This window comes from Pseudomonas sp. 9AZ, assembly GCF_902506525.1.
GTDB classification, from domain to species: domain Bacteria; phylum Pseudomonadota; class Gammaproteobacteria; order Pseudomonadales; family Pseudomonadaceae; genus Aquipseudomonas; species Aquipseudomonas peli.
In genome coordinates this window covers 2,997,061-3,052,748 of the sequence record NZ_LR733840.1, presented here as the reverse complement: position 1 = coordinate 3,052,748, position 55,688 = coordinate 2,997,061, and the positions used below count along the sequence as shown (strand labels likewise).

The 55,688-nt window shown below is 59.7% G+C and carries 57 protein-coding genes (2 of these 57 only partly in view); 35 read left to right on the top strand and 22 right to left on the bottom strand.

All coding sequences use genetic code 11. The features are described 5' to 3' along the window. From ALTER154_RS14310 to ALTER154_RS14285, 6 genes are all read right to left on the bottom strand, one after another. On the bottom strand, positions 1 to 56 hold the 5' portion of the coding sequence (locus ALTER154_RS14310; RefSeq protein WP_090251940.1) for a tryptophan synthase subunit beta. The gene continues 283 nt to the left of window position 1, outside the view; the window shows 56 of its 339 coding nt (coding positions 1-56); it begins with the start codon at positions 54 to 56; the stop codon falls past the left edge of the window. Positions 57 to 173: 117 nt separating this feature from the next. Next, on the bottom strand, positions 174 to 1,127 hold the full coding sequence (gene mmsB, locus ALTER154_RS14305; RefSeq protein WP_160088016.1) for a 3-hydroxyisobutyrate dehydrogenase: 954 nt from the start codon (positions 1,125 to 1,127) through the stop codon (positions 174 to 176). Continuing rightward, complete coding sequence (locus ALTER154_RS14300) at positions 1,099 to 2,202, bottom strand: enoyl-CoA hydratase/isomerase family protein (RefSeq protein ID WP_160088014.1); 1,104 nt, start codon at positions 2,200 to 2,202, stop codon at positions 1,099 to 1,101. Before ALTER154_RS14300 ends, mmsB begins: the two co-directional genes overlap by 29 nt. A gap of 20 nt (positions 2,203 to 2,222) precedes the next feature. Further along, positions 2,223 to 3,041, bottom strand: coding sequence for an enoyl-CoA hydratase (locus ALTER154_RS14295; RefSeq protein ID WP_160088012.1), 819 nt, complete (start codon positions 3,039 to 3,041; stop codon positions 2,223 to 2,225). 116 nt (positions 3,042 to 3,157) lie between these two features. After that, on the bottom strand, positions 3,158 to 4,324 hold the full coding sequence (locus ALTER154_RS14290) for an isobutyryl-CoA dehydrogenase (protein ID WP_160088010.1): 1,167 nt from the start codon (positions 4,322 to 4,324) through the stop codon (positions 3,158 to 3,160). A gap of 73 nt (positions 4,325 to 4,397) precedes the next feature. Beyond that, positions 4,398 to 5,891 (bottom strand): CoA-acylating methylmalonate-semialdehyde dehydrogenase, encoded by a 1,494-nt coding sequence (locus ALTER154_RS14285; protein ID WP_160088008.1) that lies wholly within the window; start codon positions 5,889 to 5,891, stop codon positions 4,398 to 4,400. A 137-nt stretch (positions 5,892 to 6,028) separates the two neighbouring features. Here ALTER154_RS14285 and ALTER154_RS14280 point away from each other — a divergent pair, with 137 nt between their 5' ends. Next, positions 6,029 to 6,910 (top strand): AraC family transcriptional regulator, encoded by an 882-nt coding sequence (locus ALTER154_RS14280; protein ID WP_160088006.1) that lies wholly within the window; start codon positions 6,029 to 6,031, stop codon positions 6,908 to 6,910. A 103-nt stretch (positions 6,911 to 7,013) separates the two neighbouring features. On the opposite strand, the gene ALTER154_RS14275 is transcribed toward ALTER154_RS14280, so the two are convergent. After that, positions 7,014 to 8,252 (bottom strand): nitrate/nitrite transporter, encoded by a 1,239-nt coding sequence (locus ALTER154_RS14275; protein ID WP_160088004.1) that lies wholly within the window; start codon positions 8,250 to 8,252, stop codon positions 7,014 to 7,016. A 515-nt stretch (positions 8,253 to 8,767) separates the two neighbouring features. On the opposite strand from ALTER154_RS14275, the gene ung reads away from it, so the two are divergent. Next, complete coding sequence (gene ung, locus ALTER154_RS14270) at positions 8,768 to 9,460, top strand: uracil-DNA glycosylase (RefSeq protein WP_160088002.1); 693 nt, start codon at positions 8,768 to 8,770, stop codon at positions 9,458 to 9,460. A 7-nt stretch (positions 9,461 to 9,467) separates the two neighbouring features. Here the strand turns inward: ung and ALTER154_RS14265 are convergent, their stop codons facing one another. The 6 genes from ALTER154_RS14265 to ALTER154_RS14240 all read right to left on the bottom strand — a co-directional run bounded on the left by ALTER154_RS14265 (position 9,468) and on the right by ALTER154_RS14240 (position 15,880). Beyond that, entirely contained in the window at positions 9,468 to 10,337 is an 870-nt protein-coding gene (locus tag ALTER154_RS14265; RefSeq protein WP_160088000.1) for a DUF6279 family lipoprotein, read from the bottom strand. A 147-nt stretch (positions 10,338 to 10,484) separates the two neighbouring features. Beyond that, positions 10,485 to 11,516 carry an AbrB family transcriptional regulator gene (locus tag ALTER154_RS14260; RefSeq protein ID WP_256665637.1) on the bottom strand — a complete coding sequence of 344 codons (1,032 nt, stop codon included), beginning with the start codon at positions 11,514 to 11,516 and terminating at the stop codon, positions 10,485 to 10,487. Further along, positions 11,509 to 13,017: a tripartite tricarboxylate transporter permease gene (locus ALTER154_RS14255; RefSeq protein WP_160087998.1), complete on the bottom strand. Its 1,509-nt coding sequence runs from the start codon at positions 13,015 to 13,017 to the stop codon at positions 11,509 to 11,511. The genes ALTER154_RS14260 and ALTER154_RS14255 overlap by 8 nt, the downstream gene beginning before the upstream one ends. A gap of 2 nt (positions 13,018 to 13,019) precedes the next feature. Next, a complete protein-coding gene (locus ALTER154_RS14250) occupies positions 13,020 to 13,463 on the bottom strand; it encodes a tripartite tricarboxylate transporter TctB family protein (RefSeq protein WP_160087996.1) in 444 nt (147 codons plus the stop codon). 138 nt (positions 13,464 to 13,601) lie between these two features. Further along, positions 13,602 to 14,579 carry a tripartite tricarboxylate transporter substrate binding protein gene (locus ALTER154_RS14245; RefSeq protein ID WP_160087994.1) on the bottom strand — a complete coding sequence of 326 codons (978 nt, stop codon included), beginning with the start codon at positions 14,577 to 14,579 and terminating at the stop codon, positions 13,602 to 13,604. A gap of 29 nt (positions 14,580 to 14,608) precedes the next feature. After that, positions 14,609 to 15,880: an OprD family porin gene (locus ALTER154_RS14240; protein WP_160087992.1), complete on the bottom strand. Its 1,272-nt coding sequence runs from the start codon at positions 15,878 to 15,880 to the stop codon at positions 14,609 to 14,611. Between the two features lie 206 nt (positions 15,881 to 16,086). Between ALTER154_RS14240 and ALTER154_RS14235 the strand changes: the two genes are divergently transcribed. Both ALTER154_RS14235 and ALTER154_RS14230 read left to right on the top strand, forming a co-directional pair. Then, positions 16,087 to 16,758, top strand: coding sequence for a response regulator (locus tag ALTER154_RS14235; protein ID WP_160087990.1), 672 nt, complete (start codon positions 16,087 to 16,089; stop codon positions 16,756 to 16,758). Beyond that, the gene (locus ALTER154_RS14230; RefSeq protein ID WP_160087988.1) at positions 16,751 to 18,166 is read left to right on the top strand and encodes a sensor histidine kinase; all 1,416 of its coding nucleotides are present in this window, start codon (positions 16,751 to 16,753) and stop codon (positions 18,164 to 18,166) included. Before ALTER154_RS14235 ends, ALTER154_RS14230 begins: the two co-directional genes overlap by 8 nt. A gap of 1 nt (position 18,167) precedes the next feature. Here ALTER154_RS14230 and ALTER154_RS14225 read toward each other — a convergent pair whose 3' ends face one another. The 3 genes from ALTER154_RS14225 to ALTER154_RS14215 form a co-directional block, all read right to left on the bottom strand. After that, complete coding sequence (locus tag ALTER154_RS14225; RefSeq protein ID WP_090251986.1) at positions 18,168 to 18,929, bottom strand: ABC transporter substrate-binding protein; 762 nt, start codon at positions 18,927 to 18,929, stop codon at positions 18,168 to 18,170. A 69-nt stretch (positions 18,930 to 18,998) separates the two neighbouring features. Beyond that, positions 18,999 to 19,835, bottom strand: coding sequence for an HDOD domain-containing protein (locus ALTER154_RS14220; protein WP_090251989.1), 837 nt, complete (start codon positions 19,833 to 19,835; stop codon positions 18,999 to 19,001). A 49-nt stretch (positions 19,836 to 19,884) separates the two neighbouring features. After that, positions 19,885 to 20,826, bottom strand: coding sequence for a folate-binding protein YgfZ (locus ALTER154_RS14215; protein WP_160087986.1), 942 nt, complete (start codon positions 20,824 to 20,826; stop codon positions 19,885 to 19,887). A 248-nt stretch (positions 20,827 to 21,074) separates the two neighbouring features. On the opposite strand from ALTER154_RS14215, the gene ALTER154_RS14210 reads away from it, so the two are divergent. Together ALTER154_RS14210 and ALTER154_RS14205 are read left to right on the top strand one after the other, a co-directional pair. Beyond that, positions 21,075 to 21,329, top strand: coding sequence for a succinate dehydrogenase assembly factor 2 (locus ALTER154_RS14210; protein ID WP_090251995.1), 255 nt, complete (start codon positions 21,075 to 21,077; stop codon positions 21,327 to 21,329). Beyond that, positions 21,313 to 21,765, top strand: a complete 453-nt coding sequence (locus tag ALTER154_RS14205; RefSeq protein WP_160087984.1) for a protein YgfX — start codon at positions 21,313 to 21,315, stop codon at positions 21,763 to 21,765. The genes ALTER154_RS14210 and ALTER154_RS14205 overlap by 17 nt, the downstream gene beginning before the upstream one ends. Here the strand turns inward: ALTER154_RS14205 and nadB are convergent. Further along, a complete protein-coding gene (gene nadB / locus ALTER154_RS14200) occupies positions 21,734 to 23,350 on the bottom strand; it encodes an L-aspartate oxidase (protein ID WP_090252000.1) in 1,617 nt (538 codons plus the stop codon). The two genes, ALTER154_RS14205 and nadB, sit on opposite strands and share 32 nt — an antisense overlap. A 369-nt stretch (positions 23,351 to 23,719) precedes the next feature. Between nadB and rpoE the strand changes: the two genes are divergently transcribed. The 12 genes from rpoE to pdxJ all read left to right on the top strand — a co-directional run bounded on the left by rpoE (position 23,720) and on the right by pdxJ (position 34,184). Next, a complete protein-coding gene (rpoE, locus tag ALTER154_RS14195; protein WP_090252003.1) occupies positions 23,720 to 24,301 on the top strand; it encodes an RNA polymerase sigma factor RpoE in 582 nt (193 codons plus the stop codon). A 31-nt stretch (positions 24,302 to 24,332) separates the two neighbouring features. Further along, complete coding sequence (locus ALTER154_RS14190; RefSeq protein WP_160087982.1) at positions 24,333 to 24,926, top strand: sigma-E factor negative regulatory protein; 594 nt, start codon at positions 24,333 to 24,335, stop codon at positions 24,924 to 24,926. 22 nt (positions 24,927 to 24,948) lie between these two features. Continuing rightward, entirely contained in the window at positions 24,949 to 25,896 is a 948-nt protein-coding gene (locus ALTER154_RS14185) for a MucB/RseB C-terminal domain-containing protein (protein ID WP_160087980.1), read from the top strand. Beyond that, positions 25,893 to 26,348: a SoxR reducing system RseC family protein gene (locus ALTER154_RS14180; protein WP_160087978.1), complete on the top strand. Its 456-nt coding sequence runs from the start codon at positions 25,893 to 25,895 to the stop codon at positions 26,346 to 26,348. The genes ALTER154_RS14185 and ALTER154_RS14180 overlap by 4 nt, the downstream gene beginning before the upstream one ends. 82 nt (positions 26,349 to 26,430) lie before the next feature. Continuing rightward, positions 26,431 to 27,813 (top strand): DegQ family serine endoprotease, encoded by a 1,383-nt coding sequence (locus ALTER154_RS14175; RefSeq protein WP_372239956.1) that lies wholly within the window; start codon positions 26,431 to 26,433, stop codon positions 27,811 to 27,813. 148 nt (positions 27,814 to 27,961) lie between these two features. Next, complete coding sequence (lepA, locus tag ALTER154_RS14170; RefSeq protein WP_090252015.1) at positions 27,962 to 29,761, top strand: translation elongation factor 4; 1,800 nt, start codon at positions 27,962 to 27,964, stop codon at positions 29,759 to 29,761. A 6-nt stretch (positions 29,762 to 29,767) separates the two neighbouring features. Next, positions 29,768 to 30,622, top strand: a complete 855-nt coding sequence (gene lepB, locus ALTER154_RS14165; protein ID WP_160087974.1) for a signal peptidase I — start codon at positions 29,768 to 29,770, stop codon at positions 30,620 to 30,622. A 103-nt stretch (positions 30,623 to 30,725) separates the two neighbouring features. Then, positions 30,726 to 31,103, top strand: a complete 378-nt coding sequence (locus tag ALTER154_RS14160; RefSeq protein WP_160087972.1) for a DUF4845 domain-containing protein — start codon at positions 30,726 to 30,728, stop codon at positions 31,101 to 31,103. Continuing rightward, the gene (rnc, locus tag ALTER154_RS14155; RefSeq protein ID WP_160087970.1) at positions 31,100 to 31,789 is read left to right on the top strand and encodes a ribonuclease III; all 690 of its coding nucleotides are present in this window, start codon (positions 31,100 to 31,102) and stop codon (positions 31,787 to 31,789) included. Before ALTER154_RS14160 ends, rnc begins: the two co-directional genes overlap by 4 nt. Further along, positions 31,782 to 32,684 carry a GTPase Era gene (gene era / locus ALTER154_RS14150; RefSeq protein WP_160087968.1) on the top strand — a complete coding sequence of 301 codons (903 nt, stop codon included), beginning with the start codon at positions 31,782 to 31,784 and terminating at the stop codon, positions 32,682 to 32,684. The genes rnc and era overlap by 8 nt, the downstream gene beginning before the upstream one ends. Positions 32,685 to 32,746: 62 nt before the next feature. Beyond that, entirely contained in the window at positions 32,747 to 33,445 is a 699-nt protein-coding gene (gene recO / locus ALTER154_RS14145; protein ID WP_160087966.1) for a DNA repair protein RecO, read from the top strand. Beyond that, the gene (pdxJ, locus tag ALTER154_RS14140; RefSeq protein ID WP_160087964.1) at positions 33,438 to 34,184 is read left to right on the top strand and encodes a pyridoxine 5'-phosphate synthase; all 747 of its coding nucleotides are present in this window, start codon (positions 33,438 to 33,440) and stop codon (positions 34,182 to 34,184) included. Before recO ends, pdxJ begins: the two co-directional genes overlap by 8 nt. Before the next feature lie 89 nt (positions 34,185 to 34,273). On the opposite strand, the gene cmoB is transcribed toward pdxJ, so the two are convergent. From cmoB to ALTER154_RS14120, 4 genes are all read right to left on the bottom strand, one after another. Further along, positions 34,274 to 35,242, bottom strand: coding sequence for a tRNA 5-methoxyuridine(34)/uridine 5-oxyacetic acid(34) synthase CmoB (gene cmoB, locus ALTER154_RS14135; RefSeq protein ID WP_160087962.1), 969 nt, complete (start codon positions 35,240 to 35,242; stop codon positions 34,274 to 34,276). After that, the gene (cmoA, locus tag ALTER154_RS14130; RefSeq protein WP_160090140.1) at positions 35,239 to 36,015 is read right to left on the bottom strand and encodes a carboxy-S-adenosyl-L-methionine synthase CmoA; all 777 of its coding nucleotides are present in this window, start codon (positions 36,013 to 36,015) and stop codon (positions 35,239 to 35,241) included. Before cmoA ends, cmoB begins: the two co-directional genes overlap by 4 nt. 69 nt (positions 36,016 to 36,084) lie before the next feature. After that, positions 36,085 to 36,720, bottom strand: a complete 636-nt coding sequence (locus ALTER154_RS14125) for a lysoplasmalogenase (protein ID WP_160087960.1) — start codon at positions 36,718 to 36,720, stop codon at positions 36,085 to 36,087. Between the two features lie 286 nt (positions 36,721 to 37,006). Beyond that, positions 37,007 to 37,402: a protease inhibitor I42 family protein gene (locus ALTER154_RS14120; protein WP_160087958.1), complete on the bottom strand. Its 396-nt coding sequence runs from the start codon at positions 37,400 to 37,402 to the stop codon at positions 37,007 to 37,009. A 331-nt stretch (positions 37,403 to 37,733) separates the two neighbouring features. Between ALTER154_RS14120 and ALTER154_RS14115 the strand changes: the two genes are divergently transcribed. The 5 genes from ALTER154_RS14115 (at position 37,734) to ALTER154_RS14095 (ending at position 42,952) form a co-directional block, all read left to right on the top strand. After that, positions 37,734 to 38,486 (top strand): AraC family transcriptional regulator, encoded by a 753-nt coding sequence (locus tag ALTER154_RS14115; RefSeq protein WP_160087956.1) that lies wholly within the window; start codon positions 37,734 to 37,736, stop codon positions 38,484 to 38,486. Positions 38,487 to 38,663: 177 nt separating this feature from the next. Then, positions 38,664 to 39,347 (top strand): methylamine utilization protein, encoded by a 684-nt coding sequence (locus ALTER154_RS14110; protein WP_256665636.1) that lies wholly within the window; start codon positions 38,664 to 38,666, stop codon positions 39,345 to 39,347. Continuing rightward, positions 39,334 to 41,670 (top strand): EAL domain-containing protein, encoded by a 2,337-nt coding sequence (locus ALTER154_RS14105; protein ID WP_160087954.1) that lies wholly within the window; start codon positions 39,334 to 39,336, stop codon positions 41,668 to 41,670. Before ALTER154_RS14110 ends, ALTER154_RS14105 begins: the two co-directional genes overlap by 14 nt. Before the next feature lie 2 nt (positions 41,671 to 41,672). Further along, a complete protein-coding gene (locus tag ALTER154_RS14100; protein WP_090252051.1) occupies positions 41,673 to 42,530 on the top strand; it encodes a DUF3034 family protein in 858 nt (285 codons plus the stop codon). A 2-nt stretch (positions 42,531 to 42,532) separates the two neighbouring features. Further along, positions 42,533 to 42,952: a group 1 truncated hemoglobin gene (locus tag ALTER154_RS14095; RefSeq protein WP_160087952.1), complete on the top strand. Its 420-nt coding sequence runs from the start codon at positions 42,533 to 42,535 to the stop codon at positions 42,950 to 42,952. A 163-nt stretch (positions 42,953 to 43,115) separates the two neighbouring features. On the opposite strand, the gene ALTER154_RS14090 is transcribed toward ALTER154_RS14095, so the two are convergent. After that, complete coding sequence (locus ALTER154_RS14090) at positions 43,116 to 43,976, bottom strand: HDOD domain-containing protein (RefSeq protein WP_372239930.1); 861 nt, start codon at positions 43,974 to 43,976, stop codon at positions 43,116 to 43,118. Between the two features lie 721 nt (positions 43,977 to 44,697). Here ALTER154_RS14090 and putP point away from each other — a divergent pair. The 12 genes from putP to ALTER154_RS14030 form a co-directional block, all read left to right on the top strand. After that, a complete protein-coding gene (gene putP, locus ALTER154_RS14085; RefSeq protein WP_160087948.1) occupies positions 44,698 to 46,185 on the top strand; it encodes a sodium/proline symporter PutP in 1,488 nt (495 codons plus the stop codon). Between the two features lie 293 nt (positions 46,186 to 46,478). Further along, positions 46,479 to 46,700 (top strand): VF530 family DNA-binding protein, encoded by a 222-nt coding sequence (locus ALTER154_RS14080; protein ID WP_108490472.1) that lies wholly within the window; start codon positions 46,479 to 46,481, stop codon positions 46,698 to 46,700. Positions 46,701 to 46,793: 93 nt separating this feature from the next. Continuing rightward, positions 46,794 to 47,123, top strand: a complete 330-nt coding sequence (gene fliE, locus ALTER154_RS14075; RefSeq protein ID WP_090252062.1) for a flagellar hook-basal body complex protein FliE — start codon at positions 46,794 to 46,796, stop codon at positions 47,121 to 47,123. Positions 47,124 to 47,138: 15 nt separating this feature from the next. Beyond that, positions 47,139 to 48,926 carry a flagellar basal-body MS-ring/collar protein FliF gene (gene fliF, locus ALTER154_RS14070; protein ID WP_160087946.1) on the top strand — a complete coding sequence of 596 codons (1,788 nt, stop codon included), beginning with the start codon at positions 47,139 to 47,141 and terminating at the stop codon, positions 48,924 to 48,926. Then, positions 48,919 to 49,935 (top strand): flagellar motor switch protein FliG, encoded by a 1,017-nt coding sequence (gene fliG, locus ALTER154_RS14065; RefSeq protein WP_090252067.1) that lies wholly within the window; start codon positions 48,919 to 48,921, stop codon positions 49,933 to 49,935. Before fliF ends, fliG begins: the two co-directional genes overlap by 8 nt. A 25-nt stretch (positions 49,936 to 49,960) precedes the next feature. Further along, positions 49,961 to 50,794, top strand: a complete 834-nt coding sequence (gene fliH, locus ALTER154_RS14060; protein ID WP_160087944.1) for a flagellar assembly protein FliH — start codon at positions 49,961 to 49,963, stop codon at positions 50,792 to 50,794. Then, entirely contained in the window at positions 50,784 to 52,145 is a 1,362-nt protein-coding gene (gene fliI, locus ALTER154_RS14055; RefSeq protein WP_090252071.1) for a flagellar protein export ATPase FliI, read from the top strand. The genes fliH and fliI overlap by 11 nt, the downstream gene beginning before the upstream one ends. A 3-nt stretch (positions 52,146 to 52,148) precedes the next feature. Beyond that, complete coding sequence (gene fliJ / locus ALTER154_RS14050; protein WP_090252074.1) at positions 52,149 to 52,601, top strand: flagellar export protein FliJ; 453 nt, start codon at positions 52,149 to 52,151, stop codon at positions 52,599 to 52,601. Positions 52,602 to 52,745: 144 nt separating this feature from the next. Beyond that, positions 52,746 to 53,051 carry an STAS domain-containing protein gene (locus ALTER154_RS14045; RefSeq protein ID WP_090252075.1) on the top strand — a complete coding sequence of 102 codons (306 nt, stop codon included), beginning with the start codon at positions 52,746 to 52,748 and terminating at the stop codon, positions 53,049 to 53,051. 14 nt (positions 53,052 to 53,065) lie between these two features. Then, a complete protein-coding gene (locus tag ALTER154_RS14040; protein ID WP_160087942.1) occupies positions 53,066 to 54,760 on the top strand; it encodes a fused response regulator/phosphatase in 1,695 nt (564 codons plus the stop codon). A gap of 30 nt (positions 54,761 to 54,790) precedes the next feature. Continuing rightward, complete coding sequence (locus ALTER154_RS14035) at positions 54,791 to 55,144, top strand: Hpt domain-containing protein (RefSeq protein ID WP_160087940.1); 354 nt, start codon at positions 54,791 to 54,793, stop codon at positions 55,142 to 55,144. Between the two features lie 118 nt (positions 55,145 to 55,262). Then, positions 55,263 to 55,688, top strand: the 5' portion of a protein-coding gene (locus ALTER154_RS14030) for a flagellar hook-length control protein FliK (protein ID WP_160087938.1). It continues 825 nt past the right edge of the window; only the first 426 of its 1,251 coding nucleotides appear in the window; it begins with the start codon at positions 55,263 to 55,265; its stop codon lies beyond the right edge, outside the window.

Genomic DNA, 55,688 nt, shown 5'->3' with positions numbered 1-55,688 from the left:
GGCATCACCTCCACTCGCCGCAGGTGGCCGCTGGCATCCCGCTGGACATAGAACATCGGCATTATCCTTCCCTATGACCCGCCCTCGGCAAGTCCCGCTATTGAGCTTAGCTGGAACGTCGGCCCCGACCAGTTACAAAGCCCTGCTTCCTGCTGTATGCGGTCAATGCCGATTTAGTCGATGAACAACTGCTGCACCACCGAGAAGTCCTGCTTGCCTTTACCTTGCTTGAGCAGCAGGCGATACAGCTGCAACGCCAGTGCGCCCATGGGCGTGCTGCTGCCGCTGGCTTGTGCAGCTTCCTGTGCCAGGCCGAGGTCTTTGGTCATCAGTTCGGCCATAAAACCGCCGCTGTAGCCTTTGGAGGCCGGGGCGTTTTCCATCACGCCGGGCCAGGGGTTGTACTTCTCCAGCGTCCAGTTGCCGCCCGAGCTTTGCCGCATGATCTCGGCCAGAACTCCGGGCTCCAGGCCGTTGGCCACGCCCATGGCCATAGCTTCGGCGGTGGCGATCATCTGCACCGCCAGCACCTGGTTGTTGCATACCTTGGCCACTTGGCCTGCACCGTCGGGGCCGGCGTGGAAGATGTTCTTGCCCATGGCCTCGAAGATCGCCCGAGCTTTTTCCAGCGTGGTTGCCGCGCCGCCGATCATAAAGGTCAGGGTGCCTGCTGCTGCACCGGCGGTGCCGCCGGATACGGGCGCGTCGAGCAGTTCGATACCGCGCGCGGCCGCCGCCTGATGCACCTTGCGTGCGGACTCCGGGGCGATGGTCGAGCATTCCAACACCAGGCTGCCGGGCTTGAGCGCGGCCAGCAGGCCGTTATCACCCAGGTACAGGCCTTCGACATGCCGGCTGGCCGGCAGCATGCTAACCACCACATCGGCATTCAGCACCGCATCCAGTGCGCTGCTGGCCGCTTGCGCGCCGTCCTTGGTCAGGTCCTCGACGGCTGCTTGCAATAGGTCGAAGACTCTCAGGTTGAAGCCGGCCTTGAGCAGGTTGCGCGCCATGGGCAGGCCCATGTGGCCGAGGCCGATAAAAGCGATTGTTGTCATTGTTATGCTCCTGTCGCGCTGAAAAGTGGCCGTTGCCGGGTTACAGGTCTGCCAGTGGGTGGGCGCCATCCCAGGCTGGGGCGAAGTGCGCGTCGATTACCTGCTGCGGAATGCTCGCCACATCCGGCCAGTGCCAGCGTGGCGCGTGGTCCTTGTCGATCAGCCGCGAGCGCACGCCTTCGGGGAATTCCGGGTGGCGGCAGCAGTTCAGGCTCATGGCGTATTCCATGCGGAAGACATCGGCTAGGGAAAGCTTCTGGGCGCGCTTGATCTGTTCCCATACCAGGTGCCCGGTCAGCGGGCAGCCGCCGGTCAGGGTCTTGGCGGCGCGGGCCAGCAGCAGGTCGCTGTCGCTGTGCAAGGCGCTGATGGCATTCCAGGCGTGGGGCAGGTCGGCGGTATCGAGCAGCTCGTCGATACGCGCGCGGCGCGGCAGCCATTGGGCCTCTGGCAGTTCGGTTAGCGCCTGGTTTTCCAAAGCCTTGAGCAGGCTGTGTAGTTGCTGCGGGCTCTGTTCCTGCCAATTGAGCTGGGCCAAACCATCGAGTAAGTCGTCCTGCTGGCTGTCGAGCAGCACGCGGTCGGCAAGGTCAAGATCCAGCGCATCCCTGGCGTTGATGCTGCTGGCGGTCAGGCCGAGAAACAGGCCGAGCTTGCCCGGCAGGCGCGCGAGGAACCAGCTGCCGCCGACATCCGGGTATAAGCCGATATTCACTTCCGGCATGCCCAGGCGGCTGCCTGGGGTGACGATGCGGATACCAGCGCCCTGCATCAGGCCCATGCCGCCGCCCAGCACATGGCCGTGGGCCCAGCAGATAAAGGGTTTCGGGTAGGTGTGGATGCGATGGTCGAGGCGGTATTCGTCAGCAAAGAAGCGTCGCGCCAGGGGCGGGATTTCGCCAGGGTGTTCGCGGCACTGGTGCACCAGCTGTACCACGTCGCCGCCCGCGCAGAAGGCTTTTGGACCATTGCCGCGCAGCATTACGCAGGCGATGCTCGGGTCGTCCGCCCAGGCCTTGAGCTTGGCATCCAGGGCTTCGATCATCGGCAGCGACAGGGCGTTTAGGCTCTTTTCCGCATCGAGGCTGGCAATGCCGATGCGGTAACCGTGTTGGGCCGGGCGTTCTTCGAATTGCACATTCATTGTGGTTGTCACCCTGCGGATTATTTATTGCGCCACTGCGGGTCGCGTTTTTCCAGGAAGGCGTTGACCCCTTCGCGGGTGTCGTCGGCGTCGAACAGGTCGACAAAACGCTCGCGCTCCTCACTCAGCCAGGTATTCGGGCTGCGCTCGCGGGCGCCCTGGATCAGCGGCTTGATGGTGCGCACGGCCACCGGGCTTTGCCGCGCGACTTTGGCCGCCAGCAGCAGGGCATGACCACGGGCTTCGCCAGTATCGACCACTTGCTCGACCAGGCCGATGCGCTGGGCGGTGTCTGCATCCACCCGCTCGCCGCAGAGGATCATGCGTTTGGCCCAGCCTTCACCGATCAACCAGCTCAGGTGCTGGGTGCCGCCGGCGCAGGGCAGCAGGCCGACCGTGGCTTCCGGTAGGGCCATCTGCGCCTGGCGTTCGGCGATGCGGATATCGCAGGCCAGCGCGCATTCCAGGCCGCCGCCCATGGCGTAGCCGTTGATCGCGGCAATCGATACGCCGCGGAAATCACGCAGCGCCTCGAAGGCTTCGCCGAAACGCCGGGCCATCTCGCGGGCACGGGCCTTATCGCCATCGGCAAACAGCTTGAGGTCGGCGCCGGCGCTGAAGAACTTGCCACCCTGGCCGGTAATCACTAGGGCGTAGATGTCATCGTCGCGGTTGAGGTGTTCAACCAGCAGCTTGAGGCCGATCAGCGAGTCGCGGTCCCAGGTGTTGGCCGGTGGCTGGTTGATGGTGATCAGCGCGGTATGGCCGTGCTTTTCCACGGTGAGCTTGTGGGTCAGGTCAAACACGCCGGGGTTGTAGGCTTCGATGGCGTTGCTCATAACGGTCCTCGTCAGGTTGCTCCCCTCGCCCTTTGGGAGAGGGGCCGGGGGAGAGGGCCTCGGGCGACGCCGACCCTCTCCCTAACCCTCTCCCCGAGGGGAGAGGGAATTAAAAGCTACAGCAAGCGATCAAGCATGCCGCCCTGATCCAGCAGGCGGCGGGCGATGATTACTCGCATGATTTCGTTGGTGCCCTCGAGTATCTGGTGCACGCGGCTGTCGCGCACCCAGCGCTCCAGCGGGTAGTCGTTGAGGTAACCGTAGCCGCCGTGCAATTGCAGGGCTTCGTTGCACAGGGTGAAGCAGTGATCAGTGGCAAAACGCTTGGCCATGGCGCAATACAGGCTGGCTTCGCTGTGGCCGTGGTCCAGCTTGTGCGCGGCGAGGCGCACCATCTGCCGGCTGGCGGTCAGATCGGTGAGCATGTCGGCCAGCTTGAATTGCAGAGACTGGAAGTCGCTTAGCGGCTTGCCGAACTGTTTACGTTCTTCCACATAACGCAGCGATTGCTCCAGCGCCGCTTGTGCAGCGCCCAGCGAGCAGCTGGCGATATTGATGCGCCCGCCATCCAGGCCCTTCATCGCGTAGACGAAGCCCTGGCCTTCTGGGCCGATGCGATTACCGGCGGGGATACGCACGCCTTCGAAGGTAATCGTGCGAGTAGGCTGGGCGCGCCAGCCCATCTTCAATTCATTGCGTCCGTACTTCACGCCGGGTGCATCGGCCGGCACCAGGAAGCAGGACACACCCTTGGCGCCGCTTTCGTCGCCGGTGCGCGCCATCACGATCAGCACATCGGTGGAGCCGGCGCCGGAGATAAAGCACTTGCTGCCGTCTAGTACGTAGTCGTCGCCATCACGCTTGGCGCGGGTGCGCAGGTGCGCGGCGTCGGAGCCGGCGTCCGGCTCAGTGAGGCAGTAGGAGGCCAGCAATTCGCCGCTGACCAGGCGCGGCAGCCAGGCATCCTTCAGCGTTTGGTCGGCGAAAGAGGCGAGCATCCACGAGGCCATATTGTGGATGGTCAGAAACGCCGTGGTGGCAATGCAGCCGGCCGACAGCTGTTCAAAAATCAGCGAAGCGGACAGGCGGGATAGGCCGAGCCCGCCATCCTCTTCATTTATATAAAGGGCCAGGTAACCCTGTTCGGCGGCACGCTTGATCACATCCACCGGGAAGTGGTGGTCGCGGTCCCAGTCGGCGGCATGCGGGGCCAGTTCACGGCTGGCAAACTGGCGGGCGCTTTCTACCAGCAGGCGTTGTTCATCGCTGAGTTCGAAATCCATTGGTGATCCTTAGCGGGATGGGTAATCCCCGGCAGTTAAGGCCAGGCCAACTCGTGATTAGCCTGGCGTTCGGTTACTTGAGTTGAATAGTCATATTTGCGCCTGCTACGGAGTCCTCATCGAACCAGCGGCTGGTGACCGTTTTGGTTTCGGTGAAGAAGCGCACGCCCTGTTTGCCGTAGGCGTGCAGGTCGCCGTAGAACGAACCCTTCCAGCCGGTAAAAGAGAAGAACGGCAGCGGCACCGGTACCGGTACGTTGATGCCGACCTGGCCGACTTCCACTGCGTGCTGATAATGCCGCGCCGCGCCGCCGGAGCGGGTGAAGATCGAGGTGCCGTTGCCGTAGGGGCTGGCGTTGACCAGTTCGATGGCTTCCTCAAGCGTATCGACTTCCATGCACACCAGCACCGGGCCGAAAATCTCTTCGCGGTACAGGCTCATCTTGGTTGTCACGCCGCGAAACAGCGTGGCGCCGATCCAGTTGCCGTTGGGGTAGCCCTCGACCGCGCAGTGCGAGCCGTCCAGCAGGCATTCGGCACCTTCCGCTTTACCTTCGGCGATCAGGCGCAGCACGCGTTGCTTGGCCTGCTGGCTGATCAGCGGGCCGAAGGCGGCGTGGCCATCGGTCCAGTAGCCGGGTTGCAGGTCGGCCATCTGCGCCTGCAACTCGTCGATCCACTGCTTCGATTCGCCGACAAACACCGCCACGCTGATCGCCATGCAACGCTGCCCGGCCGCGCCGCAACTGGCGCCGACCAGGTTGCTCAGCACCTGCTGCTTGTTGGCGTCGGGCATGATCACCATATGGTTCTTCGCCCCGGCAAAGGCCTGCACGCGCTTCAGGTGAGCGGTGCCGGTGCGGTAGATATGCTGGCCGACTGGCACCGAGCCGACGAAGGAAATCGCACGGATATCCGGGTGAGTGAGCAGGCTGTCGACCACCTCGCGCGCGCCGTGCAGCACTTGCAATACGCCCTTGGGCGCGCCGGCTTCGATAAACAGCTCGGCCAGGCGGTTAGGGGTCAATGGGTCTTGCTCGGACGGCTTGAGAATAAAGGTATTGCCGGCGGCGATGGCCAGGGGAAACATCCACAGCGGAATCATCGCCGGGAAGTTGAACGGGGTAACGCCCACGCACACACCGAGTGGCTGAATCCAGCTGGCGGTATCGATGTCGCGGGCTACGTTCTCCATGGTCTCGCCCATCATCAGGCTGGCGATATTGCAGGCCTGCTCGACCACCTCGATGCCGCGCCAGACATCGCCCTTGGCGTCGGCCAGAGTCTTGCCGGTTTCGCCAGCGAGAATTTCCGCCAGCTCGTCATGGTGTTCCTTGAGCAGATGCTGGTAACGCAGCATCACCCGTGCACGGTCGGAGACTGGCACTTCGCGCCAGGTGAGAAAGGCTGCCTTGGCACTGGCAATCGCCGCTTCGATTTCCTCGGCGGTGGCCTTGGGTGCCAGCGCCAGAACTTCCTGGGTCGCCGGGTCGGTGACTTCGATAAATTCGCGGGCGCGGCTTTCGCGCCATTCACCGTCGATCAACTGTGGGATTGCCTTGGCCATGCGTTCCTCCGGCGAACCTCAGGATGGGCTCGATTGTTGTTTTGTCCATGTTATAGCCGCCTTGCTCGGCTTTGTGGATTGACGATCTTGGTCTACAGATGGACTATCTTGGGTTTGAATCAATGGCCAGGATGTCCATGAGCGTGCAGGTCGATACCTCCAACTGGCCACTGCCGGCCAACGGCGTGCGCTTTATCACACCGCCCAGGTTGCGCCGCCTGTTGGCGCGCAGCCCGCTTGCGCAGGGCTGTTATCCACTGGCTCTCGGCTTTTACCCGCAGGCGCAGGGGCACCGTATGCATCGCCCGCATCCGGAGGATCACCTGCTGATCTACTGCCGTGCCGGGCAGGGCTGGTTGGAGACAGCGGATGGACGATTAGCTGTCAGTGGTGGCGATTTGTTGCTGTTGCCGAAAGGCGTGATGCATGGCTATGGCGCGGACGTGGACAAGCCCTGGACGCTGTACTGGGTGCATTTCGACGGCGATCTGGTGACAGAGTTTCTCAAGCCCTTGGGCAAGGGGCCGCTGTGGCGTATCGGCGTGCAGCCGCGCTTGTTGGCTGAGTTCGATGCCTTGCTCAACCTGCGCAAGCAGGGCTTGAATCTGGCGCATTTCGTTCATGCCGCGCACCAGTTGCAGGTGCTGCTGACTTCTCTGGCGGTGTTGCCGGCACGCACCACCCTGAAATCCGGGCGGGTGCTCGATGTGGATGCGGTACAGGCGGTGATGCGCGCCCACCTGCATGACGCGCTCAACCTCGATGAGCTGGCCGCGCAGTTCAAACTGTCGCGTTTTCACTTCGCCAAAACCTATCGCGCCCTGACTGGGCATGCGCCGATTCAGGACTTTATCCAGCTGAAAATGGCCCACGCCTGCCGCCTGCTCGATGAAGGCGAGCAGGGCATCCGCCAGGTGGCCGAGCAGCTGGGTTATGACGATGTGTATTACTTCTCGCGGCTGTTTCGCAAAGTGGTGGGCATGGCACCCAGTCATTACCGGGCGCTGCATCAGGGATAAGTCAGACGTTTTAGGGGGCAGGCGGCTGCTTTCCGGCCAAGGGCTGGGTCTGAAATATCAACGCTTAGTGCGAACCGATAGATTGCCGTTTATTGGCAAGTCGCTAACGTGCAGTCGGTTGGTTTACGCCTGACCCGGCTGATACAGCCGCGGGGGCTTCTGTGGGCAGCTTTAGGGTCAGGATGATGAGCACTGCACCCACACAGCCAATGGTTGCATATACCCCAGCAAAGCTGCCGCTGTAATTGGCCAGTAGCCCTGCGCCGTAATTGCCGAGCATGCCGCCAGAGCCTTGCATCACGTTGGCAACGCCAAATATGGATACCGCCATGGCGCTGGACGATGCCAGTTTGGAAACGTAAGCGGGGATAAGGCCGAAAATGGGATAGAAGGCCGTAGAGAACAGCGCCGCTGCGACTAAGGGCCAATACCCTGAGGGACTTACAACGAATATCAGTGCCGCCGTTACCACACAGCCGTAGACCAGCAACATGGCGGCGCGCAGCCCCGTACGGTCGGAGAGCCAACCGACTGCCAGCCCTGCAAACATGCCAACGAAGCCGATCACGGCCCAGACCTGTGCGCTGTATTGCACGTCAAAACCCAGTTCCGTGCGCAGGTAGGACGAGAGGTAGGTTTGGAACGGAAAGGTGGCAAACCCGATCAAGAAATTCATCGACCAGATCAGCAGCACCCAGGGTTGTATCAGCGCTGAGCGCTTGCTGGGCATTGTCAACTCAATGGCTATGGGCGCTACAACCGGCTGCGAGGTTGTGCTGAGCAAACCGCCTTTCTTGAAAACCACCAGAACGAGCAGTGCCATGGCCACGGTGAGTAACCCCATCCACCACCACACGCTGCGCCATTCACCTGGTGCGGCATACAGCGGCACCAGCAGGCTGTTGATCGCCACCCCATAACTGGTTCCGCTGGATACCAGGCCCATGGCCAACCCCCGGTAGCGGTAGGCCGTGACCCTAGAGATGACATCGACCATCGGTACAAACACCGTCGCTGCTGTACCCGCCAACAGGGTCAGTAATGCACCGATCACCAGGATGTTGTTTGACAGTGGAATCAGCAGTAACGCCAGTGCACACAACGCCCCGGAGGCCACGATCAACCAGCCGCCACCGATCTTCGGTGTCAGCCAGACAGCCAGCAAGGCACAGAGTAGAAAGCCCAGCTGCGCCGAAGCGGTGATACTGCCTACATAGGAGAAATCGAAGCCCAGGGAGGCCTGCATGTCCGGTACGAGCTGAGCAAACAGGTAAATCCCGAAACCATAGGTCGCGGCGACCAGGCTGGTTAGCAACACGACAATCGCAGCATTCAAACGCATGGTCTGCACCCTGTGGGTGGTTGGGATTGTTAGCACTCAGGCGCGGGTTGCAGCACGACGTGATTGAGGCACACCTATCCACGGATGTACTGCACCTGGCTGTGCGTCCATCTTTAAGTCAGCGTTAGGGGGCTATTGATCAAGCAGCGCCAGCGGTACTGATTTTTCAGTACGCTGCTGCAGGTGACTCTACTGAGCGGGCAGTTCGGACGACTGATAAAAGCGTCCTAAATATGTTCTATAACGCCATGTCTTTGGCTTTTTGCCGATCAGAAAACGTCCTAAGCGCTGTTCAATTGTCGTAAGCACTTCATGCCGTGCGGCCGTTTTAAGCCGTAGGGGTAAGCCACGGTTTGGGACGCGTCGATCGTGGCCAGTCTCCTGCGTTCCGGTAGGTCGGTTTTTAGCGACGGTATGAAGATGGTGTGCTTACGGGTTGCTCCACGCGCTCGCCTTGACTTGCCTAGCCGCCTTCCTTAGCGTGCCGTCTTCGTTGGATTAAGCAGGAATCAGGCATGAGCGCCGCCGATAACGTCAAACTCGAAGCCGGCTGGAAGGCCGCGCTGCATGCAGAGTTCGAGAAGCCCTATATGCGTGAGCTGGGGGATTTTCTGCGCAGTGAGAAGGCCGCAGGCAAGCAGATTTATCCGCCTGGCTCGCTGATCTTCAATGCGCTGAATTCCACGCCGTTGGCGCAGACCAAAGTGGTGATTATCGGCCAGGATCCTTACCACGGCCCTGGGCAGGCCCATGGTCTGTGCTTCTCGGTGCAGCCAGGGGTGAAGACGCCGCCGTCGCTGGTGAATATCTATAAAGAGCTCAAGCGCGACCTGAATATCGATATTCCCGGCCACGGCAACCTGCAGCATTGGGCGGAGCAGGGCGTGCTGCTGCTTAACACTTCATTGACGGTGGAGCATGGCATCGCCGGTTCCCACGCCAAGATCGGCTGGCAGACCTTTACCGACAAGGTGATCGAGGTGGTCAGCCAGCAGCAGGAACGCCTGGTGTTTCTGCTCTGGGGCGCCCATGCGCAGAGCAAGGAAAAGCTGATCGATGTCAGCAAGCACCTGGTGCTGAAATCCGTGCACCCTTCGCCGCTGTCGGCGCACCGTGGCTTTATCGGCAACGGCCATTTCAGCCGCACCAACAAGTTCCTCCAGCAGCATCAACTGAGCCCGATTGATTGGCGCTTACCTGCCGCTTAATAGCCGGTTAAGCCGCGTCGCATTGCTGTTCTGCCAGATCGCGGCGCAGGTCGCGCAAGCGGTGACTCAAGCGCTCGCGCTGTGCTTCATCGCTGTTGCTCAACAGCTGGCTGAACAGCGTGGCCAGCGCCTGGCGTGAGCGGCCATAACTGGCGCGGTACTCGTCGCTGTAGAAGCTCTCGCGTTGCTGCAGCAGGCGGGTTACTCGTTCGGCGAAGTCTGCGCTATCGCGTTCGGCGACCACCTTGCGCAGTTCGACCTGCCACAGTTGCCGATTTTCCAGCCACAGGCGGTTCTGCTCACCGAGGCTGTTGGCCCAGGTGGCGATATGCTCAGTTTGTGCAGTGTTCAGGCGGCCGAGCCAAGGCCGCAGGCGTTCCTGCATACGCGTTTGGCGTTCGCTGATCTGGGTGGCCAGCGGCGGATCGAGAAAGTCCTGGCGATCTTCCAGGTTGTCTTCATCCATCGCGGCGTAAAGCTCGCGGACCTGCTGTTCGCTCAGGCCCTGCAGCAACTCGATGGCGGTGGGGGTGATCTCGACGCCGATGCGGTTGAGCGCGGCATCGAACTGGGCAAATTGCTCAAGCAGCTGAGCGCTGTCGGGTTGCGGCTGGGCGAGGATGCTTTCGGTGGTTTGCAGCCAGTCGATATAGCGCGGCAATTCGGCGCTGCAATGCCATTGCAGGTGCGTTTGCAAGCGGGGTTTGAGCCAGGCCTGCTGCTGACTGTCGAGGTTCAGGTAATCGTTCAGCCGCCAGGGCACCAGCCAATCCAGGTTGCGGTACGCCAGGCCGGCACGGCTGCAGGCGCTAATCAGCAGGCTCAGGCAGATCAACAGCAGCAGGGTTTTCACGGCGGGCCAACGCAGTACGCTCATAAAGGATGCCTCGATGGTGAGGGCCTGAGAGTACCGCCGTCGCCTGCGGCTGGGTGGCTACAGACATATCTGTTAAACAAAAACTGCTGTTTTGCAGGCAAAAAAGAGCCCGCGCTAGGCGGGCTAAACGTGGTCGTTGTAATCGCATCAGCTGCGTTGCCAGAGCCTGAATAACGGCTCGGCGAGAAACATCACCAGAAACAGCCGCAGCACCTGCAGGGCCGTGACCAATGCCACCGAGAGGTGCAGGGCTTCTGCGGTCAGGCACAGCTCGGTAATGCCGCCGGGCATCATGCCGAGCATCAGTGCATTCTGGTTTTCCCCGGCCAGCCAGCCCAGACCTTGGCCCAACGCGGCGGCCGCGAGCATAGCGAGCAGGCAGAACAGCAGAATGCGCGCGAGAAACCCCGGTGCGCTGCGAAAGAAGTGTCGGTCGAAGTGACAACCCAGGGCGCAGCCGATCAGCCATTGACCGGTCTGGCCGAGGCCATCGGGCAAGCCCAGGTGCAGATCGAAGCTGACACTGGCTACGGCGCAGACAGTCAGCGGGCCGAGCATCCACGGGTTGGGTTGACCCAAACGTCCCCATAACCAGGCCAGCAGCGCGCCACCGGGCAGCAGTACCGCCAGCCAGGTCCAACTTACCGCTGCAGGTGCGGGTGGTGCGATGGGCGGCAGGCTCCAGGTGAAGATTGCCGGAATCAGCAATACCACCAGCAGTAATCGCAGGCTGTGGGCGGCGGCCACCTTGGCGGTTTCGGCGTTGTGCCGTTGCGCCAGGTTGACCATCTCGCTGGCACCACCCGGCATGCTGGCGAAGAACGCAGTGGCGCGATCCAGGCCGGCGCGGCGTAGCACGACAATACCGATCAGGCTGAGCAGCAGGGTGAGCAGGGCGCCGAGCAGAATCACGCCGAAGTGGCTGAGCAGTTGGCCGAATACTTCACTGGTGAAATGCAGGCCGATGGCGCTGGACACCAGCCACTGGCCGGTCTTGCGTCCGCCCGGCAGCTCGGTGATCAGCCAGCCGCTACAACGTGCGGCGATCACTGCCAGCAGCGAGCCGATGATCCACGGCAAAGGCCAGCCGATCAGGCTGGCCAGATAGCCGCCTGACAAGCCGACCAGGGGCGTGGCCCACCAGCTTTGCCAGCCGGTGAGCATGTGCAACTTAGGCATTGGCCAGTTGCGCCGCACGGCGCGAACGCCACCAGCGCAGACCTGGCAGGGCCAGCATCAGTGCGGTGAGTGCCCACAGGCACAGGCTGATCGGACTGCCCCAGAGGATGTTCAGGTCGCCGGCGGAGATCGACAGGGCGCGGCGCAGGTTGTCTTCCATCAGCTCGCCTAGAACGAAGCCGAGGATCAGTGCCGACAGCGGGAAGTCCAGCTTGCGCAGTATGTAGCCGAATACGCCGAGGCCGATCATCAACACCAGGTCGAAGGTGGTGCTGTGCACCGCGTAAACGCCGACCATGCTGATCACGGTGATCGCCGGCACAAGCACCCAGTTGGGCACGCTGAGCATGCGGGCGAACAGGCCAACCAGTGGAATGTTCATCACCAGCAGGATCACGTTGCCGATAAACAGCGAGGCGATCAGGCCCCAGACCACGTCTGGCTGCTGTTCGAACAGCAGCGGGCCGGGGGTGATGTTGTACAGCGTCAGTGCGCCGATCATTACTGCCGTGGTGCCGGAACCCGGTACGCCGAGGGTCAGCATGGGGATCAGCGAGCCGCAGGCCGAGGCGTTGTTGGCCGCTTCCGGCGCCGCCAGACCGCGCAGGTCGCCGTCGCCGAACTTGCCGTTCGGGCCGGCCATGCGTTTTTCCGTCATATAGGTCATGGCGCTGGCGATGGTCGCGCCGGCACCTGGCAGAACGCCGATGACAAAGCCGGCCACGGCGCTACGCACCATGGTCCAGAAGGTGAAGCAGAACTCTTTAAAGTTGAACAGCAGGCGGCCGCTGGCCTTCACGGCTTTCTGGCCGTTGTGGGTTTTTTCCAGCATCAGCAGCACTTCACTGACGCTGAAGAAGCCGATTACCACGATGACGAACTGGATGCCGTCCGACAGGCTGACGCTGCCGAAGGTGAAGCGATACACGCCGGTGGTCGAGTCCACGCCAACGGTGGCCAGGGCCAGACCGATCAACGCAGCCATCAGGGTTTTAACCGGTTTGTCGCCGACCATGCCGCCGAGGCAGGCGATGGCGAAAATCATCAGCACAAAGTACTCGGCCGGGCCGAAGGCCACCGCCCAGTTGGCCAGGATTGGCGCGAACAGCACCACGCCGCAGGTGGCGATCATGCTGCCGATAAACGAGCTGACGGCCGACAGCGACAGGGCGATCCCGGCCTTGCCCTGGCGGGCGAGTGGGTAGCCGTCGAGGGTGGTCATCACCGCCGCAGCGTCGCCCGGTACGTTGAGCAGAATCGCCGAGATACGCCCGCCGTACTCACAGCCCAGGTACACGGCAGCGAGCAGAATCAGTGCGGTTTCCGGTGACAGGCCGAGGGCAAAGGCCAGTGGCAGCAGCAGCGCTACGCCATTGATTGGGCCCAGGCCCGGCAACAGGCCGACGATGGTGCCGACAAAGGCACCGAATAAGGCTACCAGCAGGTTTTCCGGTCGCGTGGCGACTTCGAAGCCTTGCATCAAGAAATTCAGGGTTTCCATTTTCAGCTCTCCACAAAGGCTTCGAACAGGCCGAGGGGCAGCGGCACATCCAACAGGTAATCAAACAGGCCATACAGCAGCACACCCATCAGCACGGCGCTGATGGCGCAGGGTAGCGGGCGACCGGTGAACAGCAGGCCAAGGGCGAAGGTCGCCAGCGTTGTGCTGATGACAAAGCCGAGCACTTCGAACAGCAGCGCGTAAGCCAGCAGCGCCAGTACACACAGCACCGCACGTACGGCTGCGCGGGTATTCAGCGTCTGCTCCAGCAAGCCGGGCTTGATCACCAGCCACAGGCTGCCAGCTGACATGAGGCTGAGCAGCAGCAACGGGTAGGCGCGCGGCCCGACCGGGTCATAGGCGAAGGGTGCCTGGAAGCCCCAGGCGATGACGGCGAGAACGGCGCAAAACAGCAGCCAGCTCGCGGCGAACAGGCGAACGTACATGGAGGATTACCTCAGAACTTGGGCATCTAAAGCCTGCTCCCAGTGGGAGGAGGTTAGGGGAGGGGTTTGGGTGGTGCGGTTTATCACTGCCACCCCTCACCCCGACCCTCTCCCGCCTGGGGGAGGGTGGTGCTGGTGTTATTGCATCAGGCCGAACTCGCCAGCCAGCGCCTTGTATTCCTCAACTTGCTTGAAGACCAAGGCTTTCAGCTCGTCACCAGTGACTGACAGCGGCAGCAGGTCGCGCTGTTCACGCAGGGTGGCAAAGTCTTCACGGGCAAGCAGGCTGTCGAACTGCTGTTTCCACCAGTTGTACTGCTCGTCCGTCACCTCTGGGCCCATGTAGAAGCCGCGGATTACCGGCCAGACGATGTCGTAGCCCTGTTCCTTGGCTGTGGGGATATCGGCCAGTTTGCCTGGCAGACGCTCTTCGGAGAGCACGGCAAGGATGCGCACTTTCTTCGCCGCCAACTGCGGGGTGACTTCTCCCAGGCCGCTGCTGGTGACCTGAACATGGCCACCGAGCATGGCAGTTAGGGTTTCGCCGCCGCCTTCAAAGGCCACGTAACGCAGGTTTTTCGGGTCGATCCCGGCCAGGCGGGCGATCAGCGCGGTCTGCATCCAGTCCTGGCCGCCGATGGTGGCGCCAGCGCCGAAGACGATGCTGGTCGGGTCTTTCTTCAGAGCTTGGACCAGATCGTCCAGGCTCTGGTAAGGCGAGTCGGCACGTACGGTGATGGCGCCGTAGTCGGTGCCCACTGCGGCCAGCCAGCGCACGCCGGTTTCGTCGTAACGGCCGAACTTGCCTTGCGCCAGGTTGAGCAAGGATCCGCTGGAGAACGCGGTGATGGTGCCCGGATCATCGGCACGCTGGGCGATCACCGCGTTGTAGGCCACCGCGCCGACGCCGCCGGGCATATAGGTGACGCGCATTGGTGCTTTCAGCAGGCCGCTGTCTTTCAGGCCGCTCTGCGCCAGTTTGCAGGTCAGGTCGAAACCGCCGCCGGGCTTGGCCGGGGCGATGCATTCCGGGCGTTTCGGTTCGGCGGCCAGCAACTGGCCGGCAAAGGCCATACAGGCGGTGGCCAGGGCGATGCGGGTAAAGGCAGTTTTCATGGGGTATTCCTCTGATCTCTTATTGTGGATTACCAGATCGGCAGCGTGTAGCCGACGATGACGCGGTTCTCGTCCGCATCGCGGGCGAAGTCGGATTTGAAGCTGGCGTTACGTAGGCGTACGTAGACATCTTTCAGCGGCCCGCTCTGCACCACGTACTTGACCTCGATGTCGCGCTCCCACTCGCCGCCGGTGTCATCAGTGCCAGCGATTTGCGCGTCGCTGCCTTTGATGTAACGGGTCATAAAGCTCAGGCCGGGAACGCCGAGCTTGCCGAAGTCGTAGTCATAACGGGCCTGCCAGGAGCGCTGGTCGGCGTTGGCGAAGTCGTTGATCTGCACGAAGTTGACCAGGAACGGGTCGCTGCCATCGATGTAGGCATAACCGGTGTCGCCGCTCATGTCCTGAAAGCCCAGGCCCAGTTTGTGACCGTTGATGCCGTAGGTGAGCATGGCGTTGAAGGCGCGGTTGTCGATCTTGCCGGCATTGGAGGCGCCGCTGTCCTTGCTCAGCATCATCCGTACATCAGCGCTCAGGGTGCCGCTGCCCAGCGGTTGGCTGGCGAGCAGGCCGAAGAAATGCTGGCGGTAGATGTCGTCGAGGTCGGCGAAGTAATAACGCCCGGTCAGGCCCTTGGCGAACTCATAGTCGAGGCCCATCAGGTCCAGATGATCCGCCGTGATACCTGCGGCGAAGCGGCGGTTCTTGCTGTTGAGGATCAGCTCTTCGGAGTTGGTCGAGGCGCGGTCGATGACTTTATCCAGGCGCCCGCCGGTAAAGGTCAGACCGTCAAGTTCGCTGGAGGTCAGCAGGCCGCCTTCGAACACCTGCGGCAGCAGGCGGCTGTCGCTGGCCTTGACCACCGGCAGCTCTGGCACGTGCGAGCCGTAGCGCAGCTCGGTATTGGAGACCTTGACCTTGGCTGTCAGGCCCAGGCGACCGAATTGGTCCGGGGTGCCGCCATCGTCTTGTACGGGGAGCAGGTCGGTGCCGGTGCGGCCGCCGCCGGAATCCAGTTTGACCCCAACCAGACCCAGGGCATCAAGGCCAAAGCCCACGGTGCCTTCGGTGTAGCCGGACTGGACGTCGAGCCAGAAACCCTGGCCCCACTCTTCACGCTTGTTCTGCTGGCTGCTGGTGCCTTCGCGGAAATCACGATTGAGGTAGATATTGGTGGTGGTCAGGCTGGCTTTGCTGTCAGCCACAAAATCGGCGTGTGCAGCGGGGGCAAGTAGGGCGGTGGCGATTGCCAGGCTAAGCAGGTGAGCAGGCGCAAGCGCCTGATGAGATGCAGTCGGCATCCTGTGGTCTCCATTGTTGTTTTTGTCACGGCTGCGCACCACTGCGTCAGTCGTTCAGGTCGGTGGATCGAGCCACCTGAAACCGATGCTAGGGGGTCAAGCTTTCACCAGGCTTTCAGTTTGAAAGAAAGTCGCTGGGGCATTCGCAGCGGCCTCTGCGCCGTTACACTGGGCACATAACAACAAGTTCGTGGAGTGCTACTAACGTGCGAGTCCTACTGGTCGAGGACCATCTGCCCCTGGCTGAAAGCGTGGCTCAGGCCCTGCGTGGCATCGGGCTTAATGTGGACATGCTGCATGACGGCGTGGCGGCTGATCTGGCCTTGAGCAGTGAGGATTACGCCCTGGCGATTCTCGATATCGGCCTGCCGCGCCTGGACGGTTTTCAGGTGCTGGCGCGTTTGCGTGAGCGCGGCAATACCCTGCCGGTGCTGATGCTCACCGCCCGTGGTGAGGTTAAGGATCGCGTGCATGGTCTTAATCTCGGTGCCGATGATTACCTGGCCAAACCCTTTGAAGTGACTGAACTGGAAGCACGGGTCAAGGCACTGCTGCGCCGCACTGTGCTCGGTGGCGAGCGCCAGCAACGCTGCGGCAACCTGCTGTATGACCTGGATACCCGGCGCTTTACCCTTGCCGATGCTCTGCTGACCCTGACCTCCCGCGAACAGGCGGTGCTGGAGGCGATGATTGCTCGGCCTGGGCGGGTGATGAGCAAGGAGCAGTTGGCCGCTCAGGTGTTTGGTCTGGATGAAGAGGCCAGCAGTGACGCCATTGAAATTTACGTCCATCGCCTGCGCAAAAAGCTCGAGGGGAGCGGGGTGCGCATCGTCACCTTCCGTGGGCTGGGCTATTTGTTGGAGGCTGTTGGTGACTGAGCATCACCCGCTTGAAAACCACGAACCGGGCAGCCTGCGCGGACGGCTGATCCGCCGCTTGGCGGTGTTGCTGGCGTTGATTCTGCTGGTCAGCAGTCTAAGCGCTTACTGGAGCGCTCGGCATGCCGCCGATACTGCCTACGACCGCACCTTGCTGGCTTCGGCGCGGGCGGTTGCCGACGGCTTGTACACCACCGCCGAGCGCTTGAATGCCAACGTGCCGTATGTGGCACTAGACACCTTTGCCTATGACAGTGCAGGGCGCATCTACTACCAGGTGTTGGATGTGCAGGGCGCGCTGGTGTCGGGTTATGAAGACCTGCCGCCGCCGCCGGCCCATATCAAGCGCACAGAGGATTATCCGGCGTTGGCGCGTTTCTACGATGCCGAGTTTCGTGAGCAGGGTGTGCGGGTGGTCAGCCTGCTGCAGCCGGTCAGTGAGCCGGGCCTTAACGGCGTGGCGGAAATCCGTGTGGCGGAAACCCAGGGTGCGCGTGAGCGCATGGCCCGCGAGCTGTTGCTCGGCACCTTGCTGCGCATGGGCGTGCTGTCGCTGAGTGCGTTGCTGTTGGTGTGGCTGGCGGTAAGCGCTGCGCTGCGCCCTCTGGAAGCCTTGCGCCGCAGTGTGGCGGCGCGCACCAGTGATGATCTGCAGCCGCTGTCGAATCTCGGCATGCCACGTGAACTGCGGCCATTGATCGATGCGCTGAACCAGTTCAATGACCGGCTGCGCAATCTGTTCGAGCGTCAGTCACAATTTATTGCCGATGCCTCTCACGAGCTGCGTACGCCCTTGGCCGCGCTCAAGGCGCGGGTTGAGTTAGGGCTGCGCGCGCAGGAACCCTCGATCTGGCGCAGCACGCTGGAAGAGGCCGCGCTGAATACCGACAAACTGACCCATCTGGCCAATCAGCTGCTTTCACTGGCACGTATCGAAAGTGGTGCCCGGGCCATTGCTGAAGGCGGCGCGCAGCGTCTGGATCTCAGCCAACTGGCGCGTGAACTGGGCATGGCGCTGGCACCACTGGCCCATGCACGGGGGATTGCGCTGGCACTGGAGGCAGAGCAGGCGGTATGGGTCAGTGGCGAGCCGACGCTGCTCAACGAGCTGCTGTGCAACCTGTTGGATAACGCCTTGGCGCACACCGCTGCCGGCGGCAATGTGATCCTGCGGGTATTGCCGACTGGGGTGCTGGAGGTCGAAGACGACGGCCCGGGAATCCCGCTAGAAGAGCATGAGCGGGTGTTTGCGCGCTTCTATCGGCGCAGTAACAAGGGCTCTGGGGCCGGCTTGGGTTTGGCGATTGTCGGTGAAATCTGCCGGGCGCATCAGGCTGAGATCAGCCTGCACCAGGCGCAGCCTCACGGTCTGTTGGTGCGCGTCGAGTTTGCCGGCGTAGACGTCTGACTCAGGGCGCGAGGCTGAGTGGCTGCTGGATTTCCAGCAGGTACTGGGTAACCTTGCCGCTTTCGCGCAGTTGCGCCAGGCCTTGGTTGAAGCGGGCGATCAGCTCGGCATTGCCGGGTACTTCCCGCGAGAGCAGCAGGTGCAGGCTGTCGCTGCGTAGGGGCTTGGGGTGAAAGCTCAGTTGCGCGCGCTCGGCTGCGCTGAAGTGCTGATGCAGCATGTCGAAGCCGACCACCTTGTCCATCGGAAACAGATCGACGCGGCCGGCAATCAGTTGGCGAAAGGCGGTTTCATCACTGGTCACCCGATTGACCCGCAATTGTCCGCTGGCTTCGGCTTGCTGAAAGGCCGCGCCATAGTCATAGCCGCGGGTGCCGACCAGGCGTCGACCTTGCAGGTCGCCAATCTGTTGCCAGTCAAAGCTGTAGCCCTTGCGGTGGAACAGGTAGTAACCGCTTTCCACCACCGGGTCACTGATAAAGAACTTTTCTTCACGCTCACTGCTGTGCAGCCAGACCGCGCTGCCATCGCGTTTGCCGCGCTCGGCCAGTTGCAGCGAGCGTGCCCAGGGGTGGAATTCCCAGGTCACCTCAACTCCCTGCAGGGCAAAGGCTTCGGCGACGATGCGTGATGCGACGCCCTTATGCGGCAGCTGTTCTCCCAGATAAGGCGGCCATTCACCGTTGGTCAGGCGCACAGATTCTGCAGCAGTCAGGCTGCCGCAGAACAAGCTGAATAGAAGGGGTAGCAGCAGTAGGCGCATGAACCGAATGCCAAATACGGGGACTGCGTTCAGTCTAGTTGCATTCGGTTGCATGCGTTTGCAGGAAGGTTACTGAAGCATGCTCATGGCCGCTTCCATGGCGGCGGAAAGGTCTTCGTCTTCGTTCAGGTTCTGGTTTGGATCAAGGCCCAGTTTGGCGAACGCCGGGATCTGGCTCCAGTCCAGTTTGGTGTAGGGGTGTTCGCTGCCAATGTAACTCTGCAAGGTAGCGACCTGGACGATATCGACATAGTCGACTTTGGCACTGTCACGGGTGAAGTCCAGGTATTGGCTGGGCACCATGGCAATCAGTTCAGGAAAGTCCCAGGTGCGCAGGATCTTGTCGCCGATGATTGGGTGGATCTGCTCAATCACGTGGTTGAGGCTGATCGAGTCAGCCAGTAGCTCGCTGTGATCTTCGGCGTACGTGAGGATCGGCAGCACGCCGATCTGATGCACCAGGCCGGCGAGGGTGGCCTGGTCGGGCAGTAGGCGCGTGTAGTGCTTGCACAGCACGTGGCAGATGCCGGCGATTTCCGTGCTTTTATTCCACACTTCACGCATTTTGCGGTCAACCACGTCGCTGGTGGCCTGGAACATCTGCTCCATGGCCAGGCCCGTGGCCAGGTTGCAGGTGTAATTGATGCCGAGGCGACCGACGGCCATCTGCAGGTCGGTGATTTCCTTGTTGGTGCGCAGCAACGGGCTGTTCACCACCTTGATGATGCGCGCGGTCAGGGCGGCATCGTTGCCAATCACTTTGCTCAGTTGCGGGATGCTGATATCCGGATCCTCAGCCGCCTCGCGGACTTTCAGCGCGACCTCCGGCAGAGTCGGCAGGACCAGCTCATCATTGTCGATGGCCTGGGTCAGTTCCTTTTGGACTTTCTCGGCAAGCTTGCTCATGGGCAATTCTCTTTGGCGTTCAAGCAATAGTGATAAGTGTAGTCAGGGCTTAGCGCTGTATTTCGCGGTCTGAATCCAGTGTATACGGCAAATCGAGCACGCTCAGCGTGCGGCCCTCAGCAGAACCCAGGTGAATAACGCCATTCAGTGCGGCTTCGTCCTGTAACACTGCAAGCAACTCGACGCCGTCTGGGGTGCGTGCGGCCAGTACCACTTCACCCACGCTGGAAGTGTGCGTCGGCGAGAACAGCAGCGTAGCGGGCTCGGGCACCTGGCTGTCATGCAGCGCCAGGCGATACAGGCGGCGCTTGAGTTTGCCCAGGTACTGCATGCGCGCGACGATTTCCTGGCCGGTGTAGCAGCCTTTTTTGAAGCTGACGCCGCCCACTGCCTGCAGGTTGATCATCTGCGGGATAAACAGCTCGCGGGTGCTGCCCACGACCTGGCCGATGCCCGCACGGACTTGCGCAAGCAGCCAATCATTTAGCGGCGCTTCCGGCAGTTGGCTGGCCACTTGTGCCTGTACGGCTGTGGCCTGGCCAGCGGGTATCCACAGTTCAGCGCGGCCGTCGCTCAAGCGCAGAGCCAGTAAATCATCGCGACGAGCGACGCTGTCGACGGTCGTTGCGAGCTCTAAACCGAGGCTGCGCAGGATGTCATCGGCACCGTTCAGGCCGATGCGCAGCCAGTCCTGGCTTTCGTCGGTGAGCTTGGATTTGCTGAAAACGGCGTATTTCTTCAGGTCAGTCAGTTGCGCATCCAGCAAATCACTGGCCATTGCCAGCAAATAACCGTCACTCACGCTGAGGATGCGAAAGCTCGATTGCATGCGGCCCTTGGGGGTGCAGCGCGCGCCCAGGCTGGAATAGCTGTCGCTCAGGTAGTTGAGGTTGCAGGTGACTTGACCCTGGAGGAACTTGTTGGCGTCGGGGCCGCGCACGGCGAGGACGCCTTCGTGGCTGAGGATGCAATAAAACGCGGTATCGGCCATGGTGGATTAGGTATCGCTGGATAAAAGTTAGGGGGCTCATCATAGAGCGCCCCTCGCGCCTTGTCAGCGCTTGCGCTTGACTCGTTTCAGGGAATAACAGCCGGCTGGCCGCGTACGGTCAATAGATGTGCATTTCCTCGTATACTGCGTGCCGTAATTTGTTGCATGTCATGTATGGCGGCCACCCTTCGGGGTCGTCGCTGTGCGACGCTAAAAATGGTGTTTAGCCATTTTCAAGGAGCTGATCCGTGGTTGAAGAAGTAGAGCTCAATCGTCTTTTCTGGCACAGCCGTCGCGGCATGCTGGAGCTGGATGTGTTGCTGGTGCCGTTTGTTCGCGAGGTCTATCCGCACCTTGATGAGGCTGATCGCGAGCGTTATCGCAAGCTGCTGGAGTGTGAGGACCAGGATATGTTTGGCTGGTTTATGCAGCGCAGCGAGCCTGAAGATGCGGATCTCAAGCTCATGGTTCGGATGATTTTGGACCGTGTTCAGCCCAAGTGATGCCTTCGAGTGCCAGTGGCAGCCTTCTCGGCAGCTACTGGCCTGCTATGCCCTGATTCAAGGGTTGGCGCTGCTCAGTCTGGCACTGGTGGATATGCCAAGTTGGGGGCGCTTGCTCGGCGTGGGCTTCTGTTTCGCCCACGCTGCCTGGGTAGTGCCACGGCATTTGCTGTTGAGTGTGCCGCAGGCCTTTCGAGGGCTGCGTTACACGGCTGAGGGTTGGCAGGTGCACTGCATGGCGCAGGGTTGGCAGGCTATTGAGCTGCATCCGGATAGCCTGGCGTTACCGTTGATTATGTTGTTGCGCTTTCGTCTGGTCGGGCAGCGCCAGGTGCGTTCGGTCTGCATCGCCCGCGACAGTCTGGCGCGGGATCAGCACCGCCGCTTAAGGGTGCGGCTTAAATTCAGTCGCCATAGGTGGGCGGTAGCAGAATAGTGTCCTTGGCTTCAGTCAGTTGATGCGGGTAGTCCAGGGTGTAGTGCAGACCACGGCTTTCATGGCGCAGCATGGCTGAGCGGATCATCAGTTCGGCAACCTGCGCCAAGTTACGCAGCTCGATGAGGTCACGACTGACTTTGTAGTTGCTGTAGAACTCGTGAATTTCATCAAGCAGCAGCCGTACGCGGTGTTCGGCCCGTTGCAGGCGCTTGTTGGTGCGCACGATGCCGACGTAATCCCACATAAAACGCCGCAGCTCATCCCAGTTGTGCGCAATGATCACGTCTTCGTCCGAGTCAGTTACCTGGCTAGCATCCCAACCGGGAAGGGCGCTTGGCATGCTGACGTGCTCCAGTTGGGCGAGAATGTTCTCGGCCGCTGAGCGGGCGTAGACGAAGCATTCCAGCAGCGAATTGCTGGCCATACGGTTGGCCCCATGCAGGCCGGTAAAGCTGGTTTCGCCAATCGCATACAAGCCGGGGATATCGGTGCAGCCGCTCTGGTCTACGAGCACGCCGCCGCAGGTGTAGTGCGCCGCCGGTACAACGGGGATCGGCTCTTTGGTGATGTCGATGCCGAAGTCCAGGCAGCGCTCATACACGGTAGGGAAGTGCGATTTCACAAAGTCAGCCGGTTTGTGGCTGATGTCGAGGAATACGCAGTCGATACCCAGGCGCTTCATTTCGTGGTCGATTGCGCGGGCGACGATATCCCGCGGCGCCAGTTCGGCCCGTTCATCGAAGCGCGGCATAAAACGTTCGCCGTTAGGTAGTTTGAGCAGTGCGCCCTCGCCACGTAGCGCTTCGGTGACCAGAAAGCTCTTGGCTTTTGGGTGGTACAGGCAGGTCGGATGGAACTGATTGAATTCCAGGTTGCCGACTCGACAGCCGGCACGCCAGGCCATGGCGATGCCATCGCCACAGGCGCCATCCGGGTTGCTGGTGTAGAGATAAACCTTGGCCGCACCGCCCGTGGCGAGAATCACAAAGCGTGCGCTGAAGGTGTCGACCTCGCCGCTGGCGCGGTTGAGCACGTAAGCGCCCAGGCAGCGCTGGCCTTCCAGACCGAGTTTGCGCTCGGTGATCAGATCAACAGCGACACGCTGCTCCAGCAGTTCGATGTTGCTGCGCTGGCGTGTCTGCTCCAGCAATGTGTTGAAGATCGCTGCGCCGGTTGCGTCGGCTGCATGGATGATACGTCGGTGGCTGTGGCCGCCTTCACGGGTCAAGTGAAATTCGAAACCGCCGTCTTCGCGGGCGTGTTCATCGTCGCGGGTAAAGGGTACGCCTTGGTCGATCAGCCACTGGATGGCTTCACGGCTGTGCTCCACGGTAAAACGCACTGCGTCTTCGCGGCACAGGCCGCCTCCGGCATTGAGGGTGTCTTCGACATGCGACTCGACGGTATCGGTATCATCCAGTACCGCGGCTACGCCGCCTTGCGCCCAGTAGGTCGAGCCGTTGGACAGGTTGCCCTTGCTCAGTACGGCAATGCGCAGGTGCTCAGGCAGCGTGAGTGCCAGCGTCAGGCCGGCGGCACCGCTGCCGATGACCAGAACGTCGTGTTGGTAATGTTGGCTCATGTCCGAATTCCGCGAAAAGCGAGCTCTAGTATATAGAGGGGGTGAGCGTCACAATAGCCAGCTTATGACCAAGTGCGTTACTCGGGAACTTTTTAAGTATTTCGGGTTCCATAGGCGGTTATTTACATGGGAAATCGCCTGTGTCGGACGGCTTTGTAACGGGCCTGAGATTTTGGCCTTGCCGCCGGGTGATCCAGACTACGAGCGCAGCAGTGGAACCCCTTTGCTGCGCTGTTCCGTGCAGGGCTTTTAAGTGTTCTGCAGGAAGCTTGTTTGAAGGAGAGAACTTTTGCGCAATACCCAAGTCTACTTTGGCAGACCGAGTAAAGGGTTGGCGTTTCACTCCTTCAGACCCTATGAGGAGTTTTCATGCTAACCCAGGAAGATGATCAGCAGCTGGTCGAGCGCGTGCAGCGTGGCGACAAGCGTGCGTTTGATCTATTAGTGCTCAAGTATCAGCACAAGATTCTCGGGTTGATCGTGCGTTTTGTGCATGACACCCATGAGGCGCAGGACGTGGCGCAGGAGGCCTTCGTAAAGGCATATCGGGCCCTTGGTAATTTTCGGGGCGACAGTGCGTTCTATACGTGGTTGTACCGTATTGCCATCAACACGGCTAAGAACCATCTGGTGTCGCGTGGTCGACGCCCGCCAGACAGTGATGTAAGTGCTGAGGATGCCGAGTTCTATGATGGTGACCATGCACTCAAGGACATCGAATCGCCGGAGCGCGCACTGTTGCGCGATGAGATCGAAGCCACCGTACACCGCAGTATTGAGCAGTTGCCGGAAGATTTACGTACAGCGCTAACCTTGCGTGAATTTGATGGTCTGAGTTATGAGGACATTGCCAGCGTCATGCAATGTCCAGTCGGCACCGTGCGCTCGCGAATTTTTCGAGCACGTGAAGCCATTGATCGATCCCTGCAGCCGTTGCTGCAGGAAACCTGAGACAGCGGCGTCAGCCAAGAGAGGAACCGCCATGAGTCGTGAAACCCTGCAGGAATCGCTGTCCGCGGTGATGGATAACCAAGCGGATGAACTTGAACTAAGGCGCGTGCTGGCAGCCAGTGATGACCCTGAGCTGCGCGCAACCTGGTCGCGTTATCAGCTTGCTCGCGCGGTCATGCACAAAGAGCTGCTTGAGCCGCGTCTGGATATTGCCGCAGCTGTATCCGCGGCCCTGGCTGATGATGTTGCTCCGGTTGCGCAACAAGTACAGCGCGGCTCTTGGCGCACTGTAGGTCGCCTGGCTGTTGCAGCTTCGGTTACCGTGGCAGTGCTTGCGGGTGTGCGTTTTTACAACCAGGACGACATCACCGGTGCCCAGTTGGCGCAGCAATCCAGTCAGCCGGTGTTGAACATTCCTCAGGTCAGTGGGCCGGCAATGCTGGCTGGGTTTAATACCTCTGATGAACAAGCTGCCCCTGCAGCGAGCGCCGTCGGTCAAGGTCAGCCGGGTTGGCATGAGCAGCGTTTGCCGTCCTACTTACGTCAGCATGCGCAGCAGGCTGCCATGAGTACCAGTGAAGGTGCGCTGCCTTATGCTCGCGCAGCCAGTTTGGAAGGCCGTTGACGGTCTGTTGTTAAGGAATCGCATGCGCTTTATTCCTTTTGGCGTTTTGTTGCTGGGCAGCTTGCTGGCTCTGCCGGCTGCTGCCGATGAAGGCTCTGTAATGCTGCAGCGCTTGGCCGACGCTGAGCGTACTCTGAGTTTTCAGGGCACCTTTGTCTATGAACGCAATGGCAGCTTTTCGACGCACAGCATCTGGCATCAGGCTGGTGAGGGCGTTGCTCTGCGTGAGCGACTGCTGCAGCTGGATGGTTCCGCGCAAGAGGTAGTGCGTGTCGAGGGCCAGGTTCAGTGCGCCAGTGGTGCGTTGGCTGACCAGCTGATCGACAGTCAGCTATGGCCTGCTCGAGCCTTAAATGCCGAGCAGCTGAGTGCGTGGTATGAGTTGCGAGTGCTCGGTAAGTCCCGTGTGGCTGGGCGAGCGACTGATGTGTTGGCACTGGTGCCGCGCGACCAACATCGCTATGGCATTGAGCTGCACCTGGATCAGCAGACGGGTTTGCCGCTCAAATCCTTGCTGGTGAATGACAAGGGGCAGTTGCTTGAGCGCCTCCAGTTTACTCAGCTAGAAACGGACGCCCCCGTACCCTCGAACCTTGAGCCCAGTGCTGGGTGTCGCCCTGTGCGTTTGGCTCCTTCTCAGGCTCAGTCGGCTGAAGCGTGGCGCTCTGACTGGCTGCCGCCGGGCTTCAGCTTGAGTTCGGTCACTCAGCGCCGCAGTCCTGCATCCGATGAGCTCGTTGCCTGTCAGGTGTATGGCGATGGTTTGGCGCGTTTTTCCGTGTTTATGGAGCCCTTGCGCGGCGAAGCTGTTGAGGATGTACGTACTCAGCTGGGCCCTACAGTGGCTGTTTCGCGTCGATTGAAGACCAATGATGGTGACGTAATGGTTACCGTGGTTGGCGAAATTCCGCTGGGCACCGCTGAGCGAGTGGCCTTGTCCATGCGTTCGCTTGGCGAGGTGGCGCAGTGATTGAGGAGCAGGGGCGGGTCGTGGCTGTTGAGCCTGGCGCTGTCTGGGTCGAAACCCTGCGTAAAAGCACCTGCTCCAGTTGTTCCGTTAAAGCCGGTTGTGGTCAGGGCTTGCTTGAGCAGCTTGGGGCAAGCGGTCGTCGTGGTTATGTGCGTGCGTTGTCTGATCTGCAGCTGAATATTGGCGATGCGGTGGTTATCGGCGTGCGCGAAGACCTGTTAGTGCGTGGTTCACTGCTGGTTTATCTGTTGCCTTTGCTCGGGTTGTTTACCACGGCTGTGCTAGCTGAACAGGCGGGCTGGAGCGAGCCTTGGGTAATACTCAGTGCGCTGTTCGGTTTTCTCTTTGCTTGTTGTGCGGTGCGTTGGCGCAGCCGTGTTACGGCTGGTGATCCTGCGTTGCAACCTGTGGTGTTGCGTGCATTGCTTGGTGGTGCCGCCGCTGCGTTCTAAGACTTTTGCTGGCCTGATGGGGAGTTATATGTCGAAGCCTGGTCTGAAATCTTCATTTACCGCGTTATTGGCCGTGCTGCTGATGGGGCATGCGCTTTTTGCTCAGGCGAGCCTGCCGGATTTTACCGAGCTGGTTGAGCAGGCATCACCGGCGGTGGTCAATATCAGTACCCGGCAGAAGATGCCGGATCGCGCGGTGGCTGGCAGTGGCCAGCTCAATGTGCCCGATCTGGAGGGCTTGCCGCCGATGTTTCGCGAGTTCTTCGAGCGTAATATTCCGCAGATGCCACGTGCGCCTGGCGGTGGCCGTCAGCGTGAAGCCCAGTCGCTGGGCTCGGGCTTTATCATTTCCGCTGATGGCTACGTGCTGACCAATAACCATGTGATCGCCGATGCCGATGAAATCATCGTGCGCCTGTCTGATCGCAGTGAACTGGAAGCAAAACTGGTTGGTACCGACCCGCGCAGCGATGTTGCGCTGCTCAAGGTTGAGGGCGAAGGTCTGCCCACCGTCAAACTGGGTAAATCGGAGGAGTTAAAGGTCGGTGAGTGGGTGTTGGCAATTGGTTCACCCTTTGGTTTTGATCACTCGGTGACGGCTGGGATCGTCAGTGCCAAGGGTCGCAGTCTGCCGAACGAGAGCTATGTGCCGTTTATCCAGACGGATGTGGCGATCAATCCAGGTAACTCTGGCGGCCCACTGTTCAACTTGGCCGGTGAAGTGGTGGGTATCAACTCGCAGATTTTCACCCGTTCCGGTGGCTTTATGGGGCTGTCATTTGCCATTCCTATGAGTGTGGCGATGGATGTGGCAGAACAGCTCAAGGCTGAGGGTAAGGTCAGTCGCGGCTGGCTGGGTGTGGTGATTCAGGAAGTGAACAAGGACCTGGCTGAGTCGTTTGGCCTGGATAAACCGGCTGGTGCGCTGGTGGCGCAGGTGCTGGAGGAAGGGCCCGCTGCCAAAGGCGGCTTGCAGGTCGGCGATGTGATTCTCAGTCTCGACGGTAAGCCGATCATTATGTCCGCCGATCTGCCGCACTTGGTCGGTGCGCTGAAGCCTGGTGCAAGTGCTGAGCTGGATGTGGTACGCGATGGTGCGCGCAAAAAGCTGAAAGTGAGCATCGGTGCGTTACCTGAAGACGGTGAGGCCTTGGCGGGTACAGCTGAGCCCGGTGTTGAGCGCAGCAGTAATCGTTTGGGTGTCAAAGTGGTTGAGCTGACTGCTGAGCAGCAGAAGAGCCTCGACCTCAAAGGTGGCGTGGCGATTTCTGAAGTTCAGGATGGGCCCGCGGCGCTGATTGGCTTGCGTCCGGGGGATGTAATTACTCACTTGAACAATCAGGCTATTAATTCGGCCAAGACGTTTACTGAGGTGGCGCAGGCGCTGCCGAAGAACCGTTCGGTGTCGATGCGTGTGCTGCGTCAGGGGCGCGCCAGCTTTATCACCTTCAAACTGGCCGATTAACCAGGTATGCAGGTTACAAAGGGCGACTTCGGTCGCCCTTTTACATCGTACAGTCGTGTGGCCTTGATGACGTGCAAGGTGGCATTCGGGTAGACTTGGCGGCTATTTTCGGCGGGCAGTCGCCTGCGACCTTTTTGAGTGTTGATCCGTGAGTGATTTGAGTCATATCCGCAATTTCTCCATCATCGCCCACATTGACCACGGCAAGTCGACCTTGGCCGACCGGTTTATCCAGATGTGTGGCGGCCTTGCCGACCGTGAAATGGAAGCCCAGGTGCTGGACTCCATGGATCTGGAGCGCGAGCGCGGGATCACCATCAAGGCACACAGCGTTACCCTGTATTACAAGGCTAAAGACGGCATCACCTACCAGCTGAACTTCATCGATACCCCTGGGCATGTCGACTTCACCTATGAAGTCAGCCGCTCTCTTGCTGCTTGCGAAGGCGCGCTGCTGGTGGTCGATGCCGGTCAGGGCGTGGAGGCGCAGTCGGTCGCCAACTGTTACACCGCGATCGAGCAGGGCCTTGAGGTCATGCCGGTACTGAATAAAATCGACTTGCCTCAGGCCGACCCGGACCGGGTCAAGGAAGAAATCGAGAAAATCATTGGCATTGATGCCACTGACGCCGTGACCTGCAGTGCCAAAACAGGTTTGGGTGTTGATGAAGTACTTGAGCGTCTGGTGCACACGATCCCGGCACCGACCGGTGACATAGAGGCGCCATTGCAAGCGCTGATCATCGACTCCTGGTTCGATAATTACCTCGGTGTGGTTTCCCTGGTGCGCGTTCGCCACGGTCGAATCAAGAAAGGTGACAAAGTGCTGGTGAAGTCCACCGGCAAGATCCACCTGGTCGATAGCGTTGGCGTGTTTAACCCTAAGCACACCGCCACTGCTGACCTGAAAGCTGGTGAAGTGGGCTTTATTATCGCCAGTATCAAGGATATTCACGGCGCACCGGTGGGGGATACCCTGACCCTGGCCGCGACGCCGAATGTCGAAGTACTGCCTGGTTTCAAACGTATTCAGCCGCAGGTCTATGCAGGCCTGTTTCCGGTCAGTTCCGACGATTTCGAAGATTTCCGGGATGCGTTGCAGAAGCTGACCCTGAACGATTCGTCACTGCAATATTCGCCGGAAAGCTCAGATGCACTGGGCTTTGGCTTCCGTTGTGGCTTCCTTGGCATGCTGCACATGGAAATCATCCAGGAGCGTCTTGAGCGCGAATACGACCTGGATCTGATCACCACTGCACCGAGTGTGATTTTCGAAGTGGTGCTCAAAACGGGCGAGACGATCTACGTCGATAACCCGTCTAAATTGCCGGATATCTCCTCGGTCGAGGACTTCCGTGAGCCGATCGTACAAGCCACCATTCTTGTGCCTCAGGAGCACCTGGGTAATGTGATTACCCTGTGTATCGAAAAACGCGGTGTGCAGCGCGATATGCAGTTCCTTGGTTCTCAGGTTCAGGTTCGCTATGACCTGCCGATGAACGAAGTGGTGCTCGACTTCTTTGACCGTCTGAAATCCACTAGTCGCGGTTATGCCTCGCTCGACTACCATTTTGATCGCTACCAGTCGGCCAACCTGGTCAAGCTGGATGTGTTGATCAACGGTGACAAGGTGGATGCCCTGGCCCTGATCGTGCACAAGGACAACGCCCACTATAAAGGTCGCGCGTTGACCGAGAAGATGAAAGAGCTGATCCCCCGGCAAATGTTCGATGTGGCCATTCAGGCTGCAATCGGTGGGCAAATCGTTGCGCGGACCACGGTCAAGGCGCTGCGCAAAAACGTATTGGCCAAGTGCTACGGTGGTGATGTCAGCCGTAAACGCAAGCTGCTCGAAAAGCAGAAGGCCGGTAAGAAACGCATGAAGCAAGTGGGTAACGTGGAAATTCCACAGGAAGCCTTCCTTGCAGTGCTCAGGTTGGATAGTTAAGGGCCTATGTCGATCAATTTCCCGCTGTTACTGGTTATCGCCGTTGCCGTTTGTGGCGCGTTGGCGTTGTTTGACCTGATCTTTCTGGCCCCGCGCCGGCGAGCCGCTATCAGCACCTACCACGGTCAGGTCAGTGAACCTGATGAGGCGGTAGTGGAACGCTTGAACAAAGAGCCGTTACTGGTGGAATACGGTAAGTCGTTCTTCCCGGTGCTGGCCATCGTGCTGGTGCTGCGTTCGTTTCTGGTTGAACCGTTCCAGATTCCTTCTGGCTCGATGAAGCCGACTCTGGAAGTGGGCGATTTCATCCTGGTCAACAAGTTCGCTTATGGCATTCGCCTGCCGGTGCTGGACACCAAGGTGATTGAAGTAGGTGATCCGCAGCGTGGCGATGTGATGGTATTTCGTTACCCGAGTGATCCGAATATCAATTACATCAAGCGAGTAGTGGGTTTGGCCGGTGACCGTATTGTCTACAGCAGCGACAAACGTCTGACCATCAACGGTGAACTTGTTGCGCAGCAGCTGATTGGTGACGAGCCGGGTAGCCTGGGCAGCGCTAAGTTGTACAACGAAAAACTGGGCGAGGCCGAGCACCAGATTCGTAAAGAAATGCAGCGTTATCGCGTTGAGCCGGGTCGCGAGTGGGTGGTGCCGCAAGGGCATTACTTCATGATGGGGGACAACCGCGATAACTCCAATGACAGCCGTTACTGGAATGACCCTGCCATATCCAAGCCGCTACTGGGCATGGTGCCGGATCAAAATATCGTCGGTAAAGCGTTTGCCATCTGGATGAGCTGGCCAGACCCGAAGTCGCGCAACCTGCCCAACTTCTCTCGCGTCGGCCTGATTCACTGACCTGCTGGCTAATTTGCGACGCTGTTAAATGCAGCGTTGCAGGCTATATATAGTCTTGCCTCCAGCCGTTAAGGCTTTCATAAAATCGAATTTGGGGACAAACATGAAATCTGCGCATTCGCAAAAGGGAATGTCGATTCTTAGTTGGTTGATGGTTTTAGCGGTCGTTGCCTTTTTGGCAAGCGCTCTATTCAAAGTATTGCCGCATTACTTCGACTATATGTCGTTGGAGAAAATGATCACCTCGGTCGAGACTGATAATGCAGCGGATGTTCGCAGTGTCAACGACTTCTACAGCCACATCAGTAAAGGTATGCAGGTCAACAGCATCCGTGATCTGAACATGCAGGAAGCAATCAAGATTAAAGTAGAAAATAACGAATTCCGCGTGCACCTGAAATACGAGAAGCGTGAGCCCTTGATCGAGAATATCGATCTTGTGGTGCGATTCGATAAAGAATTCCGCGTGCGTATGCCGTGAGTGCGTCGTTAGCCCGTCTTGAGCGGCAGCTCGGCTATACCTTCAAGGACCAGGAGCTGATGATCCTGGCTCTTACTCATCGCAGTTTCGCCGGGCGCAATAACGAGCGTCTGGAGTTTCTCGGTGATGCGATCCTCAACTTTGTCGCGGGTGAAGCGCTGTTTCAGCGTTTCCCGTTAGCGCGCGAAGGGCAGCTTTCGCGCTTGCGCGCGCGCCTGGTTAAAGGCGAAACCCTCGCCATTCTGGCGCGTGGTTTCGACTTGGGTGAGTACCTGCGCTTAGGCTCCGGCGAATTGAAGAGCGGCGGTTTTCGTCGCGAGTCGATTCTCGCCGATGCCCTGGAAGCACTGATTGGTGCTATCTACTTGGATACAGGTATGGAGGCGGCTCGTGAGCGTGTGCTGGCCTGGCTGACCACCGAGTTGGATAGCCTGACTTTGGTCGACACCAATAAGGATCCGAAAACCCGCTTGCAGGAATTTTTGCAATCGCGCGGCTGTGAGTTGCCACGCTATGAAGTGGTGGATATCCAGGGTGAGCCGCACTGTCGGACATTCGTGGTCGAATGTCAGATTACCTTACTGAATGATAAAACCCTGGGGCAGGGTGCCAGCCGGCGTATCGCCGAGCAGGTTGCGGCCGCTGCCGCGTTGATAGCCCTGGGTGTGGAGAATGGCAATGACTGATTCACCTGTTACACGCTGTGGCTATGTCGCCATCGTCGGCCGGCCCAACGTGGGCAAGTCGACGTTGCTCAACCACATCCTTGGGCAGAAGCTGGCAATCACCTCGCGCAAGCCTCAGACCACGCGGCACAACATGCTCGGCATCAAAACCGAGGGCGATGTGCAGGCGATCTATGTCGACACTCCCGGCCTGCACAAGAACAACGAGAAAGCGCTCAACCGCTACATGAATAAGAATGCTTCGTCGGCGCTGAAGGATGTCGACGTGGTGATCTTCGTGGTCGATCGCACCCGCTGGACCGATGAGGACCAGATGGTCTTGGAGCGTATTCAGTACGTCGAAGGCCCGGTGATTCTGGCGATCAACAAGACCGATCGTATCGAGGACAAGGCGGAGCTGATGCCGCATCTGGAGTGGCTGGCCACCCAGTTGCCGAAGGCCGAGATCGTGCCGGTTTCGGCGCAGCATGGGCATAACCTCGACACCCTTGAAAAACTGGTAGGCGAGCATTTGCCGGAGGGCGTGCACTTCTTCCCGGAAGACCAGGTCACCGACCGTTCTAGCCGTTTCTTCGCTGCTGAGTTGGTGCGCGAGAAGATCATGCGTCAGCTGGGCGCTGAGCTGCCGTATCAGATCACTGTGGAAATCGAGGAGTTCAAGCGTGACGGGCGCATCCTGCATATCCATGCGTTGATTCTGGTCGAGCGTGATGGTCAGAAAAAAATCATCATTGGCGACAAAGGCGAGCGGATCAAGCGCATTGGCCAGGAAGCACGCAAGGATATGGAGGTGATGTTCGACTCCAAGATCATGCTTAACCTGTGGGTCAAGGTTAAAAGTGGCTGGTCGGACGACGAGCGCGCACTGCGCTCTTTGGGTTACGACAACATCTAGTGTTGCGCGGGCGAACCTATTCGCCCGTTTCTGCGTTCCGTCACGTTGAGTCACCACCGGCCATGCTTGCAGACAGTCAGCCTGCCTATGTACTGCACAGCCGCGCTTACCGCGAAAGCAGCGCGCTGGTCGACTTTCTCACCCCCAAAGGTCGCTTGCGTGCAGTACTGCGTGGCGCTCGGGGCAAAGCCGGTAGTTTGGCTCGGCCGTTTATTCCGCTGGACGCTGAGTTTCGCGGGCGAGGTGAGCTGAAGAATGTCGGGCGTCTTGAGCCTGCGGGCATTCCCAATTTGTTGACGGGTGAGGCGCTGTTCAGTGGCCTCTACCTCAACGAATTGCTGATTCGCCTGTTACCCGCCGAAGACCCTCATCCCGCTGTGTTCGATCATTACGCCATGACGGTGTTGGCATTGGCAGAAGGTCGCCCGCTGGAACCGCTGTTGCGTTCGTTTGAATGGCGCCTGCTGGACGAGCTGGGCTATGGTTTCGCCTTGAATCTGGACAGCGAGGGTCAGCCCATTGTCGCCAGCGGTCTGTATCGTCTGCATACCGAAGCCGGTTTGGTGCCGATTGGCCAATTGCAGCCCGGTGCTTTTCACGGCGTTGAACTGCTCGCCATGGCCGAGGCTGATTGGACTGCGCCAGGCGCTCTTGCTGCGGCCAAACGCTTGATGCGTCAGGCCTTAGCCCCCCATTTAGGTGGCCGACCGCTGGTCAGCCGTGAACTGTTTATGACGCTCAAGGAGCCAAGCCGTGACTGATGCCAATCGTATTCTGTTGGGTGTGAACATCGACCATGTGGCCACCTTGCGCCAGGCCCGTGGCACCCGTTACCCGGACCCGGTTAAGGCTGCGCTGGACGCCGAAGAGGCGGGGGCCGACGGTATCACCGTGCACCTGCGCGAAGACCGCCGGCATATTCAAGAACGTGATGTGCGTTTGCTTAAGGAAGTCATGCAGACGCGCATGAACTTCGAGATGGGCGTGACCGAAGAAATGCTCGCCTTTGCCGAAAGCATCCGTCCCGAACATGTCTGCCTGGTACCGGAAACCCGTCAGGAGCTGACCACCGAAGGCGGCCTGGATGTTGCCGGGCAGGAAGCGCGGATTCGCGCAGCAGTCGAACGCCTAAGCAAGATTGGCTGCGAGGTCTCGCTGTTTATCGACCCGGATCCACTGCAGATTGAAGCGTCCAAGCGCGTTGGCGCGCCGGCCATCGAGCTGCACACCGGTCGTTATGCCGATGCCCATACCCCTGAAGAAGCCGCTCGCGAACTGGTGCGGATTCGGGACGGTGTGGCCTGTGGCCTGCAGCACGGCTTGATCGTTAATGCGGGCCACGGCTTGCACTATCACAACGTAGAGCCGGTGGCGGCCATTGCTGGGATCAATGAGCTGAACATCGGTCACGCCTTGGTAGCCCACGCGCTGTTTGTTGGCTTTAAGCAGGCGGTAGTGGAGATGAAACAGTTGATCGTCGCGGCGGCTAATCGCGGTTGAGTGGAGGCGGACATGCCGCAGGCTTGTCCGCCATCTGCACTGGACAAGCTGGCGCCTGTCGACCCTGCGTGAGCTTTGATAAGTCCGGTTTACGGCTTGCGGGCGATCAGTACCGCGCGGCTTGGCGCCGGCAGGCCTTCCACGGTGCGGCTATGGTCGGCCGGGTCAAGGAATTCGGGCAGTGACTGAAAGCGCATCCACTCGGTCGAGCGTTGTTCGTCGACTGAAGTGGTGCTGACATCCACGCAGCGCACATCGACGAAGCCGGCGCGGCGCAGCCACAGCTCCAGGGCGGGCACCGAAGGCAGGAACCAGACGTTGCGCATCTGCGCGTAACGGTCTTCGGGCACGAGCACCTGCTGTGCATCGCCTTCTACCACCAAGGTTTCCAAGACCAGTTCGCCGTCTTTAACTAGGCAGTCCTTGAGGTCGATCAAGTGGTCTATGGGCGAGCGGCGGTGATACAGCACACCCATGGAAAATACTGTGTCGAAGCCTTGTAGTTTGCTCGGTAGCTCTTCGAACGCCAGCGGCAGGTGCCAGGCGGGCAGGTCGGGCAGGTAGTTCTTCATCGCCAGGAATTGGCACAGGAACAGCCAGTTGGGGTCGATGCCTATTACGCTGTCCGCACCGGCGCCAAGCATGCGCCACATGTAGTAGCCGTTGCCGCAGCCGACATCCAGCACCCGCTTGCCCTTGAGGTCGAGGTAGGGCGCGACGCGCTGCCATTTCCAGTCCGAGCGCCATTCCGTGTCGACATGCACGTCAAACAGTTGAAACGGCCCCTTGCGCCAGGGAATCAGGCCCTGAAGAGCCGTAGTTAATGCTGCGCGTGTCGAGTCGTCACAGGTTCCGTTGAAACGGAAGCTGTGTAGCAGCTCCAGTTGTTCGACATTCAGTGCAGGCAAGTTCTGCACCGCGCCGTACCAGCGCGGCAGGTCGCCATGGCCGACGGCCAGTTTGGCGTCGATCTGCCCGGGCAGATCGGCTGACCATTCTTGCAGTGGAGTACCGGCAAGGGTTGCTTGCAGGGCGTCGAGGTCGAGGCGGCTGATCATGGCAGGGCAATCATTGAGGCGAAGTTAAGACACTGGAACCACGGTACTACCTGGCTAAATCCAGCGGCGAGCAGGCGTTCGCGGTGCTGCTCCAGGCTGTCGGGGAGCATGACTTTCTCGATGGCGCTGCGTTTCTGGGCGATTTCCAGCTCGCTGTAGCCGTTGGCCCGCTTGAAGGCGATATGCAGATCGCCCAGCAGAGCATGCTGCTCGGCATCTTCGAATTGCAGTTTTTCCGAGAGGATCAGCGCACCGCCGGGAACTAGGGCTTGGCGAATCCGCGTTAGTAAGTCGAGGCGTTGTTCAGGCTGGATAAATTGCAGGGTGAAGTTCAGTGCCACCAGCGAAGTGGGCTGAAAGTCGAGGCGGAGAATGTCGGCCTCAATCACCTCGACGTGCAGCAGCTCCTGAAACATCGAGTCCTGGGCGTGCAGGTATTCGCGACAGCGCTCGACCATGGCGCTGGAGTTGTCCACGGCGATCACCCGGCAATCGTCGATCTGCACATGCCGGCGCAGCGCTTGGGTCACGGCGCCCAGCGAGCTGCCGAGGTCATAAAGTACGCTGTGCGGTTGGGCGAACTGGCCAGCGAGCACGCCAATGTTCTCGACAATGGTCGGATAACCCGGCACCGAGCGTTTGATCATGTCGGGGAAAACCCGCACCACATCCTCGTTGAACACGAAGTCCGGCACCTGGGCCAGGGGTTGGGCGAAAAGACGGTCGGGCTGTTTGCTCACGATGGCTGCGCACTGGTCAATAAAGCCGGGCATTTTAGCCAAGTGCGCCGCATAGCCAAACCTTGATTGCCGTTATTGGTCGCAAATCTGCTTGGAGACGGCTCAGCGGGTCTGTTTGAAGGCCGACGCAGCGATAGCCCATTGCCCCAGCCAATAGCTGAGCATGATCGCTACGGGCGCCGCTTCGAAGGGGGCGACAAAGCGGTTGATGCCGATCAGGGTGTCGGACAATACGAACAGCGCGGCACCTACGGCGGCCAGGCGCCTGGAATGGATATTCAGGTCGGGTTGGCCAAGGCGTGCGAGAGCGCGCCAGAGCATGGCGCTGATCGCCAGGGCGTAACAGGCTACGGGGATCAGCAGCGGGCCTAGGTTAGCGTTGGCGAGGATGGTGAACATCGTTCCGCCAGTGGCCAGCGCAAGAATCAAAGCGAGCCAGGCGGGTTGTTTGCAGTCGCTCAGGTAGGCGCGCAGGTAGGCCAGGTGCGCCAGAAGGAAGGCGCCTAGGCCGAAAACGAACAGGTCGCCCGGCCAGTCGAGCAGAATATCGCCCACCAGTGAGCAGAGCAGGCCGAGGCTGATCCAACGTCGATACAGGCCGCTGGGTGCCGTTCTCAACCACAGCAGCAGGGCAATCACTGGAATGCCTTTACTGAGCAGGCCCAGTTCATTCATGCCGCTGAGCCGTGTATAGAGGAATATCGCAGCACCCAGCAAACCCAGCAGCAGATAACGCATGACCCTTGTCCTTGATACTCGAAAGGTCAGCACTATGGCCAATTGCTAATTGGCTGGCCACGCCGTGGATGCCACTTAGGTCAGCATTTCGCGCCAGTAGCAGCAGGCGGTTGAAAAACCACCTACGTTGCCATCGCCGCGTTAAAAACAGGCTCGTGCGCGAGTCCGATCAAAATGCTCATTTACAGCTCGTAAACTCCGCTTTTTCGCCGTTTTGACCAGCCGAAGGCTGTTACTAACGTAGAGCCTTGCGCTGGCTGCCTCGCCTACGTTTTTCAAGGGCCTGCTAGCGAGCCTTGATCGTGCAGTTGAAGCGCTGGGCGGGCACTACACCGATTTCCCAGGGGCGTTCATAGGTTAGGGCCAATTGGCCTTCGCCTGCTTTGATGACCTCGAAACGCCAGGTGGAAACCCCGGCGCTGCCCACCAGGCCAGCATCTTCCGGGTTGCTGTAGACCTCCGGGCCGAGGCTTTTCAGCACCTGGGGTGCCGAGTCACGCAGCAGCCAACGGAAACCGGTGGTGGGATTGCTCGGCAGGCGTAGGTTGAATTGCTGGCCAACGTGCAACGACAGCGGGCATTTGCTCTGCTGGTTTTGCTCCAGGGTCACGCTGCTGGGCGTTTGTGCGCAGGCGGCGAGCAGTGCAAGGCTGAGTGCCACTGTCAGGCGGGGGGCAAGCATGGTGAGCTCCTGGCGAATGTCGAGGCTGCCAGCATAGCCGCTAGGTCCGCCCTGCGGGAGTCTGTGCTTCGAACGTCGTCTGCAGTGGTGCGCGCAACTGCTGGATGAATTCGTCGATTAGCGGTGTGAGCAGGGCAAAGCACTCGTGCCGTGCCTGGCGTACTTTTCGCCTGTTGATCAGCTCATGTTCCAGGCGTTGCAGCACCTGCTGTTTCAGGCTTGGCGGACATTGACTGTTTAGGGGCGATCAGCGCCCATTTGTCGTACAGGCTGCAGTTTTACCGGGCAAAGGGTTAAAGTTGCACCTCTGTTTTTCAGGGTTGCACTTTTCATGTTCAACGCGCGTTTGATGCGTCTTGATGACCAGGCCCACGAACACACTCACGACCATCATCAACTGGTGCTGTCGCTGGCTGGGCGTGCCGAATTTGAAGTCAACGGCCGGGGCGGCGAGGTTTGCCGCATGCGCGCCTGTCTGGTGCCGGGGGATGCCGATCACCAGTTCGCTGGCATGGGTGACAACCGCATGCTGATCATCGATCTGGACGAGCAGGGCACCTCCAGCGAAGACCTGCAGCTGCTGACCCGTCTGTTTGAAACACCACGCTACCCGCAACTGGATGCCGATTTCCAGAACCTGCTGAGCTATGCCGGCGCCGAGCTGGAACGCTATGGCTCCGATCCATTGCTTCCCCGTGCCCTGGGGGGCGTCTTGCTGCGTGCCTTGCATCTGCGCCTGTTTGGCGAGCCCCAGACGCGGCCCATGGGGGCGCTGAATGTGGAGCGGCTCGACAGTTACATCACCCAGCATTTGGCGCGGCGTATCAGTGTGGCTGAGTTGGCACAGGTGGCCTGTCTCAGCCCCAGTCATTTCCATGCGCAGTTCAAGGACAGCGTCGGTTTGACGCCGCATCAGTACCTGCTGAAAACACGCCTGGATCGGGCTGTACGGCTGTTGCGCGAGAGCGGCCTGCCGCTGATCCGTATCGCGGAAGAGTGCGGTTTCTCCAGCCAGAGCGCGCTGACCACCGCTATGCGCCGCTATTTGGGCCTGACGCCGAAACGCCTGCGTAGCGCCGAATAACTGAGCCCTCGACGGTTATTGGGTAGCACGCTGCATACATTTGCGTGATGGTTACAGTCGACGAAGCGTGAACTTCCGCACATGGACGGCTAAGCTGTGGCCCACGCAGGTTTTTCCTGTGCCCGGGCAAGGATGCTGCTGGTAGTCAAGTGTGCCCATAAAGTGCGAGTAGTCTTGATGAACAAGTCCCTATACCTGTCCACACTTTCACTGCTCGGCATGCTGCTGTTCAGTACAACGCTGTCCGCTGCCAGTCTGCAAGCCGAGCTGGTGGACAGTGAAGGGCAGCCGCTGGCCAATGCTGTGCTTACCTTGCGCAGCGAGGTTGCACCCGTGGTTGCACCTGCCGCAGCGGTGATGGATCAAATCTCGCAGCAATTCGCGCCCAATGTACTGGCTGTGCGCAGCGGTACTGCCGTGTCGTTCCCTAACAGCGACAACATTCGCCATCACGTCTATTCGTTCTCGTTGGCTAAGCGCTTTGAGCTACGCCTCTACCAGGGCACGCCGAGCGAGCCGGTGGTTTTTGATAAGCCCGGTGTGGTGGTGCTTGGTTGCAATATCCATGACTGGATGGTGGGTTATGTCTATGTCACCGACGACCCGTGGTTCGCGGTGAGTGATGCGCAGGGCAAGCTGAACCTGGAGCAGTTGCCAGCAGGGACCTACACCGCCAGCCTGTGGCACCCACAAGCGCCGGATATGTTGCCGCAGGATGCCGGCCAGGTGCAGCTGACAGAGGCGGGTAGCCAGCAGCGCTTTACCCTGTCCATGCAGGTTCCTGGCGTTCAAACCGCTCCGAGTGCGCCGGTCAGCGCTTTTGGTGATGCATTCAAGAAGGCACGCGATGCTGCGCAATAGCTTTCAGGCGCGAATTGCCGGGGTACTGGTACTGCTGCTGTTGGTGGTTGTGGGAGCGCTGTATGTGGCGGTGCAAACTGCCACCAATGCAGCCGTACGCAGCCAGGCACGTGAGCAGTTAGACGTCGGCAGCCTGGTCTTTCAGCAATTACTCGAGGTCCGTGGCCGTCAGTTGCACGACGCGGTGCAGGTGTTGGCGGCGGATTTTGGTTTCAAGGATGCTGTGGCCAGTGGCGACACCGAGACAATTCGTTCGGCGTTGATCAACCATGGCGCACGAATCAACGCCAGTGCCGTCATGATGTTGGGCCTGGATGGCAACCTTGAGGTCAGCAGTGATCGGCAGATCAGTGGTGAGACTGCCAAGCGCCTCAGCGCGCAGGTGATGCAGCGTCAGCGCGAAGGTGTGCAGATCTTTCTGATGCCGATTGCTGACAAGATCTACTTGCTGGTGCAGGCCACAGTCACCGCGCCGCTGCCAATTGCCCGGGTCATGATGGGCTTTCAGGTCGATGATGCATTTGCCGCCGAATTGCGTGAATTGACCCACCTGGATTTGACCTTGCGGGCCACCCAGGACGGTGTCGCGGATATCTGGATCAGCACTTTGCAACCTGCGCAAAGCAAGCAGCTGCAAGGCAGCATGGCTGAGTTAGCCAATGATGCAATCAGCCTGATCGGTGAAGAGTCGTACTTGAATCAGACCCTGGTGCTGGCCAGTGGGGATGGCTTTGAAGTGCGTGCGTTGTTGCACAAATCCTTGAGTCAGGCGCAAGAGGCGTTTGCTCCGCTTGATCAGAAAATTCTACTGATTGCTCTGGCTGCGCTATCCGCCTCCCTGGTGGGGGCCTTATTGCTGGCGCGCTCAGTGTCACAGCCGGTTCGGCAGTTGGCGGCAGTGGCTGAGCGGGTACGCCAGGGTGATTACCAGGCCAGCCTGGACCTGCAGCGCGGCGACGAGCTAGGGCGTTTGGCCACTGCGTTCAAAGCCATGCAGCAAGGCATTGCCGAGCGTGAGCGGCAGCTGGCGCACAATGCGCTGCATGACGCGTTGACGGGCCTGCCCAACCGCACGCTGGCGCTGGAACGCCTGGGCAGTGCCATCACGGCAGGACGACCGACGTCGTTGCTCTACTTGGGCGTGGCGAATTTTCGGGCCGTCAATGAAAGCCTTGGCGCTGAGGGAGGCGACCTGGCGTTGCAGCAACTGAGCCGACGCCTGCAGGCCGTGTTGCGTCCTGGTGATAGCGTGGCGCGGATTATCGGCGATGAATTCCTGCTGCTGCTGGAAAACACCAACAGCGACAGTGCTGTGGGTATTGCCGACAAGGTTCAGCAACTGTTGCTCAAACCGTTGCGCGTCGCCACCCACGATTTCGCCTTGGATTGCCGCATTGGCATTGCCAGTTATCCGGTGGACGGCAACGCCCCTGAAGAGTTGCTGCGCCGGGCGAGCATTGCCATGCAGGATGCGGCTGGCATGCCCAGCCATCTGCAGGTGTATCAACGGGGTCGCGATGATGCCCAGCAGCGACAGATTCGCCTGATTCGCGATTTGCGGCATGCCCCTGAAAAAGCAGAGTTGTTGCTGCACTATCAGCCCAAATTAGATATCGCGGCCGGCCAAGTGCGTCAGGCTGAAGCCCTACTGCGTTGGCAGCACCCGACGCTGGGCATGGTCTCTCCGGGTGAATTTATCCCGCTGGCCGAACGCACCGGCAGTATCCAGTTGTTGACTGCTTGGGTCATCGAAGAGGTCCTGCGCCAGTTACGTGAGTGGGCGGGGCGTGGACTGCGCGTGCAGGTGTCGTTGAACATCTCCACCGACGACCTGATTGACCCTCAGTTGCCGGCGCGGGTCAGTAAATTATTGGCCGAGTATCAGGTTCCGGCCGAGCAGCTTATTTTTGAAATCACTGAAAGCGGTGTGATGCTCAATCCCGAGGTCGCGCTGCAAGTGCTGCATGGTTTGCGGGCATGTGGCATCAGCCTGTCGGTGGACGACTTTGGCACGGGCTATTCTTCCCTGGCGCAGCTAAAGCGCATGCCGGTGCAGGAGTTGAAAATTGATCAATCATTTATCCGCGACCTGGACGATGCCAGTGAGGACTCAGTCATCGTGCGTTCGACCATCGAGATGAGCCACAGCCTGGGTCTCAAGGTCGTAGCTGAAGGGGTCGAGTTCGAGCGCAGCCTGCAATTGCTCGGGCGTTGGCAGTGCGACACCGCCCAGGGCTACCTGATCAGTCGTCCACTGGCGGCGCAAGCCTTTGAAACCTGGATGGCGCAATACGTACACGCCCCCTCGACGTTGGTGCATTGAATATGACTTACCTGCCACGCTGCATTGTCCTGCTGCTCGGCCTGCTGGCCAATCTGGCCTGTGCCGATGGCCGTTTGCTGGCCACCGGCGGTGCCAGCAGTATTGAAGGCGCCGCCGGTGGCGGGATTACGCCCTGGGCCGTGTTGTCTGGGTATGGTGAGCGCGGGGAGTGGGGCGCGGATGTATTCGCCACGCGGGTTGAGACGGGCGATTACCGTCTGGACGTGGCCGGTGTCGGTGTCGCTTTCGACAACCGTGTTGAATTGTCTTACGCCCGTCAGCGTTTTGATCTGGGTAACCTGGCGCGCGGCCTCAACTTACCTGAGAACAGCCTGAGTCAGGACATCTTTGGCCTCAAAGTGCGCCTATTCGGTGATCTGATCTACGACCAGTTGCCGCAGGTCTCTCTGGGCATTCAGCACAAGCGCCAGAAGGACTTTCTGATTCCCAGTCTGGTTGGCGCCCAGCGCAGCGAGGACACCGAGGGTTACCTCACGGCCAGCCGGCTGATCCTTGGCGGCGCCTTTGGCTACAACCTGCTGCTCAACGGCGGTATTCGTTACAGCCGCGCCAATGAGCTGGGGCTGTTGGGCTTTGGCGGTGACCGCCGTGATCGTCATTCAGTGCTCAAGGAAGGTTCGGTCGCTGTGCTGTTCAATCCGCGGTGGGCACTTGGGGTCGAGTACCGCGAAAAGCCGGATAACCTGAGCTTTGCGGGTGAAAGCGATTGGGCCGACTTGTTTCTGGGCTACTTCCCCAACAAGAATCTCGCCGTGGTGCTGGCGTATGCGCGCCTGGGCGAGATTGCCACACTGGATCATCAGGACGGGGTTTATCTGTCCGTACAGGGGAGTTTCTAGGCATGCGCTGTGTGCTGTTAGCAATGGTTCTGACCCTGGCGGCCTGCGCTCAGCAGCCGCCCAAAGACGACAGCCTGTACCGTGAGTTGGGTGAGCAGGCCGGGATCACTCGTATCGTTGAAGGCATGCTGCTGAACATCGCTGCTGATCCGCGCATCGTTCGGCACTTTGAAAATATCGATATTGAGCGTCTGCGCGACAAACTGGTGGAGCAGATCTGCGTCGAAGCGGGCGGCCCCTGCACGTACACCGGCGACAGCATGGAAGAGAGCCACAAGGGCCAGAACCTTACGCCGAGCGACTTCAACGCCCTGGTGGAAAACCTGCAGGAGGCAATGAGTGCGCAGAACGTACCCATGCCGGCGCAAAACCGCCTGCTGGCGCGCCTGGCGCCGATGCGTGCGCAGGTGATTGACCGCTAGAGCGTCTTTCGGCCACTCCGTCTACACGGTCTTCCTGCTGTGTAAACGCTGAGCTTGGCAAACACCTCAGCTGCAGTTCAATTGGGAGCCAGTCACGCCGCTACGAGGCTGTTGCCGGCTCAATGCGACAGTAGCGCGTACGGTGGCCGGGTTGTGTGGGGGATTAACGCAACGTCTGGGCTATCGCCTGAATGTCGGCGCGGTGACTTATCACCAGGCTGAGTTCGCCGTTCTCACCGATAAAATCCTGCGGTGGCATCAGTTTCTGGTAGGCCGCCAGTTCTTGAAGTGAGGGCAGTTCGGCGGTTGGCGTGTGCTCCTTGATGGCGTGATAGAGCGCCAGGTTGACCAGATCCAGCAATTGCAGGCTATGCCCCGGGCTGCATTGCCAGTTGCCGGCGTTGCGAATGATCTCGATGTATTCGTTATGCACCGACCATTTCTTCAACACGATGATGCCGAGCGATTTGCTGTACTCCTGGCACAGCTTTGAATAGAGCTCGTTAGAGGGTGTTACGCGTTCACTTCTGAACGCTGACAGCACGGCAAGGGTGCCCACCTCGCTGAGCAGGCTTGCGAGCAACGCTTGCTCCGCCGTCACATGGCCCAGCAAGCGTGCCAGCATGGCGCTGATGCTGGCTTTGATGACCAAGCGCTCCCAGGCCTCGACAAATAGCCGTTTGTGCCCCGGGCTGCACAGGGTGAACAGGCTTTTGATGCTGTGCACCATGGTAATTCGGTCGACTTCAGCCATGCCGAGCATGCTGATCACTTCGTGCAGGGTTTTGGGCGGCAGGGTGTGGCGATACAGGGCGCTGGAGGCATGTTTCATCAGCAGGGCGCTGAGGGCGGGATCGCGGCTGATCAGCCGCACCAGGGTGTTACGGGAAATATTGGGGTCACCCAGGGCGCGGCGGATATCGAGGGTAATGGTTGGTAGGCTGGGCAATTGCTCTTCGCCCTGCATCAACTGTGAAACGACACGGCGGTAAATGGAGTAATCGGATGCTTCACTCTGCAACACACACCTCCAACTCGATGAATGCAGTCTAGATGGCTGTTCTGCGTCTGTTGGACATGACGATGGATGGCAGGGCCAACAACGCGTGCGTTGCCTTTCTACTTTAAACAGCTATTTGTAGGAAGTTCCCGCTGCTGGAGTTTTTTGCAAAAACTCCAGAGTTTTTTGTAAGAAGCGTTCATGCATCTGCCACTAAATTCCATGCTCGATTTACACGGTGCGCAGGTTTCTGCTCTTAGGATGCCCCAACAAGCCAGCGAGTTTGGGCTAGACCTGACACAGGCAATGAGCAGATAAGGACCGTGCATGAGCGCAACAGCCTTCATTCTTAGGTTCTTGTCCGGCCATGTTACTGCGCACTTTGTGGTGAGCGATGCAGCATTTTTACCGGTGTGCAGCTGTTTTCAAACCGGCCAGTGCATGCCGAGTCCCGCCAGGGGTAAGGCGTTGGCGGGCCATTAAAAGGATTTTTACGGGCGACTGTCTTGCGGCATGCGCCCGTTGTTGTATTGGGGTTCCAGAGCCTTTTTACGATCTCGCACGCTAACGCGTTGACAAGCGTTTTTACGCCGCGGCGACGAAGCACAGCCGATCGTAAGCAGGTTCTTTGTGCCTCGGTTGCGGTAAGTAGCTTCACCTGCATAGGCAGGCGTGCAATGCCACGTTGGCAATGGGGGCTAATCCCTGTTGCTGAAATAACAACAATCAAGAGGGGAGCCCCCCAATGACTGCAAATACTCCGATGCTCGTCACCTTTGTGGTGTACATCGCGCTCATGGTGCTGATTGGCCTGTTCGCGTACATGCGCACCAAGAACCTTTCCGATTACATCCTGGGCGGTCGCAGCCTGGGCAGTTTTGTTACCGCCTTGTCGGCGGGGGCATCGGACATGAGCGGCTGGCTGCTGATGGGTTTGCCAGGTGCGGTATACCTGTCCGGTCTGTCCGAGGGCTGGATCGCCATCGGCCTGATTGTCGGTGCTTACCTGAACTGGTTGTTCGTCGCTGGCCGTCTGCGCGTGCAGACCGAGCACAACGGTAACGCCCTGACCCTGCCGGATTACTTCACTCACCGCTTCGAAGACAGCAGCCGCGTGCTGCGCATATTCTCCGCGCTGGTGATTCTGGTGTTCTTCACCATCTACTGCGCCTCCGGTGTTGTGGCCGGTGCCCGCCTGTTTGAAAGCACCTTCGGCATGTCCTACGAGACCGCGCTGTGGGCCGGTGCTGCGGCGACCATCGCCTACACCTTCATCGGTGGTTTCCTGGCGGTGAGCTGGACTGACACCGTGCAGGCTACCCTGATGATCTTTGCCTTGATCCTTACCCCAGTCGTGGTGCTGATTGCCACTGGCGGTGCCGATGCGACTTTCGCAGCGATCGAGCTCAAAGATGCAACCAACTTTGACATGCTCAAAGGCGCGACCTTTGTTGGCGTGATCTCCTTGATGGCCTGGGGCCTGGGCTACTTCGGTCAGCCGCACATCCTGGCGCGTTTCATGGCCGCTGATTCGGTTAAATCGATTCCTGCAGCCCGTCGTATCTCCATGACCTGGATGATTCTCACCCTAGGCGGTGCCGTGGCTGTGGGTTTCTTCGGTATTGCGTACTTCTCCGCCAACCCGGACCTCGCAGGCCCGGTAACCGAGAACCCAGAGCGTGTGTTTATCGAACTGGCCAAGCTGCTGTTCAACCCATGGATTGCCGGCATTCTGCTGTCCGCCATTCTGGCTGCAGTGATGAGCACCCTGAGCTGCCAGTTGCTGGTGTGCTCCAGTGCCCTGACCGAAGACTTCTACAAGGCCTTCCTGCGTAAAGATGCGTCGCAGACCGAGCTGGTATGGGTAGGCCGTGGCATGGTGCTGCTGATCGCGATCGTCGCCATCATGCTGGCTGCCAACCCGGAAAACCGCGTACTGGGCCTGGTGTCCTACGCTTGGGCAGGCTTTGGTGCTGCGTTCGGTCCGGTGGTGATCCTCTCGCTGGTATGGAAGCAGATGACTCGCAACGGTGCGCTGGCCGGCATGCTGGTGGGTGCTCTGACTGTAATCCTGTGGAAGAACTTCCTCGGTCACCTGGGCCTGTACGAAATCATCCCAGGCTTTATCTTCGCCACCATCGCCATTCTGGTGTTCAGCAAGATCGGCAGCGGCCCATCGGCCAGCATGATCAAGCGCTTCGACGAAGCCGAGAAGGAATACCAGTCGGCCTGATAGTTTGAAATACCTGGCAACTGGCTGGTCGCTCAGTTGCCCCGCGGGCCTGTTTCGCGGCGATGTGCGTGCGACCCGATAGTGCTTCGCCGGCCCACACCTTTGGTGTGGGCCGGCTTTTTTATGGCGACTTGTCCTGAGGCTCACCCTGGTTGACGTTACGGCGCAGGGGCATTGCGGCCTCTAGGTATTTTTTATGCTGATGCCCAATCACGCTGGAGGCTTTCGGTTGTTCACCGGCTTGGCTATGGTGGCGGGGTTTGTCTTAATCGAGCTGTCCGTACAGGTTCTGCATGACTCAATCACCTAAAAATCCGCTACACGGCGTCACCCTTGAAGCCATTCTCACCGCATTAGTGGCTCAGTATGGCTGGGATGGTTTGGCTGAACGGATTGATATCCGTTGCTTCAAGAGTGACCCCAGCATCAAGTCCAGCCTGACTTTTTTACGCAAGACGCCGTGGGCGCGTGAGAAGGTCGAGGCGCTGTATGTCCGTTCGCAAACACGGAAATAGACGCTAAGCCCCAGTTCGAAATTTGGCACCCTTGTTGCAATACCTCTGCAAACGCCGCGAAGCGTCAAAAAACCGCGGCCAGTGGAGGTAGAGATGAGCCAGGGTGTTGAATTCAATCGCTTGATGCTGGAGATGCGGTCCATGCAGGCCGACGCCATGGCGCGTCAGAAGCCTGTCGCCAGCACGCCTGAACCCGGTGCGCCAAGCTTCTCCGAGATGCTCGGGCAGGCGGTGGGCAAGGTCAACGAAACCCAGCAGGCCTCCAACAAACTGGCAACCGCCTTTGAAATGGGCACCAGTGGCGTGGATTTGACAGACGTGATGATCGCGTCGCAGAAAGCCAGCGTTTCCTTTCAAGCCATGACCCAGGTGCGCAACAAGCTGGTTCAGGCTTATCAAGACATTATGCAGATGCCGGTTTAAGGGTAGGGCTGAATCATGGCTGAAGCCGTCGCTGCAAACGTACCTGCCACCACCGGTGGTGATGAGCCGAAGAAACCGCTGTTCGGCCTGACCTTTCTAGAAAACCTCGCCGATATGTCGATGTTGCGCCAGATTGGTCTGCTGGTCGGTCTGGCTGCGAGTGTGGCCATCGGTTTTGCTGTGGTGCTGTGGTCGCAGCAGCCGGATTATCAGCCGCTCTATGGCAGCCTCGACGGCATGGACGCGTCCCAGGTCATGGAGACGTTGTCCGCGGCTGATATCAAATACACCGTGGAACCCAATTCTGGCGCGCTGCTGGTCAAATCAGGCGACCTGGCGCGCGCCCGTATGCGCCTGGCTGCGGCTGGCGTTGCACCGAAAGACAATAGCGTCGGTTTTGAGATTCTCGACCAGGAGCAAGGCCTGGGCACCAGCCAGTTTATGGAAGCCACCCGCTATCGCCGCGGCTTGGAAGGTGAACTGGCGCGTACCGTTTCCAGCTTGAATAACGTTAAAGCGGCCCGTGTACACCTGGCCATCCCGAAGAGCTCGGTGTTTGTGCGTGATGAGCGCAAACCCAGCGCCTCGGTATTGGTTGAGTTGTATTCTGGGCGCGGCCTGGAGCCGAGTCAGGTCATGGCCATTGTCAATCTGGTCGCCAGCAGCGTGCCGGAAATGGACAAGGCCCAGGTCACCGTGGTCGACCAGAAGGGCAATCTGCTGTCGGATATTCAGGAAATGTCTGAGCTGACCATGGCCGGCAAGCAGTTCGATTACAGCCGCCGCATGGAAAGCCTGTTCACCCAGCGCGTGCACAACATCCTGCAACCGGTACTGGGCTCGGGTCGCTACAAGGCCGAAGTCTCGGCGGATGTGGATTTCAGCGCGGTGGAATCCACCTCGGAAATGTTTAACCCGGATCAACCTGCGCTGCGCAGCGAGCAGTCGGTCAACGAACAACGTACCAGCAGCCTGCCGCCGCAAGGTGTCCCCGGCGCGCTGAGCAACCAGCCGCCTGCAGCCGGTGCCGCGCCGCAGCAAGCGGGTGCCGCTGCGCCAGCCGTGCCTGGGCCGATTGCTGCCGGGCAGCCGCTGCTGGATGCCAATGGCGCTCAGATTATCGATCCGGCCACCGGTCTGGCCATGTTGGCGCCGTACCCAGAGGACAAACGCGAGCAGTCCACACGCAACTTCGAGCTGGATCGTTCAATCAGCTACACCAAGCAGCAGCAGGGGCGCTTGCGCCGACTGTCGGTAGCGGTGGTAGTGGACGATCAGGTGAAAGTCGACGCAGCCACGGGCGAAACCACGCGCGTGCCGTGGAGCAGCGATGACCTGGCGCGGTTTACCCGCCTGGTACAGGACTCAGTAGGCTTTGACGCCAGTCGGGGTGACAGCGTCAGCGTGATCAATACGCCGTTCTCCGCCGAACTGGGCGAAGAGATGATTGATATCCCGTTCTACACCCAGCCGTGGTTCTGGGATGTGGTCAAGCAAGTCCTCGGCGTGCTGTTTATTCTCATCTTGGTATTTGGTGTGCTGCGCCCTGTCCTCAACAACATCACCAATGGCGGCAAAGGCCAAAGTGACGGCCGTGATGGCGATGTTGAGCTGGGTGAAATGGGCGCGCTGGGTGGTGATCTGGCCGAGGACCGTGTGAGCCTGGGCGGTCCGCAAAGCATCCTCCTGCCAAGCCCGAGTGAGGGGTATGATGCACAACTGAACGCCATCAAGAGCCTGGTCGCCGAAGACCCGGGCCGCGTAGCCCAGGTTGTGAAAGAGTGGATTAACGCCGATGAGTGATAATCGAACCGCCACTAAATTGAGCAAAGTCGACAAGGCCGCGATTCTGCTGCTGTCGCTTGGTGAAACCGACGCCGCCCAGGTGCTGCGTCATCTGGGCCCGAAAGAAGTCCAGCGGGTCGGTGTGGCCATGGCCGGTATGCGCAATATCCAGCGCGAGCAGGTCGAACAGGTGATGGGGGAGTTTGTCGACATCGTCGGTGATCAAACCAGCCTGGGCGTTGGTGCCGATGGTTATATTCGCAAGATGCTCACGCAGGCATTGGGCGAAGACAAAGCGGGCAGCCTGATTGACCGTATTTTGCTCGGCGGCAGCACCAGTGGTCTCGACAGCCTGAAGTGGATGGAGCCGCGCGCCGTGGCTGACGTGATTCGCTACGAACACCCGCAAATTCAGGCCATCGTAGTGGCTTACCTGGACCCCGATCAGGCCGGTGAAGTGCTCGGGCATTTCGACCATAAGGTACGCCTGGACATCGTCCTGCGCGTGTCGTCACTGGAAACCGTGCAGCCTGCCGCGTTGAAAGAACTTAACGATATCCTTGAACGGCAGTTTTCTGGCAGCGCCAATACGTCCCGTGCCGCGTTGGGCGGGGTCAAACGTGCGGCGGATATCATGAACTTCCTCGACAGCTCGGTTGAGGGTCAGCTGATGGACTCAATCCGCGAAGTCGACGAAGACCTTTCCAGCCAGATCGAAGACCTGATGTTTGTCTTCGACAACCTGGCCGATGTCGACGATCGGGGTATTCAAGCCCTCATGCGCGAAGTGTCGTCGGATGTGCTGGTGCTGGCGCTCAAAGGTGCCGACGAGGCTATCAAGGAAAAAGTCTTCAAGAACATGTCCAAGCGAGCCGCCGAACTGCTGCGCGACGACTTGGAAGCCAAAGGGCCGGTACGCGTCAGCGACGTGGAAACTGCGCAGAAGGAAATTCTCACCATCGCCAGGCGCATGGCCGAAGCCGGGGAAATTGTCCTGGGCGGCAAGGGCGGCGAGGAAATGGTTTAACACATGGCTCGCAATGGTTTGACGCATGTCCAGTAAAGAGCCGCCCAGCGAGCTGATTCGCGCCAAGGATCTCAAAGGCGTTGATGTGTGGGCGTTGCCCAGCTTCGACCCGGAAGTGGAAACCCCAGAGCCTGGCGAAGAAGAGCAAGCGAATAACCCGACGGTTGAGGTGGACGATCAGGCGCCGGCTGAGAGTGAAGAGGTGGCCCTTGAAGACGTCAAGCCCTTGACGTTGGATGAGTTGGAGGCAATCCGTCAGGACGCCTACAACGAAGGGTTTGCCACTGGTGAGAAGGATGGTTTCCATGCTGGCCAGCTGAAGGCCAAGCAGGAAGCCGACATTGCGTTGGCCGCCAAACTGGCCAGCATGGAGCAGCTGATGACGCAGCTCTTCGAGCCGATTAGCGCACAGGATCAGCAGCTTGAAGAAGCCATGGTCAGCCTGCTTGGGCAAATGGTGCGCCAGGTGATTCAACGTGAGCTGGTCAGTGATTCGAGTCAGATTCGCCAGGTGCTCAGCGAGGCGCTCAAGTTGCTGCCGATGGGCACCGGTAACATCCGTATTCACGTCAACCCGCAAGACTTCGAAGTCATCAAGGCCCTGCGCGAGCGCCACGAAGAAAGCTGGCGAATTCTCGAAGATCCCTCTTTGCTGCCCGGTGGGTGTCGGGTGGAAAGCGAACTCAGCCGTATTGATGCCACGGTGGAAACCCGCTTGAACCAAGCGATCAAACAGCTGTTCGAGCAGCAGCGTGAGCAGGCAGCGCACCCGCTGGAGGCTGACTTGCATACCGATTTGGATGCGCCAGCGGCGGAGGCTGCGCAGATACACAGCCAGGCGAGCCCGGATGCGCCTTGATCGGGTGAGTTTCGCCAAGCGCCTGGCGGGTTACAGCGAGGCCGTGACACTGCCGACTCAGCCGTTGGTGGAGGGTCGCCTGCTGCGCATGGTCGGTTTGACCCTGGAAGCCGAAGGCCTGCGTGCTGCCCTGGGCAGTCGCTGCCTGGTCATCAATGACGACAGCTATCATCCGGTGCAGGTTGAAGCCGAGGTCATGGGCTTTTCCAACGGCAAAATCTTTCTGATGCCGGTCGGCAGCCTGGCGGGCATCGCCCCAGGTGCTCGTGTAGTGCCGCTGCCTGACACCGGACGCTTGCCCATGGGCATGTCTATGCTGGGCCGAGTGCTTGATGGCACGGGTCGCGCGCTTGACGGTAAGGGTGGCATGAAGGCGGAGGATTGGGTGCCGATGGACGGCCCGGCGATCAACCCGCTCAACCGCCACCCGATCAGCGAACCGCTGGATGTCGGCATTCGCTCCATCAACGGCCTGCTGACGGTAGGGCGTGGACAGCGCCTGGGGTTGTTTGCCGGTACCGGTGTGGGTAAGTCGGTGCTGCTCGGCATGATGACGCGCTTTACCGAGGCCGACATCATCGTGGTGGGGTTGATTGGTGAGCGGGGCCGCGAAGTAAAAGAATTTATCGACGAGATCCTCGGCCATGAGGGCCTCAAGCGCTCGGTGGTGGTGGCCTCGCCGGCCGACGATGCGCCGCTGATGCGTTTGCGCGCGGCCATGTACTGCACGCGCATCGCCGAATACTTCCGCGACAAGGGCAAGAACGTCCTGTTGCTGATGGATTCGCTGACCCGCTTTGCCCAGGCCCAGCGCGAAATCGCCCTGGCCATTGGTGAGCCGCCGGCAACCAAAGGCTATCCTCCCTCGGTATTTGCCCGCCTGCCCAAGTTGGTCGAACGGGCTGGTAATGCGGAGAAGGGCGGCGGTTCGATTACCGCGTTCTACACCGTGCTCAGTGAAGGTGACGACCAGCAGGACCCGATCGCCGACGCCGCCCGTGGTGTACTCGACGGCCATATCGTGCTGTCGCGGCGGCTGGCCGAAGAGGGCCATTACCCGGCCATCGATATCGAGGCCTCGATCAGCCGGGTCATGCCGCAGGTGGTCAGCGCTGAGCACATGCGCCTGGCGCAGCGTTTCAAACAGCTGTGGTCGCGCTATCAACAGAGCCGCGACCTGATCAGTGTGGGCGCCTATGTGCCAGGCGGTGACGCGGATACTGACCTGGCCATTGCCCGTCAGCCAGCCATGGTCAAGTACTTGCGGCAGAATCTGCAGGACAACGAAAGCCTGGAAAGCAGCAGCGCACAGCTGGCTGCGACCTTCAATCCCGCTGCAGCGGGCGCATAATCCATGGCACAAAGCCGCGCCGCGCGACTGGCCCCGGTGGTCGATATGGCCGAGCGTGCCGAGCGCGAGGCTGCTCTGCAATTAGGTCGTTGCCAGGGCCTGCTGCGCCAGGCTGAAGTGCAGTTGGGCGATCTGGAGCGCTACCGCGGAGACTACCAGCAGCAATGGATCAGCGAGGGCCAGCGGGGAGTGTCCGGGCAGTGGCTGATGAACTATCAGCGCTTTCTTACCCAGCTGGAAACCGCCATCGGCCAGCAGCGCACCAGCGTTGACTGGCATCGCAGCAATATGGAAAAGGTGCGAGAGGCCTGGCAGCAGCGCTATGCGCGGTTGGAAGGTTTGCGCAAATTGGTCAAGCGTTATCAGGATGAAGCACGCCTGGCTGAGGACAAGCGTGAGCAGAAACTGCTTGATGAGTTGTCCCAGCGCATATCCGCCCGCGATTCGCAGTCTTAAGCGCGAATTACCCACCTGCAATACATCGACACAGCCTAAACAGTTGCTGCCAGCGCATTGCAATGCTACATCTTGATCATGCATAACCTGCTGCCTGGTCCACTGGTATGTGCGGCCTCGTCTTTTCGCTTATAGGAGTAATTCATGGCCATCACCTCGCTGCCCTCATCCGACGGGCAAGAGCTGACCATTCTGATTCAGGGACGCTTCGATTTCGGCGCGCATCAGGAATTTCGCAATGCCTACGAGCGTGTCAACAGCACCCCGCAACGCTACGTTGTAGACCTCAAAGACACCACTTACCTGGACAGCTCCGCGCTCGGCATGCTGTTGCTGTTGCGTGACCATGCTGGCGGCGACAGTGCGCAAATCCGCCTGCTCAACTGCAACCCGGATGTGCGCAAGATTCTCGCAATCTCGAATTTCGAGCAGCTGTTTAAAATCGCCTGATCGAGGCGCGTGTCATGGCTGAGCGTCTGTCCATCCTGATTGCCGAGGACAACGCGGCTGATCGCATGCTGCTGTCGACCATCGTCAGTCGCCAAGGGCACCGGGTACTGACCGCCAGTAATGGTTTGGAGGCGGTGGCCCTGTTCGAGCAAGAGCGGCCGCAGCTGGTCCTGATGGATGCCTTGATGCCCATCATGGACGGTTTTGAAGCTGCCCGACGGATCAAGCAGGTGGCCGGCGAAGAGTTGGTGCCGATCATTTTTCTGACCTCACTGACCGAAGGCGAAGCCCTGGTGCGCTGCCTGGAGGCCGGCGGTGATGACTTTCTTGCTAAACCCTACAACCGGGTCATTCTCGAAGCGAAAATCAAGGCCATGGATCGCTTGCGCCGCCTGCAGGATACGCTGCTGCAGCAGCGTGATCTGATTGCCATGCACAATGAACACCTACTCACTGAGCAGCGCGTGGCCAAGGCCGTGTTTGACAAGGTGACGCACTCCGGTTGCCTGGATGCACCGAATATCCGCTACCTGCAATCACCTTACGCAGTGTTCAATGGCGATCTGCTATTGGCTGCGTTCAAACCGTCGGGTGGCATGCATGTGTTGCTAGGGGATTTCACCGGCCACGGTTTGCCCGCAGCAATTGGGGCGATGCCGCTGGCTGAGGTGTTCTATGGCATGACGGCTAAGGGCTATTCCCTCGCCGAAGTGCTACGCGAGATCAATGCCAAGCTCAAACGCATTCTCCCAGTCGGGGTGTTTTGCTGTGCGACGGTATTAAATGTCAGTTTCCAGCGGCAGGTGGTCGAGGTATGGAATGGCGGCCTGCCGGATGGCTATCTGCTGCGTGGCAGTGGCGAGCGTTTGCCGCTGGTGTCGCGGCACTTGCCGTTGGGTGTGCTGGAACCGGCCGCATTCAACGACAAGTATGAGGTCTACCCGCTGGCGCTGGGTGATCGGGTTTTTCTGCTCTCCGATGGTGTGCTGGAGACCTGTAACAAGCTCGGTGAGTTGTTTGGTGAAGAGCGCTTGCTGGAGGTGATCGCCGCTAACCGGCAGCTGCCTGCTTTATTCACTGAAATTCAGCAGGCGCTGACCCATTTCAGTGGTGAGCAGCAGGACGATGTCAGCTTGCTTGAGGTCAGCCTGGTTGATGATGCAGAGTTGAGCCGTCCGCCACTGGCCTTTGCCGATAATGGCCAGAGTCATTCCCTGGACTGGTCTGCCAGCTTCGAGTTTCGCGGTGAAACCCTGCGTCACTTCAACCCGCTGCCTTTCCTCCTGCAATTATTGCTTGAGGTGCAGGGGCTAAGGCCTCAAGGCGGAGCCTTGTTCAGTGTGTTGGCCGAGTTGTATTCCAATGCGCTTGAGCATGGCGTGTTGGGGTTGGACTCGGCGCTCAAGGCAAATGCCGAGGGGTTTGCTGAGTATTACCGCCAGCGCAGTGTGCGCCTGGCTGCGCTGACCGACGGATTTGTACGCTTTCACCTGCAGTTGTTACCTGAAGGCGCAGGGGGGCGCTTGATCGTCCGTGTTGAAGACAGTGGCTCGGGGTTCGATCCTCAACAAGTGCCTGTTGAACCGCGTGACGCGCATAGTTTGAGTGGCCGCGGACTGGCCTTGGTCAGGCAACTGAGTGAACGTTGCAGTTGGGGCGACGGCGAACCGGGGGTGCGCGTGGAGTTTTCCTGGTTGCCTGGGGCATAATCCGGGGCACCACGCGAGGGGAGCGAGCCGTTGTCCGATATTCACCTTGATAGCGCAGTATTAGCGGCCTTGCAGGATGTCATGGAAGATGAATATCCGGTGCTGCTGGACACCTTTCTGATTGATTCTGAAGAGCGCCTGATCGTACTGCGCCAAGCCGAGCAAGCGGCCGATGCGCAGAGCTTGCGGTTGGCGGCTCACAGTTTTAAGGGCAGTTGCAGCAACATGGGGGCGCCTATGCTGGCGGGCCTGTGTAAACAGCTGGAAGAGGCTGGCCGTCGCGAACAGTTGGAGCAGGCTCCTGAGCTGGTCGAACAAATTGAGCGTGAGTTTGCCATTGTACGCATCCTGCTCAAGTCCGAGCGCCAGCGTTATCGGCATTAACCTTGCTGCGCCTGCCTCCTGACGTTACTGCAGTTCACCTCGCCCTGTCTGCCAATAAACAACTTGGCCCGCCCTTTGCAAAACCCTTCGCACGACCAATCCCGAGCGGAGAGTATCCATGTCCGTTGCCCCCGATCTGCTGCTCAAGTCAGCACCTGAAGTAAAGCCCAGAGCTGCTGCATCAAAACCGCAGGAAAAACCCGCGCAGCCTAATAAGAATGAGGCTTCCAGCTTCTCTCAGGTGTATGCCAAAGAGCGTCAGGCTAAAGCGGCTGAACGTAACGACGGGCCTGCAAAGCCGGCACGTGAAAGCAATGTTGATAAAGACGAACCGCAGGATGCACAGGCGCAGGCTGCCGTTGGGCAAACCGAGGTTGCCGATAGCGGCAAGCCTTTGCCGACTGATCCGGCAAGCGATGGCGCCGCTCTAGATCCGCTTCTGTTGCTTGGCATCACCGGCGAGATGCCCGTAGCCGAAACAGATGACGTGGCGCTTGAAGCCGAACCTGTGCCGCTGATGGTCACCACGGGTAACTTGACCAGC

Bases quoted from the DNA above. Each gene is read 5' to 3' on its own strand.
- ALTER154_RS14220 (WP_090251989.1), bottom strand. From the start codon at position 19,835: ATGAGCAAGCTTGCCGAGAAAGTCCAAAAGGAACTGACCCAGGCCATC.
- ALTER154_RS14300 (WP_160088014.1), bottom strand. From the start codon at position 2,202: ATGAATGTGCAATTCGAAGAACGCCCGGCCCAACACGGTTACCGCATC.
- ALTER154_RS14285 (WP_160088008.1), bottom strand. From the start codon at position 5,891: ATGGCCAAGGCAATCCCACAGTTGATCGACGGTGAATGGCGCGAAAGC.
- ALTER154_RS14105 (WP_160087954.1), top strand. From the start codon at position 39,334: ATGCTGCGCAATAGCTTTCAGGCGCGAATTGCCGGGGTACTGGTACTG.
- ALTER154_RS14295 (WP_160088012.1), bottom strand. From the start codon at position 3,041: ATGAGCAACGCCATCGAAGCCTACAACCCCGGCGTGTTTGACCTGACC.
- fliJ (WP_090252074.1), top strand. From the start codon at position 52,149: ATGGCACAAAGCCGCGCCGCGCGACTGGCCCCGGTGGTCGATATGGCC.
- ALTER154_RS14190 (WP_160087982.1), top strand. From the start codon at position 24,333: ATGAGTCGTGAAACCCTGCAGGAATCGCTGTCCGCGGTGATGGATAAC.
- ALTER154_RS14175 (WP_372239956.1), top strand. From the start codon at position 26,431: ATGGGGCATGCGCTTTTTGCTCAGGCGAGCCTGCCGGATTTTACCGAG.
- recO (WP_160087966.1), top strand. From the start codon at position 32,747: ATGCTTGCAGACAGTCAGCCTGCCTATGTACTGCACAGCCGCGCTTAC.
- ALTER154_RS14215 (WP_160087986.1), bottom strand. From the start codon at position 20,826: ATGGCCGATACCGCGTTTTATTGCATCCTCAGCCACGAAGGCGTCCTC.
- ALTER154_RS14250 (WP_160087996.1), bottom strand. From the start codon at position 13,463: ATGTACGTTCGCCTGTTCGCCGCGAGCTGGCTGCTGTTTTGCGCCGTT.
- ALTER154_RS14115 (WP_160087956.1), top strand. From the start codon at position 37,734: ATGTTCAACGCGCGTTTGATGCGTCTTGATGACCAGGCCCACGAACAC.
- ALTER154_RS14110 (WP_256665636.1), top strand. From the start codon at position 38,664: ATGAACAAGTCCCTATACCTGTCCACACTTTCACTGCTCGGCATGCTG.
- cmoB (WP_160087962.1), bottom strand. From the start codon at position 35,242: ATGATCAGCCGCCTCGACCTCGACGCCCTGCAAGCAACCCTTGCCGGT.
- ALTER154_RS14280 (WP_160088006.1), top strand. From the start codon at position 6,029: ATGAGCGTGCAGGTCGATACCTCCAACTGGCCACTGCCGGCCAACGGC.
- ALTER154_RS14290 (WP_160088010.1), bottom strand. From the start codon at position 4,324: ATGGATTTCGAACTCAGCGATGAACAACGCCTGCTGGTAGAAAGCGCC.
- fliE (WP_090252062.1), top strand. From the start codon at position 46,794: ATGAGCCAGGGTGTTGAATTCAATCGCTTGATGCTGGAGATGCGGTCC.
- putP (WP_160087948.1), top strand. From the start codon at position 44,698: ATGACTGCAAATACTCCGATGCTCGTCACCTTTGTGGTGTACATCGCG.
- ALTER154_RS14095 (WP_160087952.1), top strand. From the start codon at position 42,533: ATGCGCTGTGTGCTGTTAGCAATGGTTCTGACCCTGGCGGCCTGCGCT.
- ALTER154_RS14265 (WP_160088000.1), bottom strand. From the start codon at position 10,337: ATGAGCGTACTGCGTTGGCCCGCCGTGAAAACCCTGCTGCTGTTGATC.
- rpoE (WP_090252003.1), top strand. From the start codon at position 23,720: ATGCTAACCCAGGAAGATGATCAGCAGCTGGTCGAGCGCGTGCAGCGT.
- ALTER154_RS14100 (WP_090252051.1), top strand. From the start codon at position 41,673: ATGACTTACCTGCCACGCTGCATTGTCCTGCTGCTCGGCCTGCTGGCC.
- mmsB (WP_160088016.1), bottom strand. From the start codon at position 1,127: ATGGCGCCCACCCACTGGCAGACCTGTAACCCGGCAACGGCCACTTTT.
- ALTER154_RS14275 (WP_160088004.1), bottom strand. From the start codon at position 8,252: ATGCGTTTGAATGCTGCGATTGTCGTGTTGCTAACCAGCCTGGTCGCC.
- ALTER154_RS14045 (WP_090252075.1), top strand. From the start codon at position 52,746: ATGGCCATCACCTCGCTGCCCTCATCCGACGGGCAAGAGCTGACCATT.
- ALTER154_RS14160 (WP_160087972.1), top strand. From the start codon at position 30,726: ATGAAATCTGCGCATTCGCAAAAGGGAATGTCGATTCTTAGTTGGTTG.
- fliI (WP_090252071.1), top strand. From the start codon at position 50,784: ATGCGCCTTGATCGGGTGAGTTTCGCCAAGCGCCTGGCGGGTTACAGC.
- ALTER154_RS14125 (WP_160087960.1), bottom strand. From the start codon at position 36,720: ATGCGTTATCTGCTGCTGGGTTTGCTGGGTGCTGCGATATTCCTCTAT.
- ALTER154_RS14245 (WP_160087994.1), bottom strand. From the start codon at position 14,579: ATGAAAACTGCCTTTACCCGCATCGCCCTGGCCACCGCCTGTATGGCC.
- ALTER154_RS14120 (WP_160087958.1), bottom strand. From the start codon at position 37,402: ATGCTTGCCCCCCGCCTGACAGTGGCACTCAGCCTTGCACTGCTCGCC.
- fliH (WP_160087944.1), top strand. From the start codon at position 49,961: ATGTCCAGTAAAGAGCCGCCCAGCGAGCTGATTCGCGCCAAGGATCTC.
- fliG (WP_090252067.1), top strand. From the start codon at position 48,919: ATGAGTGATAATCGAACCGCCACTAAATTGAGCAAAGTCGACAAGGCC.
- cmoA (WP_160090140.1), bottom strand. From the start codon at position 36,015: ATGCCCGGCTTTATTGACCAGTGCGCAGCCATCGTGAGCAAACAGCCC.
- ALTER154_RS14260 (WP_256665637.1), bottom strand. From the start codon at position 11,516: ATGCCTAAGTTGCACATGCTCACCGGCTGGCAAAGCTGGTGGGCCACG.
- ALTER154_RS14225 (WP_090251986.1), bottom strand. From the start codon at position 18,929: ATGCGCCTACTGCTGCTACCCCTTCTATTCAGCTTGTTCTGCGGCAGC.
- fliF (WP_160087946.1), top strand. From the start codon at position 47,139: ATGGCTGAAGCCGTCGCTGCAAACGTACCTGCCACCACCGGTGGTGAT.
- ALTER154_RS14240 (WP_160087992.1), bottom strand. From the start codon at position 15,880: ATGCCGACTGCATCTCATCAGGCGCTTGCGCCTGCTCACCTGCTTAGC.
- lepB (WP_160087974.1), top strand. From the start codon at position 29,768: ATGTCGATCAATTTCCCGCTGTTACTGGTTATCGCCGTTGCCGTTTGT.
- era (WP_160087968.1), top strand. From the start codon at position 31,782: ATGACTGATTCACCTGTTACACGCTGTGGCTATGTCGCCATCGTCGGC.
- ung (WP_160088002.1), top strand. From the start codon at position 8,768: ATGAGCGCCGCCGATAACGTCAAACTCGAAGCCGGCTGGAAGGCCGCG.
- ALTER154_RS14040 (WP_160087942.1), top strand. From the start codon at position 53,066: ATGGCTGAGCGTCTGTCCATCCTGATTGCCGAGGACAACGCGGCTGAT.
- ALTER154_RS14185 (WP_160087980.1), top strand. From the start codon at position 24,949: ATGCGCTTTATTCCTTTTGGCGTTTTGTTGCTGGGCAGCTTGCTGGCT.
- nadB (WP_090252000.1), bottom strand. From the start codon at position 23,350: ATGAGCCAACATTACCAACACGACGTTCTGGTCATCGGCAGCGGTGCC.
- ALTER154_RS14080 (WP_108490472.1), top strand. From the start codon at position 46,479: ATGACTCAATCACCTAAAAATCCGCTACACGGCGTCACCCTTGAAGCC.
- ALTER154_RS14255 (WP_160087998.1), bottom strand. From the start codon at position 13,017: ATGGAAACCCTGAATTTCTTGATGCAAGGCTTCGAAGTCGCCACGCGA.